Raw genomic sequence first — 57,671 nt, 5'->3', positions numbered from 1 at the left:
CCGGTCGATGAAGGTCGCGTAGTCGGGGAGGGTCGTGCTCGACGGCAGGTTGCCCGCCGTCTTGGCCCACGTGCCCAGCGACGTCAGTTCGGAGGGCAGCTCGGACGGCAGCCCGATGGTGTAGTCGAACTCGGGAAGGATCGTCTTCACGAGCGACGGGGAGAGCTGCGTGGCCGTCGCCACTGCGCTCACGGCGGCGTCCGACCGCGTGGTCAGGTCGTGGCCGGCCTTGCCGAGGGCGACCTCGAAGGACGTGAGGGCAGCCGACTTGCTCGCGACTGCACTCGTGGAGGCCAGGTAGAGGCTCTGCTGAACGTATGTCCCCTCCGCCGGTTGGAGGATGACGGCATCGCTGCCCAGGGCCGAGATGACTTGCTGCTGGAACGGCTGGAAGATCGAGACGGCAGGGACGTTGCCCTGCTGCATCGCCGTGACGATGGCGGATGGCGCCACGTTGAGGAGCTGGCCATCGACATGGGACTGCTTGAGGAAGCTCGACCCGAAGTAGGCGGCGCTGGTTCCGAGCGGAGTGCCGATCTGCCGTCCGGCCAGGTCGGCGGCGCGGGAGATGCCGGCCTTCTTGCTTGCGACGATCACGGAGCCTTTCCATCGCGAACCGTCCGCGATGATCTGCATGTTCTTCGAGCCGGCCAGAATGGCCGACACGGGAACGTCGGCGGAGGTCGTGACGTCGACCTGCCCGGCGGCGAGCGCCTGGAGCGCCTGGACGCCCGTCGAGAAGTCGATGACCTTGACGTTCAGCCCCTCCGCCGTGAAGTAGCCTCGGGTCTCGGCGACGGGGACCTGGGCCCAGGAGGGGTCCGGCACGAAGCCGACCGTGAGGTTCTTCGAGGCGGATCCGCTGCCATCGGCGGAGGCGCTCGAGCCGACGCAGGCGCTGAGCGAGGCGATGATCGTCACTCCGACCGCGACGATCGCGAGCCGGGTGACGATGGGGCGGCGAGGACGTACGAGCATGGGGGGCTCCTTCAGGATGCGATGCGATGCGGAACGGGGAGGGATGGGGGTGCGGCCGGCGAAGTCTCGGCGAGTGGCGCTGCCTAGACCTCGATCGTTTCGTGGAGCTCGTCGTGCAGCCGACGACGGAGGTCGCTGTAGCCCACCGCCTCGGCGAGCTGCCCCGCCGGGCGGTCCGGCGGCAGAGGGTTTTCGATGGTCGCGGCCAGTCGACCGTCGCGAAGGACGAAGATCGTCTGCGAAAGCCGGATCGCCTCATCCACGTCGTGTGTGACGAAGACGACGGTCCGGCCGAGCCTGGACCAGAGGTCTGTCACGAGATCCTGCATGCGGAGCCGGGTCTGCGCATCCAGGGCGGCGAAGGGCTCGTCCATCAGCATGACCTCCGGCTCGCCCGCGAGCATGCGCGCGATGCCGGCACGCTGACGCATGCCGCCGGACAGTGCCGCCGGGCGCTGGCGCTTGACCTCGAGAGGAAGGCCCGCAAGCGTCAGGAGCTCGTCGATGATCGGCTCCATGTCCCGCTTCGGCGTGCCCTTCGCCTCCAGGGCGAACGCGACGTTCGCGCGGATCGTGGCCCACGGGAACAGGATGTCCCGCTGGAAGACCATGCCCCGGCTCGGGTCGCGGCCGACGACCGGCGAACCGTCCGCTGTGACCGTTCCGCTCGTGGGCGTCTCGATTCCGGCGAGGCAGCGCAGGAGGGTCGACTTGCCGCTTCCGGACGGCCCCACCAGGACGACGAACGAGCCGGACTCGATCTCCAGATTCACGCCGTCGAGGGCGGGTGCGTACTTGCCTTTGTAGGTGACCCCGAGGTCTCGGACTGCGAGATCCATGTCAGTTCTCCTCCGTCGCCCACGCCGTGAACGGCCGGGAGATGGTCGCGATGAGCTGGTCGCAGATCGCGCCGATGATTCCGAGGATGACGAGCAGGACGATCAACCGGTCGGCCTGCGAGAAGAGCTGCGCCTGCGCGATCCGGTAGCCGAGTCCGTTCGTGGTGCCCGTCATCTCGGCGACCACGATCACGACGAAAGCCGTCGCGCAGCCGACGCGCATCCCCGCCACGATGTCGGGCAGGGCCTCCGGCAGGATCACCTTGCGGAGCGTCAGCCAGCGGGAGGATCCGAGGCAGCCGCTCACCTGCAGATAGTCGGACGGGGTCGATGCGAGCCCGGCATGGGTGCTGATCCACACCGGGACGAAGACGCCCACGGCCACGACGATGTACTTGCTCGTGTCGCCGATGCCGAACCACAGGATGGCGAGAGGGATCAGCCCGATCGTCGGAATCGGCGCGAGCAGACGCAGCACGGGCTGCACGACGAGCCGGCCGCCCCGCGTGGTGGCGGTCACCAGCGCCGAGCCGATCCCTGCGAGCGTGCCGATGACGAAGCCGACCAGAGCCTCCCGGACGCTGGCGAGAATGTCCGGCCCGAGCAGTCCCTCGTTCCACATCGCGACGCCCGCCCGCCAGACGGCCGGGACACTGGGGAAGAGGTTGTCCGGGAAGAGGCGGGTCGCGTACACCGCCGACCACAGCGCGATCAGCAGGGCGACGCCGAGGATCGCGCCGCCGCCGACCGTCCCGCTCAGCCGGGCGAGGTTCCTCATGCTCGCCGATCGCCGACGCGGGGCGGGACGATCGAACGCCTGCGCGGACTGCGTCATTCGGGCCAGAGGCCGCCTGGTCGTCGCTTCGTTCAGCATGAGATCCGCTGACCCACGAGTTCGGGAGTGGGCGCCGCCTCATCCGGGACCCACTCGAAGGGGACCGCCTGGGAACGGTAGATGAGCCTCGTCATGGACAGCCGGTCGACCCCGGGGACGGTCGCGGCCTGGACCTCGGGCTCGCCTGCGATACCGGGAGCCTCGTAGGGCGACCGGTACTCCCAGACGATCTCGCCCTCCCGCGTGACCTGGAACAGCCGGCCGCGCATGCCCTCCGTGATGAGCGTGTTGCCGTTGGGAAGACGCTGCGCGTTGCTGACGAACGAACTGTGGAACTCCCACGACGGACGACCGGAGTCCTCCGCGGTGTACTGCCAGACGATCTCCTTGGTCGACGGGTCGATCTCCAGAACCCGTGAACCCGCGTAGATGCCGAGCGGGGCGGGCGGGTAGCCTGCGCCTCCCTGGTTGTCGAACACGAGGATGTTGCCGGCGCCGGGGAGGCCCTCGCCGATGAAGTGCGGGTTGTGCTGGCCGGAGAGCTGATCGACCGGTCGCGGAAGCGAGAAGCGGTTGATGCGCTGGTGCTCGGCGCCCGGCTCCTCTCCGTAGTAGGGGCCCATCCGCCACACGAGCGCGCCCGTCGACTTGTCGATGATGCCGACGACGTTCGCCTTGCGCGTGCTGAAGATGATGTTGTCCGGCTGGAAGACGGTCTCCGGGTCGGCGTCATGCCACTTGTTGGGGCCGAGGGTCTTCATGCTGTTCATCTCGAGGTAGCCCCAGACATCGTCGGGTCGCCGGTCGACCGTCGAGCGGAGGTGCTCCCAGCCGGACTCCGAGAAGCCGAACTCCTGCAGGTGGTCGCCGGCCCGCCAGCTCCAGGCGATGTCCCCGCCCGGCGTGACCTCGTAGATCCCCTGGTCTCCGACCACCTGGGGGCCGAGTCCGGGGACGACGCGCGGGATGGTGACGAGGAACAGCCGGTTGCCGTTCGGAAGGAGTTCCCAGTCGTGGTTCTGCCGGGCTGCGCCGCCGGGAGCCTCCGAGCCCCACTCCCAGAGCACGTCCCCCTCCCAGGAGACCTGGCCGACAGTCCGGTTGGCGTAGATGCCGCCCGGGGAGTCTTCCACCTCGGAGAGCTGGACCCCGATGTCGCCGAGACGCCCCCCGTTCATCGCCGGATCGATAATGCGTGCGGGAACCCCGTAGAAGGGCCATTCGTGGCGGACCTCGCCATCGAGGTCGATCAGTCGCGACACTCCGTCGGGACCGCCGAACAGGATGAGGCTGTCGTGCACGCGGGCGCGATCGAGGCGGATGACGCCGGTGGCGGATGGGACGTTCATGCTTCTTCCTTCGTGGATTCGGTGGTGACCGGAGCTGCGTATGCGGCGTTCCCGTCAGGGGTGGTCGTCGCGCTCGCCGGGCGGCGGGGATGCGTCCCGCGGTCGCTGTGCCCGGTCATCGCGGCACGATCGCCGCGGAGGCGCAGGAACTCGAGCGCCAGAACCGATCCATCGCTCAGGCGAAGGATGCGATCGACCGAGAGGATGGGGTCGCCGGGCGACACATGCAGCTGGCCGGCAAGGGCATCGCCGGCGATGGCGGACTCGATGACGAGGTCGGCACCGCCGAGCTCGAGTCCGAGGGAGTCTTCGAGAAGTACGACGAGGTCGTCGTTCTCGAGGGCGCAGTCGAGGAGCCCGTGGGCGAGTCCGGCGTTGAAGTAGCTCGTATCGAGGGAGAACGGCAGTCCGTCCAGGATCCGGATCCGTTCGACCAGGAGGACGGGCGAACGGGTCGGGAGGTTCAGCGAGGCGCTGATCGCAAGCGGCGCGGAGACGACGTCCGCGACGAGGACGCGGTTCGTGACCCGTCCGCCGAAGGCGCCCGCCGACTCGCTCAGTCCCCGCAGCTCCGCCAGGTCGGACCAGTCCCAGTGCCGGTTGATCGTCGTTCCGATGCCACGCCGGCGCGACACCACGCCCTGTTTCTGGAGTGCTCCGAGGGCGGCACGGATGGCGTTGCGGCTGGCGCCGAACTCGGAGATCAGCGCCTCCTCGCTCAACGGCGTCGACGTCGAGGAGCTCCGGGCTTCGGCGCGCATCAGATCGCCGAGTCGTCGGGAGGACTGCTCTCGATCTCCTCGGAGGATCCCATCGGTGTGCGGGTCGAACTCCATGGCCTGAAGCTAGTTACGGGGTGTGTCCATGACGTGTCTGAGACGTTAGGGTCACGTTTCGCCACCGAAATGCGCGTGGCGACGCGGGGCCGAGGGCGGTTTCGCCGGAAGTTTTCTATGATCGGACAGCGATGACGCACTACAGTGATGTGCGGATGCGGGGGGCTCCGCTCAGGTCATACGAAGCCTGCGACTCTTATGGTTCTTGATTGATGCCCTTCTGGAATGCGAAGCCCCGACACCGCCGGCCTGCCGCCGGTGGTCCGGTGTTCGTCGACGCCTCCGGCAAGAGACTCCGCCGGGCGCGGATCGGCGGACTGGCGGCGCTTGCCGGTGTCACGGCCTACGTGGCGCTGGTCGGAAGCGCCTTCCTCGGAGGGCCGGACATCATCGCTCCGCTCCTGCCGGAAGCATTCGCTCCGCAGGTGCACTCGAGCGGCCGGCAGCCCGCCGTGACACGGTCGCCCCTGCCGTCGAGCCCGAAGCCCCCGTCGGCCGTCCCGGATGCGCCTCCCGCTGACCCGTCCCCGGTCTCACGCGTCGCGCCGGCCTCCCCCGTCACGGGCGGTACGACGGCTGCGGCCTCCACCCCGGTCCCGGCAGCACACGGCTCTCCCTCTTCGACGCAGACCCCAGGGCCGGGGTCGACCTCCGGCCGGAGCGCGAGCGCCCCCGGGCAAGCCAATCGGCCCCCGGCGCCGCAGAAGCCGTGACAGCGCAACCGCGTGACTCGCGGCGGTGCCGCCCGGTCCGGGCGCACTGGGTGGTGCTCGCTGCGGTCCTGTTCGCGCTCGCCGTCGCCTTGCTCGTTCAGGGATACACCCAGCACCTGGCGGGGATCGGAGACGACTCGGTGCCGGCCTCCGGCAGCGCCGCCGGCGTCCCTTCCGCCGTCTCCCACGGCGGTCCGGTGATCGACGCGCGAACAGATCGCCCGCGCACAGCGAGTCCCCGCGACCGCACTCTGGCGTTGACGTTCGACGACGGACCCGATCCCGCCTGGACGCCTCAGATCCTCGCCGTGCTCCGCAAGAACCACGTGCATGCGACCTTCTTCGTCGTCGGGACCGCTGCGATCGCCCACCCGGACCTCGTCAGGCAGATCGTCGACGACGGGAACGAAGTCGGCGTGCACACGCTCACTCACGTCGACCTCGGCGCTGCGCCCCCGTGGCGCCGTCAACTGGAGGTCCAGACGGGCCAGCAGGCCATCATCGACGCGACAGGGCGCGCCACTGCGCTGCTGCGACCCCCGTACAGCTCGGAGAACGACGCGATCACCGACAACGAGTGGACGGCCATCCGGGATGCCGCGAACGACGGGTATCTCACCGTCCTCACCACCACGGACTCCGAGGACTGGAGGCGTCCCGGAGTCCCGGCCATCGCCCGGAACCTCACCCCGACCGGGAGCGCCGGACAGGTGCTGCTGATGCACGACGGCGGCGGAGACCGCAGCCAGACGGTCGCCGCGCTCGACCAGACCCTGGGGCGGCTCTCCGCCGGCGGCTACACGGTCACGACCGTCGGGGACGCCGTCGGGCTCGGGCAGACCATGCGTCCAGCGACCCGGCTCGAGCGCATCGGCGCTGCGGCGACCGTGTGGGGCATCCGCCTCAGCGATCTGGCCGTGACCCTCATCACCTGGGCCCTGGTGCTCAGCGGCGTCGTCATGCTCATCCGCGCCGTGCTCGTCGTCTCCGTCGCCGCCCGCCACCACCGGCTCGCTCACCGCGGACGGCACCGACCGAACGGCCCGGCGCTCCCTCCCGTCACCGAACCCGTCACGGTCATCGTGCCCGCCTACAACGAAGCGGCCGGGATCGAAGCCGCGGTCCGATCGATCGCGGCGTCGACACATCCCGTGGAGATCATCGTCGTGGATGACGGCTCGACCGACGACACAGCGAGCATCGTCGAGGCGCTCGGCCTTCCCTCCGTGCGGGTCATCCGCCAGCCGAACGGCGGGAAGCCGACCGCGCTGAACACCGGCATCCAGGCTGCCTCGCATGACCTCATCGTCATGGTCGACGGCGACACCGTGTTCGAGCCGGACACGGTCCGGGCCCTCGTCCAGCCGTTCGCCGACCCGCGTGTCGGCGCGGTCTCGGGCAACACCAAGATCAACAACCGTGGGGGAATCCTCGGCGCCTGGCAGCACATCGAATACGTGGTCGGATTCAACCTGGACCGGCGGCTCTTCGACATAGCCGAATGCATGCCCACGGTGCCCGGCGCGATCGGAGGGTTCCGGAAGGACGCTCTCGACCGCGTCGGCGGTGTCAGCCTCGACACCCTCGCGGAGGACACGGACCTCACCATGTCGCTCTGCCGCGACGGCTGGCGCGTCGTGTACCGCGACGATGCTCTTGCCTGGACCGAAGCGCCCGCTTCGCTCGCCGCGCTCTGGCGTCAGCGCTACCGATGGTGCTACGGCACCATGCAGGCGATGTGGAAGCACCGCGGCGCGATCGTCCAGCGCGGCCCGGCGGGCAAGCTCGGCCGCCGCGGGCTCGGTTACCTCCTGGTCCTCCAGGTGCTCCTGCCGCTCTTCGCCCCGGTCGTGGACATCTTCGCGATCTACGGCATCATCTTCCTCGACCCCGTCCGCATCATCGGGCTGTGGTGCGCCTTCCTGCTCGTACAGCTGCTGATGGCCGCATACGCCTTCCGCCTCGACAAGGAGAAGATGGGCGCCCTCTGGACGCTCCCTCTCCAGCAAGTGGTCTACCGGCAGCTGATGTACCTCGTCGTGCTGCAATCCGTGTTCACCGCCCTCGCCGGGATCCGCCTCCGCTGGCAGAGCATGGAACGCTACGGCACCCTGCATGCGCGGACCGCCCAGGGTCCCAGGGAGGCGGCAACCGTCTCCAGCGCTCGCCGGGGATGAACCGGCGAGCACCGGAGGCGATCAGCGCGGGGTGACGGCGACGTCCCTCCAGGTCGCCCCTGCGTTGTACGTGCGGACGCCGATCGCCCCGCTGGTCGGCGAGCATCCCGTGTCCGTGGCCGCCGCGGACACGATCGAGCCGCCGTTTGCCGGCTGCCCTGTCACGGTGATCGTGCAGCCGACGGCCTCCACGGTCAGGTGGAACCAGGCCCCGGTAGGCAGCGTCACCGGAAGAGCCGCCGAGGCGAGCTGCGTCCAATTGTTCAGCTGCCGGCCCAGCACGAGGCCCGTCGGCGTGACGCCCGCGTAGTAGCCGTCCAGGGCGTCGGCGCCGACCGCGGGGTTCGTCACGCGCACGATGAACCCTGCGTTGGCGTTGCCGCCGAGGCTGTCGAGCCTGACGTCGCCGGTCAGCGAGTAGTTGCCCCAGGAGGTGGATCCGGCCACGCTCTTGTCGCCCGGGCCACCCGCCGAGTCCGCGTAGGTCTCGGTCGAGGCGGTCGTGCTCCAGGTGCCGCCGTAGGTGGTCCATCCCGATGCCGAACCGCTCGCGAACGGTGCCGCGTACGGAGCGACGGCGGTGGAGGCCGTGGCGCCGCCCGTGACCGCGATGTTCCGGAACGAGGCGGTGCTGCCCTGGTCCCGGACGCCGACGGCGCCCGAGGTCAGCGCGCAGCCGCTGTCCGTGTACGTGAAGGCGGTCGGTGCGGCCGTGCTCCCGACCGGGACCGCGCTGACGGTGAATGTGCAGCCCGACGCCTGCGCGACGAGGTGGTACCAGGTCCCGGTCGTCACTCCGCCGGGGAGGACGGCGCTCGAGAGCGAGGTCCATCCGGAGTTCTCGCGGCCGAGGACCAGGCCGGTCGTCGTGATGCCGAGGTAGTAGCCCGTGAGCGCATCTGTGCCCGCCGACGGGTTGGAGACCCGCAGAAGCAGGCCGGCCTGGGTGCCGGAGTCGATCCGGACGTCGCCCTGCACGGTGTAGTCGGTCCAGGCGGTCGAACCGGCGACGGCTTTCGGGCCGGCGGTCCCGCCGCAGGTCTCGGCGTAGACGTCGCCCGACGTCGACCAGCAGCCGTTGTAGTCGACCCAGCCGGAATCGCCGCCGCTGAACGTCGAACGGAAGGGCAGGACTCCGGCGTTGGTCTCGCCGGTGACCTCCTCGCAACCGTTCGGGCCGATCGCGGAGGGCGCGGTGTAGCGCACGGTCTGACCCGAGGCCGACACCAGGAGGTCGGGGCTGTAGTCCACGCTGCAGTTCGAGGCCGAGCCGCTGGTTGCCACGGGCGCGGGGATCCACGACCACGAGCCCGTCGCATTCCCTGAGCTGTTGACGAACACGACCTGGCCGCCCTCCGAGCCTCCCGACTCGGTCTGGCCTGCGAGCAGGAACTCGCCGCCTCCGGCCGGGCTCCACGCGAGGTAGGGCGAGTGGAAGAGCTGCCGCCCGTCGCGGGTCGTCGCGGTGGTGCCGAGGTCGGCCGGGCCGGATCCCCAGGTGTCGCCGGTCGTGGAGGACTTCACGCGTGCCACGCAGTTGAAGGCCGGGCCGCAGACCTCGTAGGCCATGACGTACGTGCCCGACGTGCTGACGGCGATGGTCGCCATCCCGGGGCGGTCGGACTGCGTCGTGCTGGCCACGTCGTTCACCTCGCCGGGCGAGACGCGCGTCAAGCCGTCGGCGTTCGCGCTCCACGAGACGCCGCCGTCGGCCGAGACGATGTGCGCGAGCTTCTGGCTGTAGGTGCCGCTCTGGCGCTCGTCGGAGAAGTAGCAGTTCAGCTTGCCGGACGAGTCCAGCGCGAGGAAGGGCTCCCAGATCCCCGTACCCTCGCCTCCACCGGCCTGGAACGCCGAGACGTACGTCCAGGTCGCGCCGGCGTCGGTGCTGCGCCACTCCACGAACGTGGTGCTGGTGTTCGCCGTCGGGGCGACGTTCCCGACGAGGAGGAGCGTGCCGGCCGGGAAGGCGCCGAGCGCCTGCGGGAACTCGTACAGGAACGGCTGCCAGAGCTGCGACGACGGATGCCCGGCTCCGGTGAGCGGGTCGCTCAGACTCGACTTCGTCGACCAGGTCGCGCCGTCGTCCGTGCTCTGACGGATGGCGAACGTGGTGGCGGCGCCGCTCTTGTCCGCATGCTCGAACGTCCCCAGGAGGGTGCCGTTCGCGCTGCCGCTGTGGGCGAGCCGGATCACCCTGCTGTACGCCAGGAAGTCGTTGGACGACGTGGAGGTGTACATGCTGGAGCCCGGGCTGTTGGCGTGGGCGGGGGCCGCGACGGCGGCGACGAAGGCGACGGCGATCGCGAGGGCCGCCGCGGCGAGCGCCGCGACCCTGGTCAGGAGCGGGCGGTGTACGAGTGACTGCATTGTCGACCTCCGGTTTCCATGGGTGGAGCAGGATGGTGTGGAGCTGGATTGTGGAGCTGGATCGAGCGGAGTCGCCCCTACTTCCCCGCCCCCACCGCGATGCCGGCGACGACGTAGCGCTGCAGCGCGAGGAACACGATGAACAGGGGCAGCACGCCGAGCACGAGCGTCGGGAGCAGCTGCTCCGGGCTCATCGTGTGGGTGCCGATCGTGGCGTAGACGGCCAGCGTGACGGTCTGCTTGTCGTCCGACGAGAGCAGGACGAGCGGCAGGATGAGGTCGTTCCAGACCTGCAGGATGACGAAGATCGCCAGTGTGGCCGTGGCCGGGCGCAGCAGCGGGAAGACGATCCTCCAGTACGTGCGGATGAGCCCGGCCGTCGACGGCCGCAGCCTCCTCCAGCTCCGGCGGCACGGTGCGCAGGAAGCCGGCGAAGAAGAACACCGCGAATGGCATGATCGTCGCGGTGTACGCGAGCACGATGCCGATGTAGCTGTCCAGCAGGTGCAGCTTCTGCATCACCTCGTACAGCGGGGTGAGCACGACGAAGATCGGGATGGTGAGGCCCGAGACGAAGATCTGGTACAGCGTGCGCGTCCAGCGCCGGGTGTGCCGCACGATCGCCCACGCCGCGAGGGAGGCCGCGAAGACCGTGACCACGGCGGTGGCGAGGGTGATGATGAGCGTGTTGCCGACGCTGCGCAGGTAGTGCATGTTCTGGAACGCGTTGACGTAGTTCTGGAAGTCGATCGGCGCCGGGAGGGCGAACGCGTTCGACGGGGAGCTGTTGCCGTGGTGCAGCGACACCATGACGAGCACCCAGATGGGCGTGAGCACGACGGCCGTGAAGGCGAGCAGGATGACCGAGGCGACTACCGTCGAGGCGCGCGAGCGGAGGCGGCGTCCCCGGAACCGCCGAGCGCGGGCCGTGTGGGGCTTGGATGTGACCCGGCCCTCGGCGTCGGATGCGGTCTCCCGGCTGATGAGCGCGGTCATGCGAGGTCGGCCTCCCGTCGGCGCAGCAGCGTCGCCTGCGTGACGCCCACGACGATCGTGAGGATCAGCAGCAGGACGGCGAGCGTGGTGCCGTAGGCGAACTGGTAGTTCGCGAAGCTGTTGTTGTAGATGACGAGGCTCAGCGTCTGCGTCGCGTCCTCGGGGGCGCCCTGCGTCATGATGAACGGCAGGTCGAACACGCGCAGCGAACCGATGACGCTGAGCGTGATGTTGATCGTGAACGACGGCGCGAGCAGCCGCCAGTCGATGCTCCAGAACCGGCGCCAGCCGGCGGCGCCGTCGAGGTTCGCCGCCTCGATGAGCGCGGGGTCGATCGCCATGTAGTTGGCGAGGTAGATCGTGGCCGTGTAGCCGAGGAACATCCAGATGTAGATGGCCGCGATCGACATCAGTGCGGTGTGCGGGTCGCCCAGCCAGATGGGCTCGAGCGAGTGGAGGCCGAGGGCATCCATGACCTCGTCGATCGGGCCTCCCAACGGCGAGTACATGTACGACCACAGGTAGCCGACCGCCACGAATGCCATCATCGCGGGCAGCAGCAGCCCGGCGCGCACGAAGTTGCGCACGCGCTCCAGCTTGAACAGCCAGAACGCGACGAGGAGGGCGAGGCCGTTCTGCACGACGACCACGACGATCGTGTAGACGATGGTGTTGCCGAGCGCATGCAGCACGGTCGGGTCGGACAGCGCGTGGAGGTAGTTCTTCAGCCCGACGAAGTTTCCGCCGCTGGGCCCGATCGCGTCGGTGAAGCTCAGCTGCACCCCGCGGATCAGCGGGTAGATCACGAAGACGGCGAAGATGAGGGCTGCCGGCGCGATCAGCACCATCGCGGAACGGCCACGGATTTGCATGGGATCGCCTTTCGGGCTGGATGGTGCGGGTGCGGTGGAGCGGGCGCCCGGCCGGGAAGCGTGCGGGACTCCCCGGCCGGGACCGGCTACTTCGTCTTCGGGATGGTCTGATCGAGTTGCTTCAAGAGCGTGCTCGTCGACTGCGACGGATCGTTGAAGAGCGAGGTGCCGACCTTCCAGAACTCCTGCTCGTAGGTCGGGAAGTGCAGGTACTCGATCGGCGAGACCTGCGAGTGGCCGGCGTTGAAGGCATCCACGTAGGCACTCGCCTTCGCCATGGTCGGGCTCGGCACGTTCTTCAGGGTGGTGAACGAGTTCTCGGCGGCCAGGTAGCGGCTGTCGTTGGCCGGGTCGGCCATGAACGCGACGTACTTCTTAGCAGCATCGGTGTGCTGGCTGGCGGCGTTGACGCCCCAGCCGGATCCGACGAAGGTCACGCCGTAGGGGCTGCTGCCTGCATCGCCGCCCGGGAACGGGTTGAGCGAGAAGTCAAACTTCGCGTTCTGCTGGAAGTTCTGCAGCTCCCACGCGCCCATGATGGTGAAGGCCCACTTTCCGGCGGCGAAGTCAGCGTTGCCGGTGTTGAACGGCTCGATGCCGTTCATCAGCTTGCCGTCGACGTCGCCCGAGGTGAGCAGCTGCTTGATGTGGTCGAACACCGGCGCGAACGACGGGTTCCAGTTGGTCTTGCCCTCGTCGTAGCCCTGGCCCCACGTGTCGTCGACCAGGTTCGCGGCGAGCGCCAGCGAGAGCTGCTCGCTGGTCCAGCCGCCCTGGTCGGCGAGCAGGAGGCCCGGCTGCCCGGCGGCCTTCAGCTTCTGCAGGGCGTCGAGGAAGTCCGGCCACGTCTGCGGAACCTGGGCGATTCCGGCCTTCTTCAGGATGTCGAGGTTGGCGTACAGGCCGATCGGGATGTTCTGCTGCGTGAACGCGTAGGTCTTGCCGCCGATCGCGCCGAACGGGGCGACGTTCGGGATGAGCTGCTTCACCCAGGACTGGTCGCTCAGGTCGGCGAGGTAGCCCTGCTTCTGCCACTGCTGCACGCGGGTCGCGTTCGTCATGAGGACGTCGGCGGCGGTGCCGGCGGCGAGGCGGGTGTTGTTGTACTGGTCGTATTCGCCGTTGGCGACGTACTTGTAGTCGACCGTGATGTTCGGGTACTTCTTGTGGAAGTCGGCGTTGATCTGCGGGATGTCGGCGAGCTCGGTGCCGCCGCCCTCGAAGCCGACGACGGTCAGCGTGACCTTGCCGTCGCTGGAGCCGCCTCCCGACGAGCAGCCGGCGAGCGCCAGCGCGACCGCCGAGACGGCGGCTGCGGCGAGGATCAGTTTGTTGCGCATGGGTGTCCACTCCTTTGTGAGGTGCCTTGTGTTGTCAGGTGCTGGTGGTGCAGGTCGGTAGTACGGGTCGGTGGGGTTTTCGTGCGGGATCCGCGCCCGGATCAGGGATCGAGGGGCGGGGCGTCGTCGAGTTCGTACGCCGCGGGTCGGGACTGGATGTCACGTAGGAGACGGAGGTCGAACTTCGGCACGCGCCGGAAGTCGAGAACACCGTTCTTCTCCTGGAAGACGTCCGTGAGCTGGGTGAAGCAGTAGCCGAACATGCCGGCGTCGTCGAGCAGCGTGTCCACCAGCCGGCGGAACCGGTCCAGCCACTCCTCGCGGCTGCGCGGCGCCTCGCCGTACCCCCACGAGTCGTCGCCGGCGCGGTCGCTGTCCGACCACCAGATGCCGCCGAACTCGCTGCAGAAGTAGGGCTGCCCGGCATACGGCACCGACCACTCGGTGCCGTCGGGCGCCGTGTTGACGTAGGGCCGGCCGTCCGCGAGACCTTCCATGCGCGCCGCGAAGACGTCGGGGTCCTGTTCGTAGAGGTGCGAGTCGTAGATGTCGGCGCCGGGCACCCGGTGCGAGTAGCCGGACGCGTCGATCACGGGCCGGGTGGGGTCGATGGCCTTGGTGACGGCGTAAAGCGCCTTGGTGGCGTCGTCCAGGATGGTCAGCCGGTCGGTGATCGGCTGGTAGGTCTCGTTGAGCGGGCACCAGCCGACGATCGATGGATGCGACAGGTCGCGGGTGAGCGCCTCCACCCACTCGGCGACGAACGACACCGTCGGCTCCTGCGGACCTCCCGGCCCCACCTTCGCGCCCCAGTCGGCGAACTCGCCCCAGACCAGGTAACCGAGCCGGTCGGCGTGGAACAGGTAGCGCTCCTCGAACACCTTCTGGTGGAGGCGCGCGCCGTTGAAGCCGGCTGCCATGGCGAGCTCGATGTCGGCCACGAGGGCGTCATCGCTCGGAGCGGTCATCAGCGTGTCGGGCCAGTAGCCCTGGTCGAGGACGAGGCGCTGGAAGACCGGTCGGCCGTTGAGGAGGATGCGGCGCCCGTCGATCGCGATCGAGCGCATGCCGGCGTAGCTGTCGAGGGCGTCGACCACGGCCTCCCCGCGCAGGAGGGTGAAACGCACGCGGTAGAGGTGCGGATCCTCGGGCGACCAGGTGCGGAGGCGATCGGCCGGGACCGCGAGGGTGACCACCGGCTTCACCTGCGCCGTCACCTCCACCTCCCTGCTGACGACGAGCCCGCCCGCGTCGAGGAGGTCGACGCGGGCGGTGAGCCCGGCGGCCGGGGACACGATGTCGAGCTCGACGGCGAACGACGACGAGGCGAGGTCGGGACGGATGACGGGACGGCCGAAGTGCGCGGCGGCGACGGGCTCCAGCCAGACGGTCTGCCAGATGCCGGTCGTGCGCGTGTAGAAGGCTTCGTAGTTCTCCGGCCGTCGGGACTGCTTGCCGCGGGCCTGGATGGTGCGGTGGTCGTCCTCGGCGAGGACGGAGAGGGTGAAGGCGGGAGTGGCGGAGGTTGCGGAGGCTGCCGCGGATGCGCCGATCGCGTCCGTGATGTCGATCGTGAACGGGGTGAACCCGCCGCGGTGACGGCCGACCTCGATGTCATCCACCCACACCGTGGTGTCGAAGTCGACCGCGCCGAAATGGAGGAGGATCCGGTCGCCGGCCCAGTCGGCGGGTACCTCGACGGTGCGCTGGTAGCGGACCGCCGGGTGGAAGCCGGTGCTGCCGACGCCGGAGCGCTCCGACTCCGGAGCGAAGGGGACGAGGATGTCGCGTTCGAGGCGCCAGGTCGTGGGGGCAGTGGTGGCGGGGTTCGCAGGCTCCACGAGGTCCGCCGCCTGCGCGGCCTCCCCTGCACCGAACCCGAAGCTCCACACGCCGTTGAGGTTGAGCCAGCGGTCGCGCACGAACTGCGGGCGCGGGTACTCCGCACGCGGCAGGGCCTGCGCGGCGGGAGCGTCCCCGTCCTGTTCGATTTCCCTCGATGCAAACGTCACGATCAGGATGCTAGCGCGTTGCTTTGCCTCGATGCAAATGCGATGTGGAGATTCCTGGAATCACCGAAGGGAGTATTACCTCACCATGCTCTGCGCCACCGGCGCACTCTCCCGCACCACCAGCCGATGCGGGCCGACCAGGACGCCGGGCTCCAGGTCCTCGCCCGCGAGCCTCCGCACGATCCGATCGAGCGCCGTCTCGGCCAGCCAGCGCTTGTCCGGGCTCACCGTGGTGAGCGACGGTGTCGAGAAGCGGCCGTCCTCGATGTCGTCCCAGCCGACGACCGCGACCTCGTCCGGCACCGAGACCCCCGCCTCATGGAGGGTGCGCAGCGCTCCGAGCGCGAGCGCGTCGGAGAAGCAGAAGATGGCGTCGAACTGCTCATCGCCGTCGAGCAGTCTCCGCATCGCCGCCGCGCCCTCCGGCCGCCGGAAGCCGTTCACGTACTCCACGATCTCCGGGAGGCCCAGCTCGGAGTGGGCGGCGATCGCCGCGCGGTAACCGTCGAGCCGCTGCGAACTCGCAGCGCGGTGACTCCGCTCGGCGCCGATCGCCGCGATGCGGCGGCGACCCTGGCCGAGCAGGTGCTCGACCGCCTCCCGGGCCGCCTGGAAGTTGTCGATCATCACCTTGTCGTAGCCCGGGAACTCATCCTCGCCCAGGAACACCAGAGGCCCTGCGGCGAGCGCCTCCAGATCCGACGCCCGGAGGGCGAGCGGGCTCAGGGCGAGCGCATCGAAGAGCGAGCCTCCGGCCGTGCGACGCAGCAGCGCGAGCTCGCGCTCGCGGTCGCCGTCGGTCTGGTCGACCACGACGGTCAGACCGCGCTCGGCGCCGCCCTCGACGAAAGCACGGGTGAGCTCCGCGAAGTAGGCGGTGTCGAGCTCCGGGAGCATCAGCCCGATGAGGCCCGACCGGCCCACCTTCAAGCTGCGCGCGAGCTCGCTGGGCTGGTACTCGAGCTCGTGGATGACGCGCAGCACCCGCTCCCGGGTCTCGGGCGCGACATGGTCGAAGCCGTTGACGACATTGGAGACCGTCCGGACCGAGACGCCCGCCGCCTCCGCCACCTCACGACGTGTCGCCGCCATGCGTCCCCCACTCCATCGTCCCGTGTGATCCCTCGGTTTGCCTCGTGGCAACGGGGCGCGATCATCCTAGCGGGGAACCGACCTGGGGAGCCGTCGGCCGAGTCGAAACCCCGCCGAGAAGGCGCGGGCACTGGCTGAAAGCGCACGCCGGTCGCCGGCTGCGGGCGCTCGGAGATCAGAGGAGCGAGGCGATGCCGTTCGCCACAAGTGATGCTGCGCTGACGCCCGCCAGAGCGAGAGTGGTCCGCCTGAGGAGGGTCTCGGATAGCCGGCCGGCCAAGAGAAGGGCGACGACCGCTCCGATGACCACGCCGGCGACCGCCCACCCGAGTTTCGAGACACCATTCACGAACGGTCCGAGAGCGATGAGCGTGACCACGTTCAGAGGGAGGAAGAACGCTTGCATCGTCCCTCGCGCCACCGCTGCCGGCCATCGCCGCGCCGATACGAACAGCGCGACAGGTGGACCGCCCACGCCCGTCAGAGCGGTCAACAGCCCGCTTGCAGCGCCCGTGATGACGGCACCGCGTCTGCCGAGCATCCAGTTCAGTGGACGCCCCCGGGCAACGAGCACAGTGCCGAAGAGCACTGCCGCCCCGGCCAGCACGGTCAAGAACGGTGCATGGATGCTGCCCAACACGAAGACGGCGGGAACGACGAGCAGTGCAGCGGGGATCAGCAGTCTGACCGTGTCGCCCAGGCGTACGAACCGGATGGAGCGGGCCAGCACGACGGCGTTCAGCACGATCGAGATGATCAGGACGATGCGGATACCGTCTTCGCGGCCCAGCGCCAGGATCAGAAGCGGTGAGGCGATGAGCCCGAACCCGATTCCGGAGAGGACCTGGAACGCCGATCCCGCTGCAGCCGCCACGAGTACGGCGACATCGAGCCACTCAATCACCCGGATCGCGCTCCACGGGAGTCAGGATCCTCGTCGAGAGGCACCCGGGCCGGCATCAGGCTCTTGAGCTCGGTCGACCGGGGATGTGGCTGAGAATCGATTTCGAGAATCCGCCGTCGACGCAGATGTCTTGACCGGTCACGTAGCCCGATAGCGGGCCGACGAGGAACTCGATGACGTTCGCGACGTCCATCGGGTCCCCGATCCTATGCAGCGGGATTATGCGTTCGCGCTGCTCTTTGATCTGCGAATCCTCGTACATCTTCTCCGTCATCCGCGTGCGGGTCATTCCCGGGGAGACCACGTTCACGCGGATTCCGTCGGAGGCCCACTCCAGTGCGAGCGTCTGGGCGAGCAGCGTCAATGCGGCTTTGCTCGGGCTGTAGGCGCCCGAGCCGGCGTGCGGCATCCGACCCGACATGGACGACGTGAAGCACGCAGCACCATGACTGGCGGCCAGATGCGGGTAACCGGCTTTCGCGAGAAGCCATGCACCGCGCACGTTGACGGAGAACATGTCGTCCCAGTCCTCCACGGACAGCTCGCTCAAGGGGCCGGGATTCGCGATGCCGGCATTCGAGACGAGTGCGTCGAGGCCACCGAATTCTTCGACCGCGGCCGCTACCATCCGGGCCGGCACCTCCGGATCGCCCAGGTTTCCCGACAATGCGATCGCAGTGCCGCCCATCGACTGGATCGAGCGGACGATCTCGTCCTGCAGACGGCTGGGTTCATGCCCGCACACCGCGATCATCGGCTTGGCACCCCGAGCCACGGCTGCCTCTGCCAGCCGCAGGGATGCCGCCGCACCGATGCCGCTGGTGCCACCACTGACCAGAGCTCTCATCGCATGGCCTCCATTCAGACGTTCCATCCCTCGACCCTGAGGGCAGTGAGGGCCTTCTCGAACTCGTGCAGAGTGTCTTCTTCACGGATCACTTCGAGAACGGTGTTGTCGGTTCCGACGGTCGCCGCCACAGCGTCGCCCACCGCGCGAAAATCGATGACGCCGGTGCCGATCGGATCGTGGCCCCACACGTCCGTTCCTGTGTCGGAGACGTGCACGAGGGAAATCGAGTCGTGATAGGAGCGCAGGGCTTCGGCGGGATCTTCGCGGATGTAAGCGGCATTCGCGACGTCGTACACGATCTTGAGCGAGTCATCGTCGACCGTCTCGACGATGCCTGCCAGCTCCTCGATCGTAGGAGTAAAGCAATAGGGGGTGTTTTCGAAGAGCAAGCGCACACCTGCCCGTTTGGCCAGAGGAAGGAGGGCGTCCAGGCTCTCGTAGAGCCAACCGTGGACGCTCTCCAGCGGTGGCGAGATCATGGGGCGCCGCGTGCCGGGAGAGATCACTATCTCGGAGGCTTCCCACACCTCCGCGAGCTCGATGACCGACGAGATGTGGTCGATGCTCTTTCGCCGCATGCTGGCGCCGGGGCTCGCGAGGTTGATGTCGAACCCGCCCGCATTCAGGGACCTGATCGTGGCTCCGCGCCGCTTGAGTTCTGCGGACGACTCGGACCGCTTCGACCCCGGCATCTCGTCGGGCCAGCAGTGCGGTGAGCTGATCGGCACCTCGAAGGTGTCGTACCCGTTCTCACACAGCTCTGCGATCGCATCGAGTGCTGTCGCCGACCAGAGGTAGGAGAACGTGTTGATGATCATGGTCATGTCGGTTCCAATCAGTATCCGCATCGGTCACGCGGGCGACGGATGTCTAAGCCGTAAGCTTCTCCGCGGCAGCGAGGTAGGCGTAGCTCGGCCAGCTGCTGGAAATGCTCTCTGCGGCTGCGAGCAGTAGTGGTGAGAGTTCAGCCATCCGCGCGCTCGTCATGCGAACGGACGGGCCGGCGATGCTGATCGTCCCGGTGGCTTCCTGGTCGCTGCCCGCCCCGAAGATCGGCGCGGCGAGGGCGTTGATTCCCGCATCCATCTCCTCGAAGGTCGTCGCGTAACGGCGCCGGCGAACCTCTTCGAGCTCGACGAGGAGCGCGGCCCGGTCGAGCGGCAGCCGGGCCGTGGTGCTGAGCTCGGCTTCGCGATCCAGCACTGCAGCCACCCGTTCCGGCGGCAGCGTGGACAGCCACGCTTTCCCCGAGGCGGTCGCATGGGGAACCGCATCCTGGCCCATGACGGGATCGATGCGAAGCGACGAGTTCGAGCCTTGCGCCTTGGCGATCCACTGCAGGGAGTCGTGTGTGGCCACAGCCAGCCGGACGAGTTCCTCACAGTCGGCGGCAAGCGAATCCAGCGCTTGCTGAGCCCACGCATCCACGCCCGAGGAAGAAAGCTGCCGAAGCCCGAGCGCACCGAGCCGATGAGTCGCGAAGTAGGCGGATGTCCGAGGATCCTGCTTCACGTAGTCGACTTCGACGAGCGCGGCCAGCAGGCGGTGCGCGATGGCCTTGTTGATGTGGAGATGTTCGGCGATCTCGCTGACTCGAGAACCTTCTGGATGGGGAACGAGCAGCTCGAGCGCGCGCATCGCGTTCGCCACATCATTCGCCAAAGCCATGAGCTTCTCCTCGCCATCGCGGTTGTAACCGTGTTACTGTAACGCCGTTACTACCCTCCCACGCCGCTGTGCTGGCTGTCAAGACTCCATCCAGGGCCAGAGGCGACCTGCTGGCCCTTCGACCTCACCCAGGGTCACACAGTCGATCCGGCAGCCGTACCGAAGTCGATGACGTACTTGACCCCGCGCGAGCGACCGGAGGAGACGACGGCCTCGGTCGCCGGGGCCTGCTCGGCGGTGACCGTCGTCACCTCGAGGCTGAGCTCACCAGCGGCGGCAAGCTTCGCTAGGCGCTCCAGATCCGCGCCGTCCGGGACGATGTAGAGGTCGTTGGTCGCGATTCCACGGGTCGGCTCTGGCGCGTCGGAGGTGAGGGATGTCAGCCGCCCTCCGTCATCGATGAGCTTCATGGCCTCTTCAGCCGTACCGTCGGCCGCGATCAGGACAGCGTCGAAGCGACGGTCGGTGGTCTGCGCCCACTTCTCGGCGTGCGAGTCGATGATGTCGACCGCGCCGCGGCGGCGGAGGCGGTCGGAGTGCCGGGGACTCGCGGCGGCCACGACCTCCGCACCGCCGAGGACTCCGAGCCGGATCGCCATGACAGCGGTGGGGCCCGAACCGACGACGAGCAGGCGAGTCCCGACGCCCACCTGCAATTCTTTCAGCGACTGACTCGCTGTGAGAGCCGCGACCGGGAGGGCGGCGGCCGTCTCCGGGCTCAGCCCGGACGGGAGCATGGCCGCGCTCGAAGCGTGGACGAGGACTTGCTCCGCCCAGAATCCACTGCCACCCGGAAGAGGCGTGTCGTGCACGACCACCACGTCACCCAGCGTGAAGCCTTCGGTGCCGGGGCCGATCGCGATGACACGGCCGACCCCCTCGACCCCGAGAGCGGCGGGTGGCTTCAGCTGAACATCCCAGCCGTCGGTGATGTGCAGGAGAGCATCCCACGGACCGATGCCGGCGGTGATGGTCTCCAGCAGAAGTTCCCCCGACTTCGGCTGGCGAGGGGTTGGCAGGTCGAGGACTTCGACTGTCGCGTCGACCGTGCGGGCTCCGATCCCGATCATCCCGTTTCTCCTATCTCTAGACGCTCTGCGAGGCGTCACGATCCTGCGCCGGCCCCCGGCTCGACCGGCGCCGAGTCCGTCTGCACCGTCTTGGCGTCAGCCGGGTCCTTCTGGCGCCGGCTGGCGAACAGGAACGGGATGCCGATCAGCTCGACCGCTCCGCCGATGACCAGCGACGTGCCGTAGCCCCAGAGGTCGGCCGCGCGTCCGAGCGCCGGCTGGATGAAGACCCCGCCGAGGCTGCCGAACAGCGAGTCGAACGACAGCACGGTCGCACGCTGCTTCGACGGGATCATGTCGTTCAGGTAGGCCTGACGGACCGGACCGGCGACCGCGAACACGAAACCCCAGATCACCAGGAAGGCGACCGCGAACCAGAACAGGCTGGTCACCCCCAGTGCCGCGAGAATCAGGATGCTGACCAGGGACGCCCCGATCACCGTCGTCGTGCGCTTCGCGAACAGCCTCCGGATACGCGAGGCGAGCATGCCACCCGCGACCTGCGCCAACGACAGAATGGCAGCGGCGAGCCCGGCAATCGAGTACGCCGTCTTATCTCCGTAGAGCTCGAGCAGATACGGCTGCAGCGCGTAGAAGGCGTAGATCCCGACGCCGGAGGCGAACGGCGCCGACAGGATCACCCACCGCACCGACCGCTTGCGCAGCCCGTGATCGATCGATTGCTTGAGCACGTTCCTGGTCGCAGCGAGCGGGCGCATCGAGTGGTCGGGCGTGAAGCCCAGGTCCTTCATCACGATGGCGGCGAACACCAGCATGACGGCCAGCACCCCGGCTCTCAGCAGGAAGGGCACCCCGAGATCAGTCGCCTGTGCGATGATCCCGCCGAGAACCGATCCGGCGAACATCGAGATCCCCGTGACGACCAGGCCGCGGCCGAACACCGCCTCGAGACTCCCGGTGTACTCGGCGAAGGCCAGCGCATCGACGAGCCAGGCGTCCACCGCCCCGGAGAAGAACGTGAAGCCCAGGCCGAGAAGCGCCGACACGATCGCCCACCAGACGAACGGCGCGTGCCAGAGCCACAGCATCCAGTACAAACCGGTCGTCACCGACAGGGTGATCGTGCCCAGCAGATACGACGCCTTCCGTCCGACCGTGTCGGCGACGACGCCCGTCGGGATCTCGAAGATCACCATGCCGGCGGTGAAGAACGCGTTCGCGGCGAATGCCTCGAAGTTCGAGAGCCCGGCGTCGAGCAGGAAGAGCGTATTGATGCCCCAGATCAACGACGCGGCCAGCGTATTGCCGAGCATCAACGTCAGGTAGACGCGCTGCACGCGACGAGCCGCCGGATTCATGATCCGCGACCGATCGCCTCATCCGCGTGAGGGCTCGACGGGTTCCGCTCGACCTTCACCCAGATCGGCGGATGGGGCAATCGTCGTTCCCGGTACAGCCGGAAGGCGAAGGGCGCCCAGAGGATGACCGCGACTCCGGCCCCGACGAGCATTCCGCCGACGGTGTCCGAGATCCAGTGGGCACCGAGGTACGTCCTGCTGAGCATCATGAGCACCGTGTAGATCGCGCCGCCGACCCAGACCCAGACCCGCCAGAAGATGAGGCTGAGCGTCGTCGCGATGAGCGCCGCGTTCGCGCTGTGACCGGACGGGAACGACCCGAAGTCGGGGGTGACGAGGATCTCCGTGGGCCTCGGACGACCGACGAGATTCTTGATGATCGTCGTCAGCGTCACACTCGTCACGGCCGCGATCACGTAATAGAGGGCGCCCCAGGGGCGCCGCCAGATCAGCAGGCCACCCACGATGACGAGCGGCACGAGAAGGAGCGAGGCGATCCCGCCGCCGATCCAGCTGAGGACGAGTGCGGGGACGGTCCACACCGGGGCGCGTGCTTCGACCAGCTCCCCCATCCACTCGACCTCGAAGCCGAACGGCTTGTCGGCCTGCCGGTAGAAGATCACGGCCGCGAGCAGGACGACGAGCAGAAGTGCGACGACGCCGGACACGACCCACCAGACTCGGGCGATGCGCACCTCACCCGGCGCGTCGCTCTCGACGGCGTCCTGAATGTTCTCGTCCATCATCCGATCGTAGGCTCGTCCCTCAGTATGCTGAGCCCGATGAGCCCTACAGCGAAGCAGGCGGTTCGCACGGCCAAGAACAGCAGCGTCGTACGCGGGTTCGCCCGCGCCGGCTTCGTGGCCAGCGGTCTCCTGCACATCCTCATCGGCTCGATCGCGATCGCTCTGGCGACCGGTACGGGCGGGGGCAGGGAGGCGGACCAGTCCGGAGCGTTCGCGGAGCTCGCCCATGCACCAGGCGGGCAGTTCCTGTTGTGGGCGGCCGCCGTCTGTTTCGCCGCGCTCGGTCTCTGGCTGCTGCTCAGCGCCTTCCTCGACCGCTCCTGGGAAGGGGCCCGCGCGCGTGCGACCCACATCGTGGAGAACGTGGTCAAAGGAGTCGTGTATCTCGTCCTCGCCTACACCGCCTACGTCTTCGCGAACGGCAGCGGAGCGAGCTCAGCCCAATCCACCAGCCAGTTCGGCGCGAAGCTGCTTTCGACCCCGGGCGGCATCTTCCTGGTGGTCGCGATCGGGCTCGCCCTCCTGGGCGTCGGCGGCTTCATGGTGTTCAAGGGCGTCACGCAGCGGTTCGACCGAGACATCCGGGTTCCCTCCGGCGCTCGGGGCACCGCGGTGAAGGTTCTCGGAGTCGTCGGTTATATCGCCCGCGGCGTGGCACTCGGTGCCGTCGGAGTGCTGTTCATCGTGGGTGCCTCGACCAACGATCCCGGCAAGACGACCGGACTGGATGGCGCGCTGAAGTCGTTCTTGAGCGTTCCGTTCGGCGCGTTCGTGCTGATCGCCATCGGCGTCGGGTGGATCGCCTACGGAATCTACGCCTTCTTCCGAGCGAGACTGGCCCTGCTCTAAGCGCCGCCCGCCAGTGGGCCCGACGTCGGGACCCTGACGGTGCGCCACGTGTCCACCGCGATCACACCCCCGACCACGATCAGCGAGAGCGACATCGCGGCCAACGCATCCGTCGCCCAGTGGTAGCCCAGATACACCCGCGACGCGGCGGTCAGGATGGCCAGCGCGGCCGACACGACGAAAGCAATCGCAGCCGACACCGGATGCCTGCGGCGCGAGAAGACCAGATATGTCGTGATCAGGAGGAAGTCGGTCGCACCCATCACGTGTCCGGACGGGAACGAGGGAGTGTGGTCCACCGCGAGCAGCATCGAGGTGATCGGCGGCCGCTCGCGGCCGATGACCGGAGCCAGGATCTGGACGGTCGCGACACCGACCAGCATGCCTCCGGCGAGCAGAAGCGGACGCCACGCATGCCTCGCGGCGAAACCCCACCACACCGTGGTGACCAGCACGATGATGGGAAGCGCGATCGGACCGAAGATGGTCGCGACGACCGTCATGACGACCGTCAGCGCCGGCGACCGCATTCCCTCCAACCAGGCCTGCACCGGCTTGTCGATCGCCGAGAGCCCGTCGCTCTCGCGCACGGAGTCGAGGACCACGAGGAAAGCGATCAACCCGGCGGCGCCGAGCACGATGGACAGGATGTAGAGGTTCCGGCGGGAGGACGCGGGCGCCGTTCTGAGCTCGACGACGAACTTCTCGTGGAAGCGACGCATCGTCCCAGGCTCGCCCTGCGACGTGGCCATCGTCCCTCCCCTCCGCGCCGCCCGGCGCTTTTCCCACCGTAGTGTCCCTCTGGTGAAGCAGTGGAAAGCCCCCGGGATCGTCGAGTCTCCGGGGGGTGCCGATCGGCGGGCTGTCCTACGGACCCGGACGGGGATGCGTTTCATACATCCGGGTCATGACGACTCCCGCGGACAGGAGCGAGAGTACGGCGGCCGCCCACACTGCGGCGGTGAGGCCGAATGCGTCGGCGATGAGACCGCCGACGAGCGCTCCGAACGCGTACCCGAGGTCGCGCCACAACCGATAGACCCCGAGGGCGCGGGCACGCCAGGTTGGATGGGCGACGTCGCCGACGACTGCGAGCAGTACCGGGTAGACCATCGCGGTGCCGAGTCCCAGCACGATCGCGCCGCATGCCCAGCCGGCGAACCCGGGGGATGCCGCGATGGCGGCAAGAGCGGCGGCCTGGAGGATCATGCCGAGAGCGACGAAGGGTTTTCGGCCCCATCGGTCGGAGAGCCACCCGGTGGCGAGCTGGCCGAGACCCCAGACGGCGGGATAGAGCGCGACGAGGAGGGCGATCTGGGCGACGTTCAATCCTGCGCCGGCGAAGAGGAGAGGGAAGACGCCCCAGGAGAGCCCGAAGTTGAGATTGTTCACCAGTCCTGCCTGGCTGGCGGCGGAAAGGGCGGGTTGTCGCCAGGTCGTGTCGGCGAAGATGCGGGCGTTCGTCAGACCCGGCTCTGCCGGCTGCATCGTCGAGGATTCGAGTGCGACGTGGTCGCGGGTTTCCCGGATGAACACGGTCGAGAGGATCAGCGCGAGGACCGCGTAGCTGAGTCCGAGCAGGAACGGCGCGGGGCGCAGTCCGTACTGTTCGGCGAGCATCCCGGCCAGGAGCGAGGTGACCGCGACTGCTCCGTAGCCTGCGGCCTCGTTCAGTCCCATGGCCAGTCCGCGTTGACGGGGGCCGACCAGGTCGATCTTCATCATCACTGTGGTCGACCAGGACAGGCCCTGGTTGACGCCGAGCAGAATGTTGGCGAAGACGACCCAGCCCCAGGACGGTGCCCAGATGATCAGCAGCGGCACGGGGAGGGCGAACAGCCATCCGGTGACGAGGACGGGTTTGCGGCCGAACCGATCGGCGAGAGTGCCGGCGAGGTAGTTGGTTGCCGCCTTGGTGACGCCGAACGCTGCGACGTACGCGAAGATGAACGCGTACCCGGTCAAGTGAAAGGTGCGTTCGGCCAGCAGGGGCAGGATCGTCTGCTGCTGGCCCACCATCCCGCCGACCAGCGCGTTCACGGCTACGAGCAGGATGAACTGCGCCGCGTTCTCGCGCAGCCCCAGACGGATCGGGCGCGATGCAGTCATTCCTCGCTCACGCTCGGGATCGTCAGCCTGTGGCCGGTCGCGATGACCACAGAGCCGAACCGGTCCCCGATGAGTCCGATCCCGCGGATGCATACGTCACAACGCCTCCCTGGCGCGGCGTGCCCACAGCAGGACCGGGATGAGCAGCAGCGCAAGGATCCCGCCGGCGAGTGAGAGGGTGCTGAAGTCGGTCGCGGCCATGACCATGCCGGAGGCTGCACCTCCACCCGCGCCCGCGAGAGCGACCAGCACGTCGATGGTCCCTTGGGTTCGTGCCCGATTCACGGGTTCCGTCGCGTCGACCACAAGGGCGGTGCCGGCGATCAGGCCGAAGTTCCAGCCGAGGCCGAGCAGGATCAGGGCGAGGATCAGCAGACCCAGGGAATCGCCCGGGGCGAGCGCAGCGACGATACCTGCCAGCAGCAGTGTGACGCCGGAGGCGATCGCCATCGGCGTGCGCCCGACCTTGTCGACCAGGAAACCCGTCACCAGGGACGGCAGATACATGGCGCCGATGTGGATGCCGATCACCAGCCCGACCGCACCCATCCCGAAGTCGTGAGCGCGCATGTGCACGGGCGTCATCGTCATGATCGCCACCATCGCCACCTGCGTGAGCACCATCACGGTCGCCCCGACGAACACACCCGCGCGGGCACGCGGGAGGGGATCGGACTCGTGGGCCTGGGCCGGCGCGTCGAACTGCCGTGCGACCAAGAGGGGATCGGGGCGCAGCAGGGACAGCAGTACGATCCCCGCGGCGAGGTAGGCGACCGCGGCGAGCAAGAAGGGGCCGGCGAGGGCCGGGATGCTCAGTGACTGTGCCAATCCGCCGAGCGGGTCGACGAGGTTCGGCCCTGCGACCGCGCCCACGGTCGTGGACACCATCGCCACGCTGACGGCGGTGCCGCGCTGGGCGGGCAGGGCGAGATCGGTGCCGGCGTAGCGCGCCTGCAGGTTGGTCGCGGTGCCGGCGCCGTAGATGAACAGGGCGATGAACAACAGCGGGACACTACCGGTCACGGCCGCGACGACGACGCCGATCGCGCCGACACCCCCGGCAGCGAACCCGAGCCCCAACCCGATCCGACGCCCCCAACGTTGACTGAAGCGGCCGACCAGGAATGCCGCCAGCGCCGAACCGAGAGTGAACAGCGCAGTCGGCAGACCGGCCAGGCTGTCACTGCCGAGCATCTGCTGGGCCAGCAGCGCACCGACGGTGACACCGGCGGCCAGCCCGGCGCCGCCGAGGATCTGGCTGACGACCACGACCGTGAGCGTGCGCCGCTGGACAGCGCGCCGCGCATCGTCATCCGTCGCGATCGAGCGGGCGAGCGCGGAGGCGTCAGGCGATGGCGTCAAGGTCGTACTCCCCCGCTGCCCGCCACTCGATCACGCCCTCCTCCATCGCCGCCGCATCCACGCCCCGCTCGCGCAGGAACACCGCCGCTTCCCGGGCCATCCGACAGAACTCGCCACGGCAATAGACGACCACTCCGGTCCGCGGAACCTCCGAATGCCGAACGCGGAGCTCGTGCAACGGGATCGACACCGCCCCAGGGAAATGACCCGCCTCGTACTCCTGCCGCGGTCGCACGTCGATCACCGTCATCTCCCCCGTCACCGACGCAGGATCGATCAGCGGCACCCCGGCACCGGCCGGCGCCGCCTCCATATAGTCGGTCAACGACTCCCGCAGCTGCGGATACCGCATCAACCCGACCCGCTTGGACACCAGATACAACTCCGCCACATCCGAACCGGCCAGCCGATAGAAGATCGTCGTCCGCTCCCGCCGCGTCTTCACCAACCCGGCCTGTTTCAGCGTCTGCAGGGCAGCGGACACCGTCGTCACACCCATCCCCGACATCCGAGCCAGCGCATCCACCGAATGCTCACCCTGCGCGAGCAGCTCCACCAGCTCGAGACGCCGCGCGTTCCCCAGCGCCCGGATGACATCAGCCAGCGAATCGTAGACCGAAAGCTTGTCCAGTTCGCGGCTATTCCATTGCTTCATGGAACAACACGATAAGGCCTGCACCCGCTCGTCGGCAACGACCAGGCGGTCAAGGAGTTGCCCGTAACCAACAGCCCCATTGCGGTCGACCCGTTCAGCAGAGGCGGCGTCGAGGCAGGTGAGGGCGGCGAGGGTGATCGCTCGCGCACGCAAGCTGCGGTCATTCCGCTCCGCCGAGCGTAAGGGCAATCTGCAGATGCATTGGGCGAAGGCCCTACATGGTGTCCCGCCGGGCCGAGCCCGCGACCCTTCACGGGAGGTGACTACTGCTGGCCGGCCTCGGCACGGAACCGCTCTCGCCAGTTGGCGATGTGCTCGCGGAACGCGCTCTCCTGCGAGATGTCCCCCCACGCATCGGCGACGCGGACGGCAACGTCTTCGTCGTCGTCCAGGATCTCGAGCAGGTACTCTCGGCCCAGCCTGACGGCGTCACCGATCCGCGCAGCGTTCTCGCCCTCATTGAAGACGGTCCGTGCATCCTCCGGCGAGATGGCGAGCGTCAGCCGGTACAGGTCGGCGAAGTCCTTAGAGCGCAGTCGCTCTCCGTTGCGGCGCAACTCCCGCGGATCCATCCGGTCGTGCAGCTTGTATGCCTTGGCGCACAGGAGCGCAGCGGGTCCAGCGACGTTGACCTCAACGCCGGGCCCACCATCGAAGGACCGCAGCATCATCCGGCGCCGGTCGACGATGCTCAGCTCCGTGCCGCGCGTCGCCGACACCGCGTGGGAACCGTGTGCGCCCACCCGCGCTCTGCGCGTGGGCCTGCGCGTGCCCTCCGGATAGGCGACCTCGAATGGCGCGATCAGGTCGACGCTGTCCCGCTGGTGGATGTCGCGATCCCGTTGGCTGATCGGGGACCATATGCCGGGTCGCTCAGGCCTCGCGGCCTCGTAGCCGAGTTCCGCCATGCGTTCGCTGATCTTCGGGTCATCGCCCAGCAACTCCGGCGTGACGCCGAGGTCGCCGTCGCTGGTAGTGTCGTCCGGCGGAAGATTCGGAATGTCCTGCGTCACCTCTATCACGGCGTGGCCGCCGAGAACCGTGAGGGCGTCGTTGTGCGCGGCCAGGCCGACGATGACGTCGATCAATGCTCGTCGGGAGGAGCTGACTTCCGGGTCGCGTGCCGGCTCCAGTGGCTCGGCCCCGGGCCTCTTGAACGGAACCTCGTTCACAGCGTCATCGACTCCGGGGTCCGGTTCGTTCGCCACGATCTTGCGATCGCCTCCGCCTTCTCGGGCTGTCGCCCACCAGAGGCGAACGCGTCCAGCAGCGCCTGCGCCTGGGAGACGAAACGGATGCCGTCTTCCTCCTCTGCCCCCGCGAGTTCGTCGAGTGATGGGGCGATGAGCAGCACGCCGTCGATCGGCGACGATTCCGCCAGGTTGAGTTCTCGGATCACCGCGTCTGGGTCATCCACGTAGATGATCGGCGCCGTCGCGCCGGTGCCAGCCCGCTTGTCACGCACGGCGACGAGCCCGGACACGGCGTACTCGAATCCGGCGTCTCCGATCTGTCGGGCGAGGATCTCCCATGCCGCTGCACGGTCGACGTAGCGCCTCGAACTCGATCGCCTGGCAAACTTCGCAGCGTTTCCGGCGGCCACCCCGATCGCCGTGACGTTGTCGTCCTCGGGGTCCTCGGCTACCCAGCCGGCCCTCCTCCACCGATCGATCCAGCGCGCCATCGCGGTCGCAACACCGGTAACACCTTCGGCCACGGGCTGCGTCGCTGCCACTACTCCGGAGGCGATCGGCTGGAGTACCGACGTCGTGGTTGCGGTGACCGCTGGAGCAATCGCGGCGCTCACAGACGCAGCTGGGGCTGCAGCCGCGGTGGCACTCGAGGAGGCAGTAGCGAGCACACCGGACATCGCAGCGTTCACCGCTCGGAACAGGGCGCTCTGAGGAACGCCACGTCGTTCGAGTACTACCCGCGCCGCGGCGACCGCTGCGGGGTCCCCTGCCGAGACGATGGTGTCTCCGTACGGCTTGAAACCGGTCGATTCCAGGATGCTCGCGAGAGTCTTCACCGTGGGGTCGAGCTTTCCGTCCTCGATGCGCCCCACTGTGGATGGCGCGAGCCCGGAAAGGCGCGCAAGCTCGCTACGGGTCAGCCCGTCCAGCGCGCGCACTCGTTTCGTGATCTTGGCGGCGTCCAACGTTCCCTCCTCGCCAAACCAGTTTTGCGTATCCGCAAATCGTACGGCGCAAAGTATCACGTGTCGACGGTTGCGCGCACCTTGCCTTGGGCGGTCTGCGGCCGTAATGGGAGCGCGAGACCGGGTCTCGCAGGGCGGCGAACTCGGAGAGGAACAGTGCCCGTTTCAGATCCCGGTTGCCGCGGTGCGAGGGTCGCTCGCCGGATCGCCGTTGGACCGGTTCGGTTTGGCGCCCGAGAGTCGAGCCGGAATATCCGATGTTTGACGCAATTCCAGGAGAGGGCAGCTGAACGGGTCCTTGTCCCCCAAACCCGCCCGATTGATGTGCTCAGTGACGATGGCGTACGAGTGCAGCAACCCGGTTTCGGTGTACCGCACGCCGTGATCTTCGCAGTACGCGCGGATGGTCGGCGCGGCACGCCGAAGGTGCGGCCGGGGCATCGACGGGAACAGATGATGTTCGATCTGGTAATTCAGGCCGCCCATCATGAAGTCCAAGACTCGGTTGCCGCGGATGTTCCGGCTCATCAGCACCTGTCGGCGTAAGAAGTCGAGCTTGATCCCATGCGGCACGAGCGGCATCCCTTTATGGTTCGGTGCGAAGGACATCCCCATGTAGAAGCCGAAGAGGCCCAGTTGCACAGCCAGGAACACCGCCGCCTTGTCCGGGGTCAGCACCAGCAACACCAAGGTGAGGTAGCCGACGATGCGGACCGCCAAGAAGGCGATCTCCACCGGTCGGCGCTTGACCGGATCGCGTGCGAGGACCCGGCGCACACTCGAGGCGTGCAACGACACCCCTTCCAGCAACAGGATCGGGAAGAAGAACCAACCCTGATGACCGATGAGCCAGCGCAACGCGACAGAACGATCGGCCGCTTGCTGGGGCGTAATCGCGATCACAGGCAGGTCGATGTCCGGATCGGCGCCTTCCTGGTTCGGGTTGGCATGATGCCGGGTGTGCTTGTGCTGCCACCAGCCGTAGCTCATCCCGACGAACAGGTCGCCCACGATCAGGCTGACCCAGTCGTTCCACCGGCCGGAGCGGAAGATCTGGCGGTGCGCGGCATCATGGCCCAAAAAGGCGATCTGGGTGAAAAGGAAGGCGAAGAGGGCGGCAGTGAACATCTGCCACCAGCTGTCGCCGATCACCACGAACGCGAACCCCAGTGCAACGGTGAGCAGCGGTACCAGGATCAGTTTGGTCCAGTAGTACCCGTAGCGGCGACGGAGCAGGCCGGCATCCCGGATGATGACGGCGAGGGCCGTGTACTCATTGCGCGAAGGCAGTGGCGATGTCGACCGGCTCGCAGAGACGTCGGACATGGCAGCCCCGATCAATCCTCGTGGCGTCGGGGTCCGGGCCGCCGTTTCTCCTTAGGATACGCGCGTACGGCAGGGCATCAAAGCCGGGCCCCCGGGTATCCAGAGCCAGACTCTGCACCAACGGCGGCCACAGCTGCCCTCCCCCTGAGCACCAGCCCAGGGAATGCGAGCAGGACCATGTCCACCAGCTCATCCAATGGGTGTGTCAGCGGATCGGTTGCTGGTAGCCCCAACTCGGACGCGTACTCATCGATGGCGTCGCCCACCTCGGCGTCCGTCATGTTTTCGTGATTGATCGTTACGCCGATCACCCTGGTGTCGCTGAACGCCTCGATCAAAGCAATCTCGCTGGCGGCGGTGGGCATGGGCATCATCGGAAAGTCGCCCAGCATCGTGCGCCCCGGAGCGTGCTGCAGCACCACGCCCTCCGGCCGGCTCCCGCGCAGGATCGCTCCGGAGCTGAGGTATGCCGGATGGCTCAGAGCCCCCTGACCCTCAACGATGATCACATCGGGGTCCTCTATCTCGAACGCCGCAACGACCTGCGCCTCGACCTCACCCGAGCAGAACTGGGGAATGGTGGCGTCCAACGCGACCGCATACTGGGCACCCTGAATCAGAGCCGTCTGCCCGGTGCCGACCATGACAGCGCGGATTCCACGCTCGTTCAGCGCCTGGGTGAGCAGTGTGGCCGTGGTGCGCTTGCCCACAGACCCATCCGTTCCCAGCACGGCGATACGCGGGCACGTGACATCGAAGACACGGCCGCTGAAGAGTCGAAGTTGGTTGATCTCTTTCGGCCGGCGCACATCCGTTATGGTTGCACCGGATACCAGGGCGGCCGCGACGAACTCCGCGTCGTCATTGAGAAACTCGTGCAATCCGCTGACAAGATTCATGCCCCGGTCGACACCATTGAGCAGTGCTCCACGGTGGCCATCGGTGAGCAGGCCGTCGGTTGGCGCCATCCCGAGAATCAGCGTATCGGGCACGAAGCCGGCTTGTCGGATCGACTCATCGAGGCTCGCCAGAACCGGGATGCCATTGGCCACACCGTCCAAAACGATGCCGGCGTCTGCACCGGCGTTGGTGCTGTCGATGATGCTGAGGATGTCGTATTTCTCGGAATGACGGACAAGCCCATTAGCTGTTTTGCCGTCGAGTTGCCCAAACACGCCCTCGCAGTAGACGACGGCTTTCACGGACGAAGACATGGCGCTCCTCTGATTGACGCAGAGGAGGCGACGGGATCGTGGCCGGATCTCTCAGATCCATTCGGTCAACGAGGCGTCTTCCCTGAACACGGCGCAGTGCCGATTGCTGAGAGAGTAGCAGAGCAGAATGTCCGAACCCTCGGTGCGCCCGCTCGCTCATCCAGGACCGGCACGGAGGGTGGTTCCTCCCGCAGCAGCGGGTCGCGTGCCGACCGCCTCCACGGCAGACTGCGCACCCCTGACAGCGGATCCAACGCACAACTTCTGCCGCCTGAGCCTGCACACATGTGAGCGGCGTATCGTCCGAAGATGATGCCAAGCGGGAAGCCCGCGATACGAATAGTCGGTCCAACAATGACAGTCGCCGCCGATGTGCGATCAGGGCGGCTCCGGCCTCCTGCTACGGCGGGAACACCCGAAATTCTCCACCGGTTTGCCCCGGCCGCTTCGAGCTCGATCACTGCGCGCGACATCGGCCGGCAGCCCGCGCTACGGGCGTTGACGAGAAGACCAGCCAGTGCCGCATCGGACCTCGCGGGGCCCGATGAACGTGTTGTCGTCTTGCATCACAACGGCAACACATTCTCGGTGACGGCCAGCATGGCTCTCATCTTTCAAAAGAATGTCGCTCGTGTCCTAGCCGCCGGAGAATCCGAACTCGTTGTGCTCGCACACCTAGCCGGCGTCGAGCTGCTCCTGATCACACCGATAACCCCGTTTCATTTTGATGTCTTCCCTCCGTTGCTCGCGGGCACAAAGCTTCCAGACCTCTCTTCGGGTCATACAAGCGCACGCGCTGCGAACCTCATCGCGGAGGCCCGGCTCACTCGCACACATCTCAGCCGACCTCTCTCCCCCGGTCGTTCGCCCTCGCGGCCGCGGTATCGGGCTACGCCTCCACGCACGCCACTGCTCTCCGACTCGGCTCGCTGAACTTCGTCCGCGACCGCGGGACATTCAGAGGACGACGCCGCGCCTCCACTCCGCCGTCAGGGAGCAGAACTGTGTTCCGTCGACGCATCTCCTCTCAAACGTATGAGAGTCGCTGGCGCTCCTCTCGCCGCGCCGCCTGCTTGTCCGGATCCAGAACCGGTGAGGAGGCGAGGAGCCGCTTGGTATACGGGTGTCGAGGCATGTCCGTCAGCTCGATCGCGTCGCCCATCTCCACGAGTCGGCTGCGATACAGGACGGCGATCCGGTGGCTGATGTGACGCACGACGTCGAGATCGTGGGAGATGAAGAGGTAAGCGACACCGGTCTGCTCCTGAATGTCCAGGAACAGGTCGAGCACACGTGCCTGAGTCGTGAGATCGAGCGCGCTCACCGGCTCGTCGCACACGATGAGTCGTGGCGAGAGGGCCAACGCCCGGGCGATCCCGACGCGCTGCCGCTGCCCGCCGCTGAACTCTCTCGGGAGGCGTCGAACGGCGTCCTGCGGAAGGCCTACTTGGTCGAGCAGCGATGCGATCCGAGCCTGCGCCTCCCGCCCGCCGACGCCTTGCACGCGCAACGGTTCGCTGAGGATGTCTCCGACGGTCATCGAGGGATTGAGAGACGAGTACGGGTCCTGAAAGACGACCTGGATGTCCCGGCTGATGACTCGTCGCTCGCGACGATTCAGATGGGAGATGTCCGTGTCCTCGAACGTGATCCGGCCACCTGACACTGGCGCAAGTCCCAGCAGCGCACGGCCGATCGTGGTCTTCCCGGATCCCGATTCGCCCACCAGGCCGAGCGTCTCCCCCTCGGCGATCGCCAGCGAGACATCATCGACGGCGACGAAGGGCGGCCGGCGAAATCCCTTCGGACGATATTCCACGCGGAGGTTTTCGATGTCGAGCATGGAGCCCTTCCTCAGTTCTTGGGTCGGCCCGGTCACGGCGAGGCCTCGAGCAGTTTCGTGCGCGGTGTCTTGCCTTCGAGGCTGGAGGCGATGAGTGCCTTCGTGTAGGCGTGCTGCGGGTTGCGAAGGATACCGCGGGCGGTGCCGGTCTCGACGATCTCCGCCTTTCGCATGACCACGACGCGATCACAGAGGTCAGCGACCACCCCGAAGTTGTGGGTGACGATCACGACGGACATCCCCGTGTTCTGCTGCAGGTTCCGGAGCAGATCCAGTACTTCGGCCTGCACCGTGACGTCGAGCGCAGTGGTCGGCTCGTCCGCGATCAGGAGATCCGGGTTGCAACTCACCGCTCCCGCGATGAGCACCCGCTGAGCCATTCCGCCGGAGATCTCGTGCGGGTACGCGCCGAACGTCCGCTCCGGCGACGGGATGCCGACGAGGGCGAGCAGCTCGAGCGCTCGCTCCTTCGCAGCCTTCTTGTCGATGCCGAGCACCTTCACCATGGGCCGGACGAGCTGATACCCAACGGTGTACGCGGGGTCCAGGTTGGACAGCGGCTCCTGCGGAACATATCCGATCCGCTTCCCACGGAAATCAGCGATCATTCGCGATGACCGCGAATCCCCCAGCAGCTCCGTTCCATCGAACTCGATCGATCCGCCCGATATGACGGCCGAGCTGGAGAGCAGGCCGAGGATCGAGAAGGCGGTTTGGGTCTTGCCGGATCCCGACTCGCCGACGATCCCCAGGATCTCACCGGCTGCGACGTGGAAGCTGACGCCGTTGACAACCGTCGAGGCCGACCCGTCCGGCTGGGGGTACTCGACGGTCAATCCCGACACTTTCAGCAGCGCGTCGGCTGGAGCATCGGGCACCGCGGTCGCGGTGGCGGCACGGTCCGGAACAGGCTTTTCGGCTCTGCTCGCGCGCTTCGGCGTCGTCGGAGCGTCGTCTTCCAGGGCATCGCGGAATGCGCCGCCCAACAGGGCCAACGCTCCGGAGACGAGCGAGATCACAACCGCGGGCCAGACCACGAGAAGGGGTGCGAGGTAGATGTTGCGGAATCCCTCGCTCAACATCGCGCCCCACGACACGAAGCTTGCGTCGCCGATACCGAGAAACGAGAGCCCGGCCTGGACACCGACGGTGATGGCAGCGATGAGGGACGCCATGATGATGAGCGGCGCCCGGACGACGTACAACACGTGGCGCCCGATGATTCGGCCATCGGACAGACCGGACACCCTGGCTGCGTCGACGTAGAGTTCACTCCGCACAGCGATCACCGAGGTCCGGACGATTCTGAACAGCGACGGGAACAGCAACAGTCCGAGAATCGTCATCGAGATCCAGAGATTGGGGCCGAAAGCCGCTGCCGCCGCCAGAAGGATGATGATTCCGGGGAGCGAGAGCAACATGTTCGCGACCCAGGTCGCGATGGCGTCGAACGGACCCGTGTAGTAGCCGGCGACCAGCCCCGCTGGCACTCCGATGATGACGGCCACGGCCGTCGCGAGGGCAGCGGCCACAAATGTCGCCTGGCCCCCGTACAGAAGACGGGACAGGACATCCCGTCCGGCACTGTCGGTTCCGAGCCAGTGCGCTGGGCTTGGGGGTGCCAGGACCTGGTCGATGTCGATCTTGTCGGGAGGGTACGGAGCAATCCACGGCGCCAGGACGGCTGCCAGGAGCAGGAGGATCAAGATCACCACTGACGCGACACCGAGCGGATTGCGGAGGACACGGCGCAGGGAACCCCCTCGCCGCACGGACACGACGCTGATCGGGTCGATGGTCGGCTCTGTCATGAAACTCGCGCTTTCGGATTCAGCCAGCCGACCGCGAGGTCGATCAGCAGATTGATCAGGATGACAATGAAGACCGTGATGAAGACGATTCCCATCACAACCGGGAGGTCTCCGCCCGCGGTAGCGGTTACAGTGAGCGAACCGATGCCCGGCAGCGCGAAGATCTGCTCGACGAGCACCGTGCCGCCGAGCAATGCCACCAGTTGCAAGCCCAGATTGGTGAGACCGGCCGGGGCTGCGGATCTCAGGACGTGCTTGTAGAGGATTTCGTTGAATCCCAGTCCCCTGCTGGTGAGGGTCCGAACGTAGTCGCGACGGAGGACCTCGATCGTCGAACTGCGAACCTGCTGTGCCGTCGACGCCACCGCTCCCAGCACAAGGGCCGCGACCGGAAGGACAAGCGAAAGCGCCCATCCAGCGGGGTCGTCGGCGAGAGGAACATAGCCGGTCGCCGGCAGGATCCCGAGACCAACGGCGAAGACGCCTACCAGGATGATCGCCACGATGAATTGCGGGATGACGTGCCCGATGACCGCAGTCACCTGGACGACACGATCGAGCCATCCTCGCTTGACGGCGGCACCGGTTCCGAGCAGCACGGAGAGGGCGGCGGAGATGAGCATCGTCAGAAGCACGAGTGAGAGGGTGACGGGGAGTGCGCCCAGCACGTTCTCCGTGACAGACGCCCCGTTGAGCCAAGACGTGCCGAAGTCCCCTCGGAGGGCGGAGCCGAGCCAGTCGAGATATCGCGTGAGAACGGGCTGATCAAGTCCGAGTTCGTGCGTCTTCTGTACGACCTGCGCCTGGGTGGCCGTCTTCCCGAGAATGTTGCGAGCGATATTCGCGCCTCCGGAGAAGATCAGGACGAAGGTCAAGGTCGTGATGGCGAAAAGCAGCACAAGGCCTGAAACGAGGCGTCGCACCAAGAAGGAGATCATGCGTGGTTCCTCAGAACGATGCAGAGTCTTGGGCGGGAAGTGAGATCCCGCCCAAGACTTTGGCTACTTTGCGGGCGAATAGTTGTAGATCGAGGGGATGCTCTGCTGAACCTGCAGTTGAACATCGACCTTCTTGTTGCTGAAGTAGGACTGATCTGCACGGAACCAGGGGTCGAACCAGGCCTGCTTGACGAGGAACTCGTTGAGAGTCTTGGCAGCCTGGGCGGCTTCCTCGCTGTCGCCTCCGGTCCGCATGGTTTCGATGGCCTTGGCGATGACCGGGTCCGTCGAGTGTTGCGGGTTGTAGAGCGCATCCGGGGCGACCGCCTGCTGGACCGTCGCCCACGCGCTGGGTTGGAACAGCTGGAACCAGGTCAGCGCGTACTTCCCGCTCGTGATCTGAGCGATGAAGTCGGCTGCGGGAATCTGTACGACGTTGACGGTGATCCCCACGGCCTTCAGTTCGTCGGTCAGGATCGCCAGCAGGGCAGGGTCGACCACGGCGGCGGGAACCGGCAAGTTGACGGTGAAGCTCGTGAGTCCGGCTTCCGACAGCAGCTGTTTGGCTTTGGCCGGGTCGTAGTCGTAGCTGCCTTCGAGACTCTTCTCGAACGCCGTACTGCTCGGAGAGAAGATCTGCGAGGTGGGTTCTCCCGTGCCGTCATACACCTTGGCGAGGATCTTCTTGGCATCGATCGCATGACTGATCGCCTGTCGCACTCGAACGTCCCCGATCGCGGGCGTCGTCTTTCCCGCTCGGTCGAAGAAGATCAGACCCTGCCAGTCGGGGGCCTGAACATGAGGCACGAGGCCGGCTGCTTTGGCTTGCGCGACATTCTTCGCGTTGATCGTGGCGACATCGACTTGGCCGCTTCGCAGGGCGTTGAAGGTCGCGGTCGGGTCCGTGATGACCTTGATCACGATCGTGCCGTACTTCTGCAGGCTAGGGTTCCAGTACTTCGGGTTCTTCTTGAATGTGTACCGGCTTCCGGTCTGAGTCGCCGACGGGTCGAGCGTGTAGGGCCCTGAACCGTCTGGGGTGGTCTTCATCGCCGGGGTGCCGAGCTCTTTCGGATTCCCGATGAGGCCCGCGGCGTTGCTCAGCGAGATCAAGAGCTGCGGGTCAGGGGACGAGAGGTTGAGCGTCACCGTGTCGGTACCCGTGTCGACCGTTTTGAGAGCGGCGAGCGTCGCGGCTTGAGGACCGCCGCCCTTCTGGAAGTTCTCGAGGTTGGCCTTCACCGCCGCGGGGTTCACCGGCGTGCCGTCGGCGAATTTCACATCCGAGCGAAGGGTGAGCGTGAGCACCGTGTTGTCGCGGTTGTATGACCACTTGGTGGCGAGCATCGGCTTCAAATCACCGTTGGGCGCACGCAGGATCAAGGTGTCGTACACAGCCTGGTAGTAGGGCATGGAGAAGCCCTCCTGCGCCTGGCTCGGATCGAACGAGGTGGGTACGGCGAGTTCCGCGATGGTCAGCTGCCCTCCACTGGATGCTGCCCCTTTGCCGCCGGTGCATCCGGTGAGCGCGAGTGCGGTCACTGCGACTATTGCGACCGCGGTCGCGATTGTGCCCCTGAACTTCATTGTCATCTCCAACGCATCATCGAGTGGATTGCAGGCCTCCATACGAAAAGCTCCGTATGGAGGTTTTTGATGATAGATCAAACCGACGCGGGAAGCAATAGCCGGACGAAATCCCTCGTCGCGCGCACGTCAGAGACGCCCGGAAGCCCGCAGAGAGCGTGGGGAACAGCCGCTGTTCGAGGCCAGCCTGGGGCGCGAAGTCAGCCGGCCGGGGTGGTCTCGGCTGCCGTTTCTCCGTCGGGGCTCTCCGCGGCCATTCGCCACATCGCGGGCGCCTCACCGAGCAAGGGAGCGAACAACTCCATGTTCGCTCCCATATCCTGCGTCGGATCCAACAGCGACTGCACCTGCAAGCCATCGAATGCGCCGATGATCAAGGATGCGAGCGCATGAGCGTCCGGACCATCGGGGACAGTACCGGCCCGTCGCCCCGCCTCGATAGCCGCCGCCAACTCGTTTCGCCCCTCTGCGAAGCGGCGGGTGAAGAACTCGCGTGCCAGCTCGTTGGTCGGCTCGACAGAGGCGCCGAGCATGCTCGTATACAGAGCCATCAGGCCGGGGATGGTGACGTTGTTCTGAGCTCCCGTCACCAGCTCCTCCATCAGAGTAGGCACTTCATTTCGAGCACTCAGCGCCCGCGAATCGAGATCTCGCTGGCGGAGCACCTCGAGGAGCAGATCCTCGAGCGACGGGAAGTAGTGAAGGATCGCGGCATGCGAGACATCGATCTCCGCGGCGATCGCACGGAGAGACATCTTGGAGAATCCGCGCTCCGCGAAGACCTTCAGCGTCCGGTCCAGGATCTCCTTGCGGCGCTCTATCCCCTTGGCGTAGGGCCCACGCTTGCCTCTTTGAGCCATCCTTGAAGGATACTTCCTCGGCTTCCGCGTCACCGATGTGTCAGCCAGAAGCGTGCTATCGACCCCGGTTTCACCCGACCGCGATCGTGGATCGCGCGACTTCGTCGCTCACCGATGTTCCGATGTGGAGGGCGAACTCGCCCGGTTCCCATCGCCAGCCGCCTTCCCAGTGCGCGAAAGCACGCTCGTCGATGTCGATCGAGACGGTGGTGCTCTCACCGGCGGCGAGACGAACTGAGGCGAAGCCGACGAGCCACCTCTCTGGCCGGTCGATGGACGATTTCTTACGAGACGCGTAGACCTGCACCACATGTTTCCCCGGTCGGGTGCCGGTATTGGCCACCCTCGCGGTGACGAGAGCGCCGCGCCCACTCGGCGTCGCGGCTGCTGCGACCTCGTCGATTCGCCAGGTGGTGTAACCCAGGCCATAGCCGAAGGGATACGCCGGGGTCCTGTCCCGCTTCAGCCAGGCGCGGTATCCGACGTGGATGCCCTCGTCGTACCGCACGACACCGTTGTGCGGCACGACATCGATCGCAGGCACGTCCGCTTCGAGGTCAGGCCAGGTCGTGGGCAGCCGGCCACCCGGCTCTGCCGTGCCCAGCAGCACATCCGCGACTGCTCGGCCGTATTCCTGACCCCCGAACCAGGTGAGGAGGACAGCCGCGACGTCCTTTCGCCAGGGCATCTCGACCGGCGCACCCGCGTTGACCACGACGATCGTGTTGGGATTCGCCGCGGCGATCGCGCTGACGAGTTCATTCTGGCGCCCCGGCAAGGCGATGTCCGCGCGGTCGATGCCCTCCGATTCGACGCGTTCGTTCGTTCCCACCACCACCACGGCCGTCGTCACGTTTCGCGCCAGCTCGACCGCCTCTGCGATGAGACGGGCGGGATCGGAGTCGTCGGGCTGGATCCCGAAAAGGTAGACGACCATGTTCGCAAGGTCGGAACCCTGCTCGATGTCGTGCTCGATCCGGATATCCACCGGGGTCCCTGCCACCGTCGCGACCGGGACCGTCCTGCTCGGCGGCGTGATGGCGGATGCTCCCAGCATGTCGCCGACAGCCTCAATATCCTCGTCGAGGACGAGACGACCATCGACCCAGAGTCGGGTGACTCCTGCAGCACCGATCCCCAACTGGACGACTCCGTCGCCGGGGGGTGTGTAGGCGGTCGTGATCTCCAAGCGATCCGCTCTCGAAATCGGGTCCTGACCGTCTCCGAACCAGGTGAGGGCGGTCGAGAAGCGGTCTTCGACGAGGACCTCGCTTCCCTGCGAAAGCAGCCTGACGTGCAATCCTGAACCCCCGGTCACCGGATTGATCAGCTGGTTCGCCGGGATCGGCGCGACACCGTTCTGCACGACAGCGCCCGTTGCGAAGACGACGCGGGTGTGCGGCAGTGCCGCACGAAGGCCGTCCAACGGGTTGATCGTGTGTTCGGGCACCACTGTCGCGCTGCCGCCGCCCTGCGTGCGTGCGTGCGCAGCGTTCTGCCCGAACACACCGATGGTCTCGCCCGGTTCGGGCGAGAGAGGCAGGATGCCGTTGTTCTCGACGAGGACCATCCCATCAACCGCCGTCTCGTGCGCGAAGGCGATCGGATCTTCCCCCGAGGGGATGACGGTCGCGCGGCCGAACGCCTCGAGCTGCCCCACCCGGGCGGCGAGGGTCAGGATGCGAGCCACCTTCCTATCGACCGCGCCCTCGGTGACGCGGCCGTCTCGGACCGCAGTCACCAGCGCGTCACCCCAGGCATCCTCGGGCCCCGGCATCGACAGGTCCTGCGAAGCGTTTGCGGAGGCGATCGAGCGCACAGCGAGCCAATCCCCCACGACCACGCCATCGAACCCCCATTCGGAGTTGAGCGGGGTCTCCAGAAGATCGTTCTCCGTCATCGTCGTGCCGTTCACACGGTTGTACGACGACATGACGGCCCAGGCTCGCCCCTCCGTCACAGCCCGCTCGAACGCGAACAGGTACAGCTCGCGCAGAGCGCGCTCGGACACGACGGTGTCTGCGGTGAAGCGATCGGTCTCGTAATCGTTTCCTACATAGTGCTTGGGCGTGGCGGCCACACCCCCGTCCTGCATGCCCTTCACGTAGGCGGCAGCCATCTCCGTGGTCAACAGCGGGTCCTCGCTGAAAGCTTCGAAGTGTCTGCCTCCGTGTGGCGAGCGATGCAGGTTGACCGTCGGACCGAGAACCACGTGCACACCTTTGCGTCGCGCCTCGTCCGCCAGAACCGCTCCGTATCGACGCGCGGCATCCCGGTCCCAGGATGCTGCCAGGGAGGTCCCACTCGGAAGCCCGAGCGAGGGATCACGTTCATCCCAGGTCGCACCTCTCACGCCGGTGGGACCGTCGGAGAGGACGAGCGGACCGAGGCCGATCTTCTCCGACGCCCGGGTGTGCCAGAAGTCGTGACCGGTGAGCAGGGCCACCTTCTCGTCCAAGGTCAGTGACGCGACGAGCGAACGGATTCGATCGCGCTCGGTGAGCAGTCGATCGATTTCAGGTGTCGTGGAGGTCACAGGGGATTCGTCCTTCGAACGTCATCGGCCTCGGCGGCGAAGACCGGGCAACCACGCCGGCCGTTTCGCTTTCATGTTCCGCGAGAGTACCATAAAAACCTCCATCTGGAGGTTTCAGCCGCTGTTGCTAGTCGACGGCCGCGACCGGGTCCCCCAGGATCGCGACGTCTGCGAAGCCATCGGCGACGTCCGTCGATGGAAGGTCGTAGACTCGCACGCTCCGGCCGGGGGCGGCATAGGGAAGCCAGCCGGGGTCTCCATCTCGAATGAACCGCACCGCAGCGCTGTGTACGTCGACGGCGAGCGCTTGAGGCGGCCGCTCCCCAGCGATGTACGAGATGCGATCCGCCGCGAGGCAATCGAAGAAGAAAGGCACGTCGAGACAGTGAACGGCACTCTGGAATGTGGGTGACGTCCAGGCGAAGCGGTAGAGCCAGGTCGGCGCTGGAGACGCGGTGCGCAGCTCGGCGATGGCACGTGCCGGGCCGCGGAACATCGTGTCGGTGATGAACTGCCCGAGAACATCCGCTGGGTCCGAGTCCGCGTGCGCGGCGACATAGTCGCCGACCACGGATGATGGCAGGCCGAGTGCAGCGAGAGCACTCCTGGGGTCGACGGATTCCAGCGCATCCCTCTGCCCGGTCAGCGCCATGTTGAACTCGTTGTCCGTCGCGCCGAGCATCAGGGGAGTGTCTGATCCGAGACCGCGTTCGACCGCCGCAAGGATCGAAGTCGGAACCAGTCGACCGTCGATCACCGGCGCCCAGGGCAACGGTCGTCCCGAGCTCATCGTCTTCAGAGTCGAGAGCGGATCCGTGGGCTCGATCGATCCGATGGCATTCTGCAATTCCAGCACCCGCTCCTGGGTGAGTTTCGCGAGCCCGGCGCGGGTGGGATCTACGCCCGCGGCGCGTGCGAGCGCCCGGCCGAGTCGCTCGGCATCTGCCAGCGCGACGTTCGCGGTCGTACCAGAGATCGAGATCGCCTGATGGAAGAGGGACGCGGCACGCGGCACGGCAAGTAATGTCAGGACGGCGCCACCGCCGGCCGACTGGCCCGCGATCGTCACATGTCCAGGGTCTCCGCCGAATTGGGCGATGTTGTCGCGTACCCATTCCAGTGCGAGAACCCAATCCAGCACACCGCGATTGAGCGGAGCATCGCGAATCCACCCGAAGCCGTCGAATCCGAGCCGGTACGAGGGGGTGACGGTCACGACGCCGTCCCGGTTGAAAGCCGCTCCGTCGTACCAGGGGCTCGCCGGGGAGCCGGCGACAAATCCGCCACCGTGGATGTACACGAGCACCGGGAGGCCGGCACGTGTATCCCCGGGCCGCGGGGTGAACACATTGAGATTGAGTGTCGCTTCGCCGGGAACCGAGGGCTCTGGAATGAGCGTGACCTCAGCCATCGCCTTCCGCTGGGGCGTCGGCCCGAACTCGGTCGCATCCCGCACGCCGTCCCAATGCCGGTGCGGAACAGGTTCCCCGAATCTCAGATCACCGACCGGCGGCTCTGCATACGGTATGCCGAGAAAGGCGGCGGATCCGTCCCGCCAGAATCCGCGAACCGTTCCCGCGCTTGTCCCGACGATGGGTTCGGTCGTCATTCTCTTCTCCTGTGGGTCGGCTGACGCAGCGTTCGCCCTCTCATTATTGGCGCGCGATCAGCGAACTCCGCGGATCGCGAAGAGACACGACGAGCCGAGGATGACGAGCACGATCGCGACCGGGAACAAGGCGATGTACCCGGAGAACGCCGTGACGACGAGTCCGCCCACGGCAACGCCGATGGGGCATTAAACCGCCGCATGGATGTTTTCGCGGCTCCGATCCTCAACTGGGCCCGTGAGCGTCCCCGGCCTGTGCGGCGAGCGAGCCCGTCCGTACTTCTTCCAACTGCGCTGCGAGCTTGGCGACATCCCGCGGGTAGGTCCTGTAGAGGAGGGTGACATAGACACCGTTCACTAACATCAGGATGCCCGGGATCCAGAGGAAAACGTTTTGGAGTCCGATGGCGTCGGCAAGGAAGCCGGCAGCGAGGTTGTAGATCACGAAAGCGAGCGCCTCGAACACGCTCAGCATCAACGCGAAGGCGGCTCCGCGAAGCTCGGGAGGAACAACGGCCATCACGATTGGGCGATTCACACCGGGGTTGATGCCCTGGCACAGACCCATGAGAGCCCAGAACACGGCGAAGATGCCAATCGAGCCCCAACTGAACTGCGTCCCCAGGATGGCAATGAATCCGAAGGCGAACTGGGCTACCTGGAGCACCATCACACGGCCCGAGTTCGGCCGGCGCCGGTTGAGCACGTCGGTGATGAGTCCGCCGAAAAAGGTGCCCGCAAGATACCCAAGGCCGAACGGTAGCGTGACCACCGCAGCGGTCGCGGTTCTGAAACCGTACGTGTTGACCAGGAATAGGATGCCGAACGTGCTGATCAGCAGGTGACCGCTGAGCAGTCGCTGACCAAGCATCAGCGCGAAGCTCGGGATGCGGATGAGTTGGCCGACCTTCTTCCACGTCAGTCTGGCGTGGGCATTGCGCTCGGCCGCAGTGAGATCTCTGAGTGCCGGCTCGGTTGCGCCGACGCCCGGGTCTTTGAACCCGATGGCCACCCACGTTGCGACGAGCAGCCCGACCACGCCAGATGCGAAGAATCCGATCCGCCAGCCGTTAGGAACGTTTGCGAGTTGACCGATCAGCGGGCCGAGCAGCGAGCCGACCAGGGCGAGGATGCCGTACGTGTTGCCGTTCGCCTTACCGCGAGACTTTTCGTCGAACAGATCCGCAGTGATCTCCGACACGATCGGCAGCGACGAGGCGATGAAGACGGCGGTGAATGACCAGACGATGAGCAGCTGCGCGAAGTTCTGCGCGAGCCCGGCCGCCGCCGTCAGCAGGGCCACGGCCACAGTGGTCCACACGAGCACGCCCTTGCGATTGGTCTTGCGCGCGGCCCACGCCCAGAAGGGTCCGAAGAAGATGCTGATGAACTTGCTGACCGAGGTGAGCAGGCCAAGCGCACTGGCCGCCAAACCTAGCTCGGAGATGATGATCGGGGCGAGCGTTGTCAGGATCGACCCCTCGTTGTTGTCGGCCCAGAGCGGTGAAGCCGCGGCGAACAGCTTGCGGCCGCGGTGCGGGATCCGCTCGGGGTCGCGGACGGTCCCCGTGCCGCCATCGGCGGGGGCGTGAGGAACAGGAGCGCCTTCGGGTCTGATGTTGGTTGACATTGTTCCTCCTCGTTGAGGTATCTAGGTTGCGGGAGATGGGGCTAGGCGTCAGTTTGCGTCCGGTTCATGACCGTGGACCGCTGGAGGTGCGGGGCTGGAGTTCTGCGCTAAGGTGAGCTCCGAAGCGATCGCAGCGAGCACCGGGTGAGGCAGCAGGCCAACCATCATCGACGCGATCTGCAGCAGGCTCAGTCCGCCGATTCTTGTCGTCAGAGGTCCGACGGCGAGCATGGGGGCATGGGTGAGAAGCGCCGACTGGCATCGCTCATCTGCAAGGATTTCGCTCAGCGGTCGGTCGAGGCAGGCGCCGTCGGATCCGAAGTCTTCGGCGCGCGCAGCGGGTCCGAGAGAGATCTGCAGCGCAGCCCATTGCTGCTCGAGGAGAAGGTGTTCTCCTGTGAGCGGACCGGACTCCGGCAGACCAAGTCTCACGTACTGCTCCGAGGGCGCGTTAGAAGCGATCAGGGCGTCCCGCAATGCGGTAGCAAGTCGCAGCTCGAGTTCCGGGTCCCGCAAGGGAATGAGTTGATCGGGGTCGGTCTCGAGATCGAAGAGCTGGGTCCCGAATGCTGCCGGACTCACCCAGCCCTGTGCCGGCGTCTTGAGGACTGGCAGGCCCTTGCTGAACGGAAGCGGTTGAGTCAACTCTGCTCGGGCGAGTTGCTCGGTCGAAAAGAACCCGGTCATCACCGTCGGCATGAGCGTATATTCCGACAGCGGCGCATTCTGCGGCGTCGCCGATGCGCGCATGTATACGTAGCGGCCGTCGGTAATGCAGGCATGACCGCCGAATATCCCGAACAGACCATAACGTCGCACCGGCGTGTCGTCGCCGATCACGCACGCGAGCGACGATCCCTGCATGTCTTCGGTCGCGGGCACGCCGAAGCAGTCGAGCAAGGTGGGACCGATGTCTATCGTCTGCACAAGCGCGCCGCGCCGCTCGCCGGCCACGCGGGCGCGCGGATCCCACACGAACAGCGGGTTATGGATGGTCTCGTCGTACCAGGGCTGGACGTTCTTGCCCCACCAGCCGTGCTCGCCGAGCATGAAGCCGTGGTCGGTGCAGACGATCAGCATGGTGTCGTCCCACAGGTCGTTCGCATCCATCACGTCCAGCACCCGGCCGAGCGACTCGTCGCACATCGTGAGGAGCGCCGCGTATTCGGCGCGCGCATGCTCGACGGCTTCGGGGGCCTCCGTGACCTTGGCGTAGTCGGGCCAGTCGAAGTGCGGTCCGTCGTACTCGGCCGCCGCGTAGTGGGCCTTGTACTCGGCGTAGCTGAAGAACGGCTCGTGCGGGTCGAACGTCTCGATCTGGACGAACCAGGAGTCCTCGGCCTGGTTCGTCTCGATGAACTCGATCCCCGCGTCGAAGGTGAGAGTCTGCGGGTGGGCGGTCTTATCGGTCAAGTGAGCGCGGTTCACCCAGTCCTGCCGCCACAGCGCCGGCTTGAGCTGCGCGGCCATTCCGAGCGACTCGGGGATGTCCGGGTCGGCGATCTGGCCCTTCCAGGAGTCGCCCTCCTGCCCCCGGAAGAACTCGTAGGTGGAGTAGCGGTTGTGGTATGTCGCGCCTCCGTCCTCCCAGTAGTGCTGGTGATCGGTCGCGAGGTGCGTGTGCACGCCCGCGGCCGTCAGCATGGCAGGAACCGAGTCGTCGAACGGCTCGAGCGGGCCCCACGAGCGATGGAGGAAGTTGTAGCGCCCGGTGTGCAGTTCGCGTCGCGCGGGCATGCACGGCATCGAACCGCCGTAGCAGGTATCGAAGGTGACCGTGCGGGACGCGAGGCGCCCGAAATTCGGTGCATGTACCCAGTTGGCGCCGTAGTTTGGCAGCATCCGACGGTTCAGGCTGTCGAACATGACCATGATGGCTCTCATGCTCCGCCGATACCTCCGGCGATCTCGTCGTTGCTGCGGGATCGGCCGACTGGCCGGGGTTCGTTGGGGACGGGCAACATTTTGCACTTCCTTGTACGTGATGAGGTAGTCGGCTGGGGTACTGTTTCGAATCGCGACCCACGAGGACTTGCTAGTCGAGGAGTTCGCTGAGAGTGGACGCGAGGGGGTCGAAGTCCGCTGGAACGCTCGGAATCCGCGGAACGCTACTCTCGACCGAAACGATCTCTCCGCGGATGATCGCCTCCTCGACCGCGACCAGCGTGTCGAGCACGTGGAAGCCGAGCTCTCCGGTGGCGATGTGGTCGGCTCCGGTGCGGATGGCGCGCGCCATATCGAGGACGCCGAGGCCTCGGTTGGTGACCACGCCGACTTCGGGGATGACCTCGAAATCCTGGTGGTTCACCATCCCCAGCTTCTCGAGGGGGCGGTAGAGGTGTATTTCGCCGCTGAACATGTTGGGGTCGGGAAGCACCAGGGTGCCCTCGGTGCCGTTGACCTCGAACACCCCGTGACGGAACAGCGGAGTGTCGAAGCTCAGGGTGCTCTGAGCGGTCTGGCCCGCCTCGAACTGGGTGAGCACGCTGACGTGGGTGGGCACCGCGACCGGGAACGTGTCGCCGGCGCGCGGGCCGACCCTGATCGAGCGCTCGCGGAATGCGGTCGTGCCCAGGGCGGCGACCGCATCGATAGCGCCGAAGAGGTGGATCAGCCCGGAGAAGTAATACGGGCCCATGTCGAACAGCGGTCCGCCGCCCGGGGCGAAGAGGAAGTCCGGGTTGGGGTGGGCCCAGTCCGGCCCCTGGTACTGCATTCCCGTGATCGCCGTGAGCGGTTCGCCGATCAGGCCGGCCTCGATAGCGCGTTTTGCGGTCTGGAAGCCAGGGCCGAGAACGGTGTCCGGAGCGGAACCCACCCGAACGCCCGCAGCGGTCGCCGCCTCCAGAATCCGTCGACCGCTGCTGCGGTCCGTCGCCAGAGGCTTCTCGGTCCAGACGTGCTTGCCCGCGGCGATCGCCGCAATCGACACGGGAGCGTGGGCCGCTGGGATGGTGAGGTTGACGACGAGCTCGACATCGGGATGGTTCAGGACGGCATCGGGGTCGCCCGAGGTCGGCACACCATGCTTCTCGGCGGAGACCCGGGCACGCTCGACATCGATGTCCCCGATCGCCACGACCTCCAGGTCGGGGAACGCGGTGAGGTTCTCCAGGTAGTAGTCACTGATCATGCCGGCGCCGATGACGCCGACGCCCATGCGGTTTCCCTCGGTCACTGGAGTCCCCTTTCCGCGAGGTAGTCGAAGCTGCGCTTGACCGCAGCGAAGATGTCGCCGTCCACCTTGTCGAACTCGATGACGGCGTATTCGAGGTCGGCCGCGGCGTCGAGCGCTGCGTCGAGAGGAACGATCCCCTCGCCCGCCGGGGTCTGGCCGTCCGGAACCTGCAAGGCCAACGTGTCGGCCCTCGAGACACCGTCCTTGACGTGCACAGCCTTGACACGGGAGCCCAGTTCGGAAACCAGCGCGGCCACATCGGCACCGCCGGAGTGAGCCCAATACAGGTCCACCTCGAACGCCACCGCGGGATCGAGCAGATCGGCGAGGACGAGCAGCCCCGGCCGGTCGTCCACCTTCAACGTCAGCTCGTGGCCGTGGTTGTGGTAGCCGACCTTCAACCCGAAGGGGGCCGCGGCCTCCGCCGCGGCGTTGAGCCGGTCCGCCGTCTTCGCGATCGACTCGCGGGACGTCCACGCCTCCGGGTGGACGAACGGGTCGATCAGGTATTCGATGCCGAGCGTGCGAGCCGCCTCGAACGTCTGCTCCCACGGCAGGACGACGAGTTGCTCGTTGCTCTCGGCAGCCAGCATCGCGTGGCCGGTCGCCGCCCTCAGGCCGTGCCGTTGGAACGCGGCGGCGAACTCCGCGGGCCGCTGCACGAAATCGAACGCTTCAACAGTGGTGAAGCCGATCGTGCGGAGTCGCTCGAGAGTGGCGTCGAGGTCGTTTGTGAGCTGCTCGTGGACCGAATACAGCTGAACCGAAATCGTCGGTGTGGACATCTGGCTGTTGCTCCTTCGTGGCGTCGTCGCCATTCAACGAACTTCCTGAGGCTCGATGAAGAGCAACGATAGCACCAAAACCACCACGTGGTGGTTTTATCACCGGAGCTGCGTCGAATCGATCATTGAGAGAAGACGATTCCGGATGATCAGCAGCTCCTCACCGTCGATGTACCCTTCGCCTGCGGCTGTGGCGGCACCTTCGGCGCTGTGTCGGATGACGAGGCAATCGGCCCGCTCGATCCCATCGGCAGCGAATGCGGCACGCCATCTCTCTGCGTCCTCATGGAGCACGTCCGTGGTCCCCGGCGTCTCATGGAAAAGTTGAGGGAGCGCGCTCGGCTGGAACACTCGTGCGGCTCCAGCGCTGTCGCCGGTGAGCGCGCGTACGTACGCGCGTAGCAGCGCTCCAGGGCGACCGTCGTCCTCAGCGGCCACAAGGCTGTGGACTGCTCGCCACAGCCGATCCACGACTTCTTGGCACACGGTGGACCTCAGCGCTTCCTTGCTGGGGAAGTGGTACAGAAGTCCTCCCTTCGAGATTCGTGCTTCGGCGGCGATTTCCTCCAGGGTGCTCGCCGCGCCGTATTCAACGAACAGGTGTTCTGCTGCTGCGATGATCTCCGTTCGCGTGGTTCGTCCCGGCATCAGATCTCGCGGTCCACGAGCACGGGGGCCGCCCGTTCCGGCTCGTCGTCAGCGGTCCACACAGGCCTCCCGCCGACAAAGGTCGCGGTCGGCGCTACCGTATGCAAGTCCAGCTGGGGAACCTGGAACGGGTTGCGGTCCAGGATTGTGAGATCCGCGAGATAGCCGGCTTCCAACACACCGGTGTCGTCGAGGCGGTTCACGTACGCACTGCCGATGGTGTAGGCGGTCAACGCCTCGGGGAGGGTGAGCCGCTGACGTTCGATGAAGATCGGTGCGTCTGGGCTGCTTCCGGGAGCCACTCGGTTCACGGCGACGTGAATCGCTTTCATCGGCGAGGGATCGCTGACCGGCCAGTCGCTGCCCGCGGCGAGGCGAGCGCCTGCGTGCAGGAGGTCGGCGAAGGGGAACTGCTGCTCAGCGCGGCCCGGTCCAAGTAGCGGAACACACAACTCATCCATTTGCTGGCCGTGCGCAGCCCAGAGCGCCTGAATATTGGCCGCCACCCCGAGAGCGGCGAAACGTCCGACGTCCTCGGGACGCACCGACTGTACGTGCGCGACCTGATGCCGGAAGCGACCGTGCTCGTCTGCGGCTTCAGCGACCGCGTCGAGGACTTCAGTGAGTGCCCGATCACCCATGGCGTGGAAGTGTATGTCGAAGCCCTCCCTCTGGAGAGCGCGCACGACGTCTCTCAGCGCATCGGGGGCGATGAGGGAATCACCACGGACGTCGGTGGGATGTCCATGGCCATCCAAGTACGGCGAATGCAGCGCCGCCGTGTGGTTTTCGGGAATCCCGTCTTGCATGATCTTGACGGTGTGCGTGGTGAACAGCCCGTGCGTCTGGTCGCGTCGCGCGCTCATCCGATCTACTTGCGAGATGCCCGACTTCGGTTCGTAGAACAACGCGCCGTTTACTCGTGCGGTCAAACTGCCCTCGACGGCGGCACGTCGATAGGTTTCGAACACGTCAGCAATGTCACCGAATTTGCCGACGAGTGCGTCCTGCCATGCCGTCACACCTGCCGCATGAAGGGCTCGCTGCGCATCGAGGAGCGCCTGGTACAACTCCTTGGACGTAGGAGCGGGCCTCACACCGTTGAGGAGCGCCATCGCAGCCTCATGAAGCACACCGGTCGGCTCTCCGTCGGCATCGCGCTGGATGCGACCTCCCGCCGGGTCAGGTGTTTCGGATGTGATTCCCGCTCGGTTGAGAGCCTCAGAGTTCACCCAGACGGCGTGCTCATCTCGTACGACCAGCGCGGCGGGGCGACCACCGCAGATCCTGTCCAGGACCTCGCGTCGCGGGCCTCCCGCTGGGAAGGCCGCGAACGTCCACCCCGCGCCGGTGATCCATTCCTTATCCGTGTGCGTACCTGCATACCTGGAGATCTCTTCAAGGAACTGCTCCGCGGTTTCGAGGTGATGAAGGGCGCACTCCTGCATGTGCAATCCGGCCATGATCGGGTGCACGTGAGCGTCCTGGAAGCCGGGGATGAGAAGGCCGTCCCCCAGGGGGATCACTCGGCGTGCACGAATGATGAGTTCCTCGACGTCCTGAAGATCTCGTGCGACCGCGGTGATACGGTCGCCCGTCACCGCCACGGCTCCGCTCACGGAGCTCGGCAGACCGGCGCTCCAGTGATCCCCCACGAAGACAACATCGACAGGGCTGTGTGTTGTGCTCGTCATGCGCCTTCTCCTTCAGGAACCGGCACGGTCTGATCGACGTTACGGCGGGCCGTCCGTCGCCGCACCGTGCTCGTGACGAACGCGACGACGAAGATCACGACCGGGACGATCACAACGATCGTGTTCAGCAGCCCACCCGCGCCGGTAAGAAGTTCGATGTTCACAACCATGAGGATGACGACACTGGCGAGCAACAGCGCCGCGGTGGCCGCGATGATGCCGAGAAAGACGCGGCGCCCCGTGCTCAGACCTTCGCGAGGCCGAGCAAAAAAGAACACGGCGACAGCGAGAGAAGCCAGGGCCATCAATGAGATGAGCCCGAGGGTGCCGGGACTGGAGAACCAGACGGTCAGCTGAAGATACGGGTCGAGCCTGAAGAGTCCGAAGAGGAGAACCACTCCCGCCATGATGAGGGCCTGAACATTGCCGAACGACGGTGAGCGGAACTTCGGGTGCACGCGCATTGCAGAGCCAGGAAGGATGCCATCCGCAGCCATGGAGTGGCCGTAGCGGCTCACCGCGTTGAAGTACGCGATCCCCGAGGCGATCGAGCTCGTGACAAGGAGGGTTTGCGCCGTCAGGCCGGCCCACGGTCCTACGTAGTGGTCTCCGATGAGATAGATCATCGCGGTCGGGTTCTTTGCGATTGCGGCCTGGAGCTCCGGCACGCTGAATGCTTGTGCGATCGCCCATGCCACGAAGCAGTAGAAGAGTGCCAGGAATGCCAGGGAGAAAGCCGTCGCCCGAGGGATCGTCCTGTTCGGGTTCTTGGCTTCGGACCGGTAGATCGTGGTCGATTCGATGCCGAAGTACGCACCGAACCAGACAAGGGCTGCTGCGGCCATGCCGGGCGTGAATACGTTCGAAGGCGCGAAGGACGCGAACGAAAGGTGCCCAACGGCGGTTTTGGCCAGCACGGCGATCGCGATGATGATGAGGATGCCGACCTCGGCAACCAGCAGCACAACCAAAACCTTCACTCCCACGTCGATTCCGCGGCGACACACGTACCAGGTCACCGCGGTGATCAGCAGACCGAGGATCCACCACGGAACATCCACTCCCGTGACAACGTGAATCAGGTTTTCGGTGGTGGAACTGACGATCCCGATTCCGCCGATGTTGATGACCAGGTAAGCGACGATCGCGAGCGCGGCGGCGGCAGTACCGGCCGCTGGCCCCAGGGCTTCGCCGACGTACGCGTAGAACGTACCCGGGCGGCCGATGTATCGTGCCATGGCCAGAATGCCGACGACGAACAGCGCCAGGACGATACCGGCGACGAGGAAGCCTGCGGGAGCGCCGATGCCGCCAACGAGGAATCCAAGCGGTCCATAGCCGGCGATGAGACCGAGAGGCGCGGCCGCAGCAACCACGATCAGGGCGATTCCGCCGGCCGTGAGTATTCCTGACTTGAGGCTGACGGCGCGGGCAGGCGAATCTTCTAGGGTCATGAGATTCTCGACAATCTTGTAGGGATGGTGCGTAGGGGGTGGGCGCGTCAGCGAGCGAGTGCGGACGCAGGGTAGCGTTCAACGTCGGCGCGCGCGGCCACGAACCCGTGAGGGTTGTTGATGGCTAGGGCGCCGACGGTGTTGCCGTCGATGGTGAAACGGACGAGCAGTCCGGGTTTCGGCCCGGCCGCGGGAATGACATCGATCTGCTCGAGTTGCGGGTCTACGAGACCGATGCCCTGTATCAGGCTGCCGTGCTGCATCGACCAGAAGTACGGCGGCTCTGTGAACGGCGTCTCCGAACCGGAGGCCAGGTCTTGCGCGATATGACGGCCATGCGCGCGCGCAGTGCTCCAGTGCGCGGAGCGCAGAGATCGACCGTCTGCGCCGGCCCAGCGTGCGCTGTCGCCGGCCGCTTTGATGCGCGTGGCGGTGGTCGTCAGACATCGATCGGTCTGGATCGTCCCATCGTCGGCAAGCAGACCGGTGTGACGCAACCAATCGGTATCGGGACGTGAGCCGAGTCCAGCTATGACCAGGTCCGCCTCAACGTGTGCACCGTCCGTCAGGACAACGCGTGTGGGATCGCCGGGATGCACAGCTTTCACGGACCGCCCCGCGAGAAGCTCGACACCGGCTTCCGTGTGCAGTTGCGTAAGAACGTCCGATGCCGCCTGCCCGAGGCGGCGCGCGAATAGCGCCCGCTCGCGGAAGACCAGGGTGGTCGGGACGTTGGCGCTCACCAGCGAGGCAGCCAGTTCGGCACCGACGAACCCGCCGCCGACGACGACCGCAGCCTGGGCCGTCGACACGGCTCGGCGAAGGCGTCGACTGTCTTCCCAGGAATGGAGAGAGCGAATCTCCGGCGATGTCCAGTCGGCACGCTGGGGCCGAGAGCCTGGAGCGAGCACGAGATCGTCGTAGGCGACCACGCCAGCGGTGGTGTGCAGCACGCCAGCCCTGGCATCCAGGCTGAGTGCCTGTGCGAACACGACTCTGATGCCTGCGCTGATCAGTTCGTGGACGCCTGTGCCCGCCGGGTCCGGACCGACCAGCGCCTTCGACAGCGGAGGACGCTCGTACGGGACATCAGGATCCTTGTCGATGACGACGATCGATCGTTCGTCATCAAGCTCTCGGAGGGTCCTGGCGCATGTGAGACCTGCGGCGCCTGCGCCGACGATGACCGTCGTCGTCATGTCAGCTCCGCGACCACGACAACGCCTGAGCGGGACACATCGCGATGGCGGCGTCCGTGTCTGGGACATCGTTGGTGTCGACATCGGTGGTGCGCAGGCGGACGAGACCGTCGGCGCCGAGGTCGAAGACGGTGGGCGCGGTGTTCGTGCAGATGCCGGCGCCGATGCAAGCGTTGGTGTCCGGGTTCAGGGAGGGCATTTCTGGTCCTTTGCGTTCAGGCCGATGCGGGCACCGCGGCACGATGGACCCGCAGGGGCAGCTGTTGCTGCACGGAGAGGTAGGGGGCGTTCGCGGCTGCGGAACGGTCTCGATGCTCCAAACGCTCCCAACGCTTCGAAGTCGCGAGGAGCAGTTCCTCCAGTTCCATGACAGCGAACATCCGCCCCATGCAGAAATGGCGCCCAACGCCCCAGTTCATCGGCAGACGTTCGGAACGGCCGATGTCGAAGCGGTCAGGATCGGTGAACGCGCGGGGGTCGCGGTGAGCCGCCCCGATCAGGGCGAACACGTGATCGCCGGCCTTCACGGGCATGTCGTCGATGGTGGTGTCGATTGTCGCCACGCGGAAGATCCACGCGTCGCCTGGGCGGTATCGCGCGGACTCTGTGACCGCCGACGACGCCAGTTCGGGCTGCTCGCGCAACCGCTGCCATTCGCCGGGGTTCTCCGCGAACGACCAGAACATGAGGCCGGCGAGGATCTGGGTGGTGTCCGTGCTCGCGGCGAGCAGCGTGACCAGAGCGGACCGGATGTCGGCCGCTGTCACCTTTCCAGCGGCCTTCTGTGCGAGAAGGTGGTCGATGACGTTGCCGTCGGCCGGACCGGGCGAGTGCAGGGCGATGAGTTCGTCGACCCAGTTCGTCAGCTCCGTCCACGCCTCCGTCACGTGGTCCCCGAGCGTGGGGTTCATCTCGAAAACGCGGACCGCTTCCTCGGAGATCCGACTGATGAACGTGCCGTGAGCGACCGGATCCACTCCCAGCAGCCGTGCAAACACTCCCGCGGGTACCCCGCGAATGAGCTGGCTGACGAGCTCAACCGAGTCACTGTCACCGATCGCGTCGAGCGATTCTTCGATACCGGCCCGGACCTCATCGCGCATACCCGCTACGCGGGCCGGCGTGAAGAAGGAGCCGATGGCGGACCGGAGACGTGTGTGCGCCGCACCTTCGACGTAGTTCACGCTGCTGGCCGTAAGCTCCCGGAAGTCTTGCTTTGTCACTCCGCTGACGTCGAACAGCTCCACGAGCCCGGTGCTGAAATCCGTGTTGCGCAGCAGCGCGGCGTTGGTTTCATAGCCGAGAACTTCCACGCCGCGCGAGGACCGGATCACATTCGTGCTCGGCGCCACTCGTTCCCATGGGACCCACGGCTTCTCGACCAGTTCGCCGACGGTGAAAGGATCGTCTGTCATGTCATCCTCCTCGTTGATAAATGACACTGTCATATAAAACCATGGGCGTGAAGGTTTAGACAAGACTCGTAACGAGGGCTTTACATCGGTGACACATTCAAGGGAACGAACCTTGGGACAGAAGGGGGCGCAGGTGCCGAAGATCGTCGACTATGAACAGCGGCGCGAAGAACTGGGCGTGGCGTTGCTCGAGGTTCTCTCGCGGGAAGGGATTGATGGCGTTTCCATCAGAAACGTTGCCGCCCAAGCGGGCTGGACGCGGGGAGTCATCACCCACTATTTCTCGGACAGGGACGAACTCCTCCTTTACGCGTACCGCCTCGCGCTGCAGCGCGAGCTCGATGCGGTTGAAACCCACGACGAGGATCCGCTGGGGAACCTCACCGCTATCCTCGTGCGCGCACTACCGATCGACGAGACCAGCTCACTCGACTTCCGCATCTTCCTTGGTCTCTTGGGCAGGTTGGCCGACCGCCCAGGCTTGGCGGCCTCCCTCGCCGCTGACCACGCGAACTACGAGAATCGCGTGATAGAGGCAGTGCGAGCAGCCCTCGACGCCGGTGCCATCCGATCTCGCCTATCCGCAGAGACGATCGCCGAGTTGCTTTCCGTGTATGTGGACGGGCTGACGGTTGCGTGCGCCATCGACCCGACTCAACGCTCGCAGCCCGAAGTCGAGGCGCGGATCCACGCGCTTATCGACGCGGTGTCCAGCGGTGACTCATAGGCTCTCCAGATCTGAGCATGACCGGTGAGTTCAACCGCCTGCTGCGTCTTCATCAATTCGGCGCGAACACGGCGTGCGGTTGATCGTCCTGTGGTTCGACCGCGAAAGAATGGCGTCTCCATGTACGCCTCCGGCATTTCCGCGGCTCAACGCGGACGCGTCGACTGCCTTCTGCAGCTCGTGATAGAAGCCGAGTGGCCATCGTGCAGATAGATGAGGGAGAACCTCGCAACCCGCGGAGACGGTCCCCCGGTGGCTCCGGACTCAGTCAGGTGTTGTCTGCAGGAACAGGTCGAGCAGGGCCAGGAGCGTTTGGGGTGCGTCCTCGGTCGGGAAGTGGCCGGCGTCTGGGATCTCGACCACAGGTGCGTCGGGGTAGCTGAGCTTGAACGCTGGAATCACATACTCGGGCAGCAGTGCTGTGTCTCGCATCCCGACCGCCAGCATCGCGGGCAGCGCTTTGAGCGCGGCGACGGCTTCCGGCGGCGGCGGGCCGGGCGGAGGGCCCTGCGGGCCTTCGAGGACCTGACGCGGGAACGCGATCACTCCGCGGGACTGCGCCGGGGTTGAGAAGGGGCTGGAGTACGCACGAATCCAGGTCGGCGTTGCGATCTCCGGTCGGGCGACATGTTGCAGGTCGATCATCAGGTGGGCGATGGTGTGACCGGCGTTGCCGAGAATGTGCTCGAACGAACCGTCCGCGAGCGCCGACCGCCCCCACTGGAACCACCGGCTTTCAGCGACGTTGTTCTTCATCAGATCTTCGATGCCCTCGGCGAGCGGTGTCGGCGGCCATGGAAAACTGCCCGTAGGCGGTCACGAGAACTGCCCGTGGGTGGCCAGGAGAACTGCCCGCTGGTGGCCATGAGTTCTGCCCACGTCTGATGGTTCCGCCCCGCGCGTCGTCGCGGCGGTGGGTCCTCCTTCCCGGTTCGATGACGGGTGCTGAAGTCGTCGTCGCCCGGGAAGGGGCTGTGTTGAAGTCTGACGGAGAAGTCATGGAGATTCTGGAAGCGTTCGATGCGACGGGGTCGTATCGGGCGGCGGGGCAGCTCGCGGGTTGCTCTCATCACACGGTCGCCGCGCATGTCGCGGCGCGAGCCGCGGGTCGGCCTGTC

General features: G+C 66.5%; 47 protein-coding genes (1 of these 47 running past the window's edge). 4 read left to right on the top strand and 43 right to left on the bottom strand.

The genetic code is table 11. The annotated features are described in order from the left end of the window. The 5 genes from BM287_RS16135 to BM287_RS16115 all read right to left on the bottom strand — a co-directional run. Positions 1 to 978, bottom strand: the 5' portion of a protein-coding gene (locus tag BM287_RS16135) for an ABC transporter substrate-binding protein (RefSeq protein WP_090041521.1). It extends 21 nt beyond the left edge of the window; the window shows 978 of its 999 coding nt (coding positions 1-978); its start codon is at positions 976 to 978; its stop codon lies beyond the left edge, outside the window. An 83-nt stretch (positions 979 to 1,061) separates the two neighbouring features. After that, positions 1,062 to 1,817 (bottom strand): ABC transporter ATP-binding protein, encoded by a 756-nt coding sequence (locus tag BM287_RS16130; protein WP_090041518.1) that lies wholly within the window; start codon positions 1,815 to 1,817, stop codon positions 1,062 to 1,064. A gap of 1 nt (position 1,818) precedes the next feature. Beyond that, positions 1,819 to 2,595, bottom strand: a complete 777-nt coding sequence (locus tag BM287_RS16125; protein WP_244528397.1) for an ABC transporter permease — start codon at positions 2,593 to 2,595, stop codon at positions 1,819 to 1,821. Positions 2,596 to 2,684: 89 nt separating this feature from the next. Beyond that, positions 2,685 to 4,001 (bottom strand): aryl-sulfate sulfotransferase, encoded by a 1,317-nt coding sequence (locus BM287_RS16120; protein WP_090041513.1) that lies wholly within the window; start codon positions 3,999 to 4,001, stop codon positions 2,685 to 2,687. Next, the gene (locus BM287_RS16115; RefSeq protein WP_090041510.1) at positions 3,998 to 4,837 is read right to left on the bottom strand and encodes a GntR family transcriptional regulator; all 840 of its coding nucleotides are present in this window, start codon (positions 4,835 to 4,837) and stop codon (positions 3,998 to 4,000) included. The genes BM287_RS16120 and BM287_RS16115 overlap by 4 nt, the downstream gene beginning before the upstream one ends. Positions 4,838 to 5,049: 212 nt before the next feature. Here BM287_RS16115 and BM287_RS16110 point away from each other — a divergent pair, with 212 nt between their 5' ends. After that, positions 5,050 to 5,550: a hypothetical protein gene (locus tag BM287_RS16110; protein ID WP_090041508.1), complete on the top strand. Its 501-nt coding sequence runs from the start codon at positions 5,050 to 5,052 to the stop codon at positions 5,548 to 5,550. Then, positions 5,547 to 7,727 carry a bifunctional polysaccharide deacetylase/glycosyltransferase family 2 protein gene (locus BM287_RS16105; protein ID WP_211772997.1) on the top strand — a complete coding sequence of 727 codons (2,181 nt, stop codon included), beginning with the start codon at positions 5,547 to 5,549 and terminating at the stop codon, positions 7,725 to 7,727. The genes BM287_RS16110 and BM287_RS16105 overlap by 4 nt, the downstream gene beginning before the upstream one ends. Before the next feature lie 21 nt (positions 7,728 to 7,748). On the opposite strand, the gene BM287_RS16100 is transcribed toward BM287_RS16105, so the two are convergent. The 12 genes from BM287_RS16100 to BM287_RS16045 all read right to left on the bottom strand — a co-directional run bounded on the left by BM287_RS16100 (position 7,749) and on the right by BM287_RS16045 (position 22,963). After that, the gene (locus tag BM287_RS16100; RefSeq protein ID WP_090041505.1) at positions 7,749 to 11,093 is read right to left on the bottom strand and encodes a 3-keto-alpha-glucoside-1,2-lyase-like domain-containing protein; all 3,345 of its coding nucleotides are present in this window, start codon (positions 11,091 to 11,093) and stop codon (positions 7,749 to 7,751) included. Further along, a complete protein-coding gene (locus BM287_RS16095) occupies positions 11,090 to 11,965 on the bottom strand; it encodes a carbohydrate ABC transporter permease (protein ID WP_090041503.1) in 876 nt (291 codons plus the stop codon). The genes BM287_RS16100 and BM287_RS16095 overlap by 4 nt, the downstream gene beginning before the upstream one ends. An 86-nt stretch (positions 11,966 to 12,051) precedes the next feature. Then, a complete protein-coding gene (locus tag BM287_RS16090; RefSeq protein ID WP_090041501.1) occupies positions 12,052 to 13,305 on the bottom strand; it encodes an ABC transporter substrate-binding protein in 1,254 nt (417 codons plus the stop codon). 101 nt (positions 13,306 to 13,406) lie between these two features. Then, complete coding sequence (locus tag BM287_RS16085) at positions 13,407 to 15,317, bottom strand: glycoside hydrolase family 2 protein (RefSeq protein ID WP_244528395.1); 1,911 nt, start codon at positions 15,315 to 15,317, stop codon at positions 13,407 to 13,409. A 75-nt stretch (positions 15,318 to 15,392) separates the two neighbouring features. Continuing rightward, positions 15,393 to 16,409: a LacI family DNA-binding transcriptional regulator gene (locus BM287_RS16080; RefSeq protein WP_090041498.1), complete on the bottom strand. Its 1,017-nt coding sequence runs from the start codon at positions 16,407 to 16,409 to the stop codon at positions 15,393 to 15,395. Positions 16,410 to 16,584: 175 nt separating this feature from the next. Further along, a complete protein-coding gene (locus BM287_RS16075) occupies positions 16,585 to 17,313 on the bottom strand; it encodes a sulfite exporter TauE/SafE family protein (RefSeq protein ID WP_170857593.1) in 729 nt (242 codons plus the stop codon). Between the two features lie 55 nt (positions 17,314 to 17,368). Beyond that, entirely contained in the window at positions 17,369 to 18,160 is a 792-nt protein-coding gene (locus BM287_RS16070; RefSeq protein ID WP_090041492.1) for an SDR family NAD(P)-dependent oxidoreductase, read from the bottom strand. Positions 18,161 to 18,174: 14 nt separating this feature from the next. Next, complete coding sequence (locus BM287_RS16065; RefSeq protein WP_090041553.1) at positions 18,175 to 18,981, bottom strand: sugar phosphate isomerase/epimerase family protein; 807 nt, start codon at positions 18,979 to 18,981, stop codon at positions 18,175 to 18,177. 52 nt (positions 18,982 to 19,033) lie between these two features. Beyond that, positions 19,034 to 19,813 carry an IclR family transcriptional regulator gene (locus tag BM287_RS16060; RefSeq protein WP_170857592.1) on the bottom strand — a complete coding sequence of 260 codons (780 nt, stop codon included), beginning with the start codon at positions 19,811 to 19,813 and terminating at the stop codon, positions 19,034 to 19,036. 152 nt (positions 19,814 to 19,965) lie between these two features. Then, positions 19,966 to 20,901, bottom strand: a complete 936-nt coding sequence (locus tag BM287_RS16055) for an NADP-dependent oxidoreductase (protein WP_090041486.1) — start codon at positions 20,899 to 20,901, stop codon at positions 19,966 to 19,968. A gap of 35 nt (positions 20,902 to 20,936) precedes the next feature. Further along, positions 20,937 to 22,220 carry an MFS transporter gene (locus tag BM287_RS16050; protein ID WP_090041483.1) on the bottom strand — a complete coding sequence of 428 codons (1,284 nt, stop codon included), beginning with the start codon at positions 22,218 to 22,220 and terminating at the stop codon, positions 20,937 to 20,939. Beyond that, on the bottom strand, positions 22,217 to 22,963 hold the full coding sequence (locus BM287_RS16045) for a phosphatase PAP2 family protein (protein WP_090041550.1): 747 nt from the start codon (positions 22,961 to 22,963) through the stop codon (positions 22,217 to 22,219). Before BM287_RS16045 ends, BM287_RS16050 begins: the two co-directional genes overlap by 4 nt. Before the next feature lie 39 nt (positions 22,964 to 23,002). On the opposite strand from BM287_RS16045, the gene BM287_RS16040 reads away from it, so the two are divergent. Continuing rightward, a complete protein-coding gene (locus tag BM287_RS16040; RefSeq protein ID WP_090041549.1) occupies positions 23,003 to 23,815 on the top strand; it encodes a DUF1206 domain-containing protein in 813 nt (270 codons plus the stop codon). Here the strand turns inward: BM287_RS16040 and BM287_RS16035 are convergent. From BM287_RS16035 to BM287_RS15915, 25 genes are all read right to left on the bottom strand, one after another. Next, positions 23,812 to 24,567 (bottom strand): phosphatase PAP2 family protein, encoded by a 756-nt coding sequence (locus BM287_RS16035; protein ID WP_090041480.1) that lies wholly within the window; start codon positions 24,565 to 24,567, stop codon positions 23,812 to 23,814. The genes BM287_RS16040 and BM287_RS16035 overlap by 4 nt on opposite strands. A 115-nt stretch (positions 24,568 to 24,682) precedes the next feature. Then, on the bottom strand, positions 24,683 to 25,924 hold the full coding sequence (locus tag BM287_RS16030) for an MFS transporter (protein WP_090041478.1): 1,242 nt from the start codon (positions 25,922 to 25,924) through the stop codon (positions 24,683 to 24,685). A 96-nt stretch (positions 25,925 to 26,020) separates the two neighbouring features. Next, positions 26,021 to 27,286, bottom strand: coding sequence for an MFS transporter (locus tag BM287_RS16025; RefSeq protein WP_090041476.1), 1,266 nt, complete (start codon positions 27,284 to 27,286; stop codon positions 26,021 to 26,023). Beyond that, entirely contained in the window at positions 27,270 to 28,094 is an 825-nt protein-coding gene (locus BM287_RS16020; RefSeq protein ID WP_090041473.1) for a metalloregulator ArsR/SmtB family transcription factor, read from the bottom strand. Before BM287_RS16020 ends, BM287_RS16025 begins: the two co-directional genes overlap by 17 nt. A 110-nt stretch (positions 28,095 to 28,204) precedes the next feature. Then, positions 28,205 to 29,149, bottom strand: a complete 945-nt coding sequence (locus tag BM287_RS16015; protein ID WP_090107352.1) for a hypothetical protein — start codon at positions 29,147 to 29,149, stop codon at positions 28,205 to 28,207. Next, positions 29,110 to 30,159 carry a helix-turn-helix transcriptional regulator gene (locus BM287_RS16010; protein WP_170857591.1) on the bottom strand — a complete coding sequence of 350 codons (1,050 nt, stop codon included), beginning with the start codon at positions 30,157 to 30,159 and terminating at the stop codon, positions 29,110 to 29,112. The genes BM287_RS16015 and BM287_RS16010 overlap by 40 nt, the downstream gene beginning before the upstream one ends. 105 nt (positions 30,160 to 30,264) lie before the next feature. Further along, on the bottom strand, positions 30,265 to 31,425 hold the full coding sequence (locus BM287_RS16005) for a fatty acid desaturase family protein (RefSeq protein ID WP_090041467.1): 1,161 nt from the start codon (positions 31,423 to 31,425) through the stop codon (positions 30,265 to 30,267). 77 nt (positions 31,426 to 31,502) lie between these two features. Further along, complete coding sequence (locus BM287_RS16000) at positions 31,503 to 32,639, bottom strand: N-acetyltransferase DgcN family protein (protein ID WP_090041465.1); 1,137 nt, start codon at positions 32,637 to 32,639, stop codon at positions 31,503 to 31,505. A 1,027-nt stretch (positions 32,640 to 33,666) separates the two neighbouring features. Then, a complete protein-coding gene (locus BM287_RS15995; RefSeq protein WP_090041463.1) occupies positions 33,667 to 34,482 on the bottom strand; it encodes an ATP-binding cassette domain-containing protein in 816 nt (271 codons plus the stop codon). A gap of 32 nt (positions 34,483 to 34,514) precedes the next feature. After that, entirely contained in the window at positions 34,515 to 36,293 is a 1,779-nt protein-coding gene (locus BM287_RS15990) for a dipeptide/oligopeptide/nickel ABC transporter permease/ATP-binding protein (protein WP_090041460.1), read from the bottom strand. Then, positions 36,290 to 37,231 (bottom strand): ABC transporter permease, encoded by a 942-nt coding sequence (locus BM287_RS15985; RefSeq protein WP_090041458.1) that lies wholly within the window; start codon positions 37,229 to 37,231, stop codon positions 36,290 to 36,292. Before BM287_RS15985 ends, BM287_RS15990 begins: the two co-directional genes overlap by 4 nt. A 63-nt stretch (positions 37,232 to 37,294) precedes the next feature. After that, a complete protein-coding gene (locus BM287_RS15980) occupies positions 37,295 to 38,773 on the bottom strand; it encodes an ABC transporter substrate-binding protein (RefSeq protein ID WP_170857590.1) in 1,479 nt (492 codons plus the stop codon). A gap of 245 nt (positions 38,774 to 39,018) precedes the next feature. Next, positions 39,019 to 39,678 carry a TetR/AcrR family transcriptional regulator gene (locus tag BM287_RS15975; RefSeq protein ID WP_090041453.1) on the bottom strand — a complete coding sequence of 220 codons (660 nt, stop codon included), beginning with the start codon at positions 39,676 to 39,678 and terminating at the stop codon, positions 39,019 to 39,021. A gap of 70 nt (positions 39,679 to 39,748) precedes the next feature. Beyond that, on the bottom strand, positions 39,749 to 42,214 hold the full coding sequence (locus tag BM287_RS15970) for a beta-glucosidase (protein ID WP_211772996.1): 2,466 nt from the start codon (positions 42,212 to 42,214) through the stop codon (positions 39,749 to 39,751). Positions 42,215 to 42,341: 127 nt separating this feature from the next. Further along, entirely contained in the window at positions 42,342 to 43,823 is a 1,482-nt protein-coding gene (locus BM287_RS15965) for a carboxylesterase/lipase family protein (protein ID WP_090041451.1), read from the bottom strand. 226 nt (positions 43,824 to 44,049) lie between these two features. Beyond that, positions 44,050 to 45,453: an MFS transporter gene (locus BM287_RS15960; RefSeq protein WP_090041449.1), complete on the bottom strand. Its 1,404-nt coding sequence runs from the start codon at positions 45,451 to 45,453 to the stop codon at positions 44,050 to 44,052. Between the two features lie 48 nt (positions 45,454 to 45,501). Beyond that, a complete protein-coding gene (locus BM287_RS15955; protein ID WP_090041447.1) occupies positions 45,502 to 47,337 on the bottom strand; it encodes a sulfatase in 1,836 nt (611 codons plus the stop codon). Positions 47,338 to 47,488: 151 nt separating this feature from the next. Continuing rightward, positions 47,489 to 48,613 (bottom strand): Gfo/Idh/MocA family protein, encoded by a 1,125-nt coding sequence (locus tag BM287_RS15950; protein WP_090041544.1) that lies wholly within the window; start codon positions 48,611 to 48,613, stop codon positions 47,489 to 47,491. Positions 48,614 to 48,627: 14 nt separating this feature from the next. Next, the gene (locus BM287_RS15945; RefSeq protein ID WP_090041445.1) at positions 48,628 to 49,416 is read right to left on the bottom strand and encodes a sugar phosphate isomerase/epimerase family protein; all 789 of its coding nucleotides are present in this window, start codon (positions 49,414 to 49,416) and stop codon (positions 48,628 to 48,630) included. Positions 49,417 to 49,515: 99 nt separating this feature from the next. Next, complete coding sequence (locus tag BM287_RS15940) at positions 49,516 to 50,064, bottom strand: TetR/AcrR family transcriptional regulator (RefSeq protein ID WP_090041442.1); 549 nt, start codon at positions 50,062 to 50,064, stop codon at positions 49,516 to 49,518. Beyond that, on the bottom strand, positions 50,064 to 51,758 hold the full coding sequence (locus tag BM287_RS15935) for an amidohydrolase (protein ID WP_090041440.1): 1,695 nt from the start codon (positions 51,756 to 51,758) through the stop codon (positions 50,064 to 50,066). The genes BM287_RS15940 and BM287_RS15935 overlap by 1 nt, the downstream gene beginning before the upstream one ends. Beyond that, entirely contained in the window at positions 51,755 to 53,212 is a 1,458-nt protein-coding gene (locus BM287_RS15930) for an APC family permease (protein ID WP_090041437.1), read from the bottom strand. Before BM287_RS15930 ends, BM287_RS15935 begins: the two co-directional genes overlap by 4 nt. 47 nt (positions 53,213 to 53,259) lie before the next feature. After that, on the bottom strand, positions 53,260 to 54,411 hold the full coding sequence (locus BM287_RS15925) for an NAD(P)/FAD-dependent oxidoreductase (protein ID WP_170857589.1): 1,152 nt from the start codon (positions 54,409 to 54,411) through the stop codon (positions 53,260 to 53,262). Between the two features lies 1 nt (position 54,412). After that, a complete protein-coding gene (locus tag BM287_RS15920; protein ID WP_090041432.1) occupies positions 54,413 to 54,610 on the bottom strand; it encodes a ferredoxin in 198 nt (65 codons plus the stop codon). A 16-nt stretch (positions 54,611 to 54,626) separates the two neighbouring features. Then, a complete protein-coding gene (locus BM287_RS15915; protein ID WP_170857588.1) occupies positions 54,627 to 55,826 on the bottom strand; it encodes a cytochrome P450 in 1,200 nt (399 codons plus the stop codon). 133 nt (positions 55,827 to 55,959) lie between these two features. On the opposite strand from BM287_RS15915, the gene BM287_RS15910 reads away from it, so the two are divergent. Further along, positions 55,960 to 56,553 carry a TetR/AcrR family transcriptional regulator gene (locus BM287_RS15910; RefSeq protein ID WP_170857587.1) on the top strand — a complete coding sequence of 198 codons (594 nt, stop codon included), beginning with the start codon at positions 55,960 to 55,962 and terminating at the stop codon, positions 56,551 to 56,553. Between the two features lie 264 nt (positions 56,554 to 56,817). On the opposite strand, the gene BM287_RS15905 is transcribed toward BM287_RS15910, so the two are convergent. Further along, on the bottom strand, positions 56,818 to 57,309 hold the full coding sequence (locus BM287_RS15905) for a hypothetical protein (protein ID WP_175463935.1): 492 nt from the start codon (positions 57,307 to 57,309) through the stop codon (positions 56,818 to 56,820). Positions 57,310 to 57,671 lie beyond the last annotated feature (362 nt).

It is taken from the genome of Leifsonia sp. CL147 (assembly GCF_900114565.1).
Taxonomy (GTDB): domain Bacteria; phylum Actinomycetota; class Actinomycetes; order Actinomycetales; family Microbacteriaceae; genus Leifsonia.
This window is presented reverse-complemented; position numbering and strand designations above follow the sequence as displayed.

What these genes read in the sequence shown, in the direction of transcription:
- BM287_RS16130 (WP_090041518.1), bottom strand. Translation starts at nt 1,817, where the DNA reads ATGGATCTCGCAGTCCGAGACCTCGGGGTCACCTACAAAGGCAAGTAC.
- BM287_RS16125 (WP_244528397.1), bottom strand. Translation starts at nt 2,595, where the DNA reads ATGAGGAACCTCGCCCGGCTGAGCGGGACGGTCGGCGGCGGCGCGATC.
- BM287_RS16120 (WP_090041513.1), bottom strand. Translation starts at nt 4,001, where the DNA reads ATGAACGTCCCATCCGCCACCGGCGTCATCCGCCTCGATCGCGCCCGC.
- BM287_RS16115 (WP_090041510.1), bottom strand. Translation starts at nt 4,837, where the DNA reads ATGGAGTTCGACCCGCACACCGATGGGATCCTCCGAGGAGATCGAGAG.
- BM287_RS16110 (WP_090041508.1), top strand. Translation starts at nt 5,050, where the DNA reads ATGCCCTTCTGGAATGCGAAGCCCCGACACCGCCGGCCTGCCGCCGGT.
- BM287_RS16100 (WP_090041505.1), bottom strand. Translation starts at nt 11,093, where the DNA reads ATGACCGCGCTCATCAGCCGGGAGACCGCATCCGACGCCGAGGGCCGG.
- BM287_RS16095 (WP_090041503.1), bottom strand. Translation starts at nt 11,965, where the DNA reads ATGCAAATCCGTGGCCGTTCCGCGATGGTGCTGATCGCGCCGGCAGCC.
- BM287_RS16090 (WP_090041501.1), bottom strand. Translation starts at nt 13,305, where the DNA reads ATGCGCAACAAACTGATCCTCGCCGCAGCCGCCGTCTCGGCGGTCGCG.
- BM287_RS16080 (WP_090041498.1), bottom strand. Translation starts at nt 16,409, where the DNA reads ATGGCGGCGACACGTCGTGAGGTGGCGGAGGCGGCGGGCGTCTCGGTC.
- BM287_RS16070 (WP_090041492.1), bottom strand. Translation starts at nt 18,160, where the DNA reads ATGAGAGCTCTGGTCAGTGGTGGCACCAGCGGCATCGGTGCGGCGGCA.
- BM287_RS16065 (WP_090041553.1), bottom strand. Translation starts at nt 18,981, where the DNA reads ATGATCATCAACACGTTCTCCTACCTCTGGTCGGCGACAGCACTCGAT.
- BM287_RS16055 (WP_090041486.1), bottom strand. Translation starts at nt 20,901, where the DNA reads ATGATCGGGATCGGAGCCCGCACGGTCGACGCGACAGTCGAAGTCCTC.
- BM287_RS16050 (WP_090041483.1), bottom strand. Translation starts at nt 22,220, where the DNA reads ATGAATCCGGCGGCTCGTCGCGTGCAGCGCGTCTACCTGACGTTGATG.
- BM287_RS16045 (WP_090041550.1), bottom strand. Translation starts at nt 22,963, where the DNA reads ATGGACGAGAACATTCAGGACGCCGTCGAGAGCGACGCGCCGGGTGAG.
- BM287_RS16040 (WP_090041549.1), top strand. Translation starts at nt 23,003, where the DNA reads ATGAGCCCTACAGCGAAGCAGGCGGTTCGCACGGCCAAGAACAGCAGC.
- BM287_RS16035 (WP_090041480.1), bottom strand. Translation starts at nt 24,567, where the DNA reads ATGGCCACGTCGCAGGGCGAGCCTGGGACGATGCGTCGCTTCCACGAG.
- BM287_RS16030 (WP_090041478.1), bottom strand. Translation starts at nt 25,924, where the DNA reads ATGACTGCATCGCGCCCGATCCGTCTGGGGCTGCGCGAGAACGCGGCG.
- BM287_RS16005 (WP_090041467.1), bottom strand. Translation starts at nt 31,425, where the DNA reads ATGTCCGACGTCTCTGCGAGCCGGTCGACATCGCCACTGCCTTCGCGC.
- BM287_RS16000 (WP_090041465.1), bottom strand. Translation starts at nt 32,639, where the DNA reads ATGTCTTCGTCCGTGAAAGCCGTCGTCTACTGCGAGGGCGTGTTTGGG.
- BM287_RS15995 (WP_090041463.1), bottom strand. Translation starts at nt 34,482, where the DNA reads ATGCTCGACATCGAAAACCTCCGCGTGGAATATCGTCCGAAGGGATTT.
- BM287_RS15990 (WP_090041460.1), bottom strand. Translation starts at nt 36,293, where the DNA reads ATGACAGAGCCGACCATCGACCCGATCAGCGTCGTGTCCGTGCGGCGA.
- BM287_RS15985 (WP_090041458.1), bottom strand. Translation starts at nt 37,231, where the DNA reads ATGATCTCCTTCTTGGTGCGACGCCTCGTTTCAGGCCTTGTGCTGCTT.
- BM287_RS15975 (WP_090041453.1), bottom strand. Translation starts at nt 39,678, where the DNA reads ATGGCTCAAAGAGGCAAGCGTGGGCCCTACGCCAAGGGGATAGAGCGC.
- BM287_RS15965 (WP_090041451.1), bottom strand. Translation starts at nt 43,823, where the DNA reads ATGACGACCGAACCCATCGTCGGGACAAGCGCGGGAACGGTTCGCGGA.
- BM287_RS15960 (WP_090041449.1), bottom strand. Translation starts at nt 45,453, where the DNA reads ATGTCAACCAACATCAGACCCGAAGGCGCTCCTGTTCCTCACGCCCCC.
- BM287_RS15955 (WP_090041447.1), bottom strand. Translation starts at nt 47,337, where the DNA reads ATGAGAGCCATCATGGTCATGTTCGACAGCCTGAACCGTCGGATGCTG.
- BM287_RS15950 (WP_090041544.1), bottom strand. Translation starts at nt 48,613, where the DNA reads ATGGGCGTCGGCGTCATCGGCGCCGGCATGATCAGTGACTACTACCTG.
- BM287_RS15945 (WP_090041445.1), bottom strand. Translation starts at nt 49,416, where the DNA reads ATGTCCACACCGACGATTTCGGTTCAGCTGTATTCGGTCCACGAGCAG.
- BM287_RS15940 (WP_090041442.1), bottom strand. Translation starts at nt 50,064, where the DNA reads ATGCCGGGACGAACCACGCGAACGGAGATCATCGCAGCAGCAGAACAC.
- BM287_RS15935 (WP_090041440.1), bottom strand. Translation starts at nt 51,758, where the DNA reads ATGACGAGCACAACACACAGCCCTGTCGATGTTGTCTTCGTGGGGGAT.
- BM287_RS15930 (WP_090041437.1), bottom strand. Translation starts at nt 53,212, where the DNA reads ATGACCCTAGAAGATTCGCCTGCCCGCGCCGTCAGCCTCAAGTCAGGA.
- BM287_RS15925 (WP_170857589.1), bottom strand. Translation starts at nt 54,411, where the DNA reads ATGACGACGACGGTCATCGTCGGCGCAGGCGCCGCAGGTCTCACATGC.
- BM287_RS15920 (WP_090041432.1), bottom strand. Translation starts at nt 54,610, where the DNA reads ATGCCCTCCCTGAACCCGGACACCAACGCTTGCATCGGCGCCGGCATC.
- BM287_RS15915 (WP_170857588.1), bottom strand. Translation starts at nt 55,826, where the DNA reads ATGACAGACGATCCTTTCACCGTCGGCGAACTGGTCGAGAAGCCGTGG.
- BM287_RS15905 (WP_175463935.1), bottom strand. Translation starts at nt 57,309, where the DNA reads ATGAAGAACAACGTCGCTGAAAGCCGGTGGTTCCAGTGGGGGCGGTCG.